Source organism: Nitrobacter sp. NHB1, assembly GCF_036964665.1.
GTDB lineage: Bacteria > Pseudomonadota > Alphaproteobacteria > Rhizobiales > Xanthobacteraceae > Nitrobacter.
The window spans coordinates 1,711,171-1,768,841 of sequence record NZ_JBAMDA010000001.1 but is presented as its reverse complement, the minus strand read 5'-3'; the positions used below and the strand labels follow the sequence as shown (position 1 = coordinate 1,768,841).

Sequence of the window (57,671 nt, the reverse complement as noted above, 5' to 3'; positions counted from 1 at the left end):
TCGCATTGGGCTGGCGCACCGGAATCGTGGTGGCGCTATCGGTGCCGCTGGTGCTCGGCATCGTCTTCATCGTCATGAATGCGATGTCGCTCGACCTCCATCGCATCACGCTCGGCGCGCTAATCATCGCGCTCGGCCTTCTGGTCGACGACGCCATCATCGCGGTCGAGATGATGGTGGTGAAGATGGAGCAGGGCTGGGACCGGTTTCGCGCCGCGTCCTTCGCCTGGGAGTCCACCGCATTTCCGATGCTGACCGGCACGCTGGTGACGGCGGCCGGCTTCCTGCCGATCGGCTTCGCCAATTCGGCCGTGGGCGAATATGCCGGCGGCATCTTCTGGGTCGTGGCGATCGCGCTGGTCGCGTCCTGGTTCGTCGCGGTGATCTTCACGCCCTACATCGGCGTCAAGCTGCTGCCTGACATCAAGGTCGGCCACAACCACGATCCGCACGCGATCTACGAGACGCGACCCTATCGAGCCTTGCGCGCTGTGATCCAATGGTGCGTCAACCACCGCATCAAGGTGGTGGCGGCAACCGCCGGCATCTTCGTTGCCGCCGTCGTCGGCTTCGGTCATGTGCAGCAGCAGTTCTTCCCGCTGTCGGAGCGGCCCGAACTGTTTCTGCAACTGCGGCTGCCGGAAGGTACGGCGTTCGGCGTCACCGAGAAGTCGGTGAAAGAGGCCGAAAAGCTCCTGAAGAACGATAACGACATCGCCACCTACACCGCCTATGTCGGCCAGGGCTCGCCGCGCTTCTGGCTCGGGCTCAACCCGCAACTGCCGAACGAGTCCTTCGCCGAGATCGTGATCGTGGCGAAGAACGTCGAGGCGCGCGAGCGCATCAAGGCTCGAATCGAGAAGGCGGTCGATGACGGCGCGCTAACCGAGGCGCGGGTCCGGGTCGACCGCTTCAACTTCGGTCCGCCGGTCGGCTTCCCCGTTCAATTCCGGGTGATCGGTCCCGATCCCAAGGTGGTGCGTGACATCGCCTACAAGGTGCGCGACGTGGTGCGCGCCAATCCCAACGTGAAGGATCCGAACCTCGACTGGAACGAACAGACGCCGTATCTCAAGCTCGTGGTCGATCAGGATCGCGCCCGTGCGCTGGGACTGACGCCGCAGGATGTCTCGCAGGCGCTCGCCATGCTGATTTCGGGCGTGCCGGTGACGACGGTCCGCGACGGCATCGAGAAGGTCGGTGTCGTCGCGCGTGCAATTCCGTCGGAACGTCTCGACCTCGCCGGTGTCGGCGATCTCACCGTGACGTCGCGCAACGGCGTCGCGGTGCCGCTGTCGCAGGTCGCGAAGATCGAATACGCCCACGAGGAGCCGATCCTGTGGCGACGCAACCGCGACATGGCGATCACGGTGCGCGGCGACGTGGTCGACGGCGTGCAGGCGCCCGACGTTACCAACCAGATCTGGCCGAAATTGCAGGAGATTCGCGACCACCTGCAGCCGGCCTACCGGATCGAGGCAGGCGGCGCGTTCGAGGAGTCCGCCAAGGGCAATGCGTCGATCTTCGTGCTGTTTCCGCTCATGGCCGTCGTGATGCTGACGCTGCTGATGATCCAGTTGCAGAGTTTTTCGCGGCTCGCGCTGGTGTTCCTGACGGCGCCGCTCGGCATCGTCGGCGCTTCGCTCGGCCTCAACGTCGCGAACCAGCCGTTCGGTTTCGTGGCGCTGCTCGGCCTGATCGCGCTGGCCGGCATGATCATGCGCAACGCGGTCATTCTGGTGGATCAGATCGAGGCCGACGTCGCGCACGGCCTGACCCGGGGCGAGGCGATCGTCGAAGCGACGGTGCGCCGCGCGCGGCCGGTGGTGCTGACGGCACTGGCCGCGATCCTTGCGATGATCCCGCTGTCGCGCTCGGCGTTCTGGGGACCGATGGCGATCACCATCATGGGCGGGTTGTTCGTTGCAACCTTCCTGACCCTATTGTATCTGCCGGGTCTCTACGCGCTGTGGTTCAGGAAAAGCCTCAATGAGCGCGGCGGCGAGTCAGAGCAGGCCGGGCCGGTGCCGCACGAAACGCAGCTCGCTTTTCCGCTTGCCCAGGCCGCGGAATAATTGAAGACTGGTTCTCTCATGGCGATGGTTACAGACAACACCGAGGCTGATACGCGCCACCGGATTCTGGTGGTGGCGGAGAAGCTGTTCCGCGAGATCGGCTATCAGAAGACCACCGTCGCCGATATCGCGAAAGTGCTGCGGATGTCGCCCGCCAACGTCTATCGCTTTTTCGATTCGAAGAAGGCGATCCACCATGGCGTGGCGCGGCGGCTGATGGGCGAGGTCGAGGACGCGGCGCAGGCGATCGGGGCCGCGCCCGGTCCGGCCGCGCAGCGGCTGCGAGAATTGCTGTCGACCATCCATCACATGAACAGCGAGCGCTATGTCGGCGATTCCAAGCTTCACGAGATGGTCGCCATCGCCATGGAAGAAAACTGGGATGTCTGCAAGGCGCACATGGAAGATATCGCCGCGACCATCGGCGAGGTGATTGCCCAGGGCGCGGCGGACGGCGAGTTCGAGGCGCCGGACGTGCTGCTGGCGTCGCTGTGTACGTGCACGGCGATGATGCGTTTTTTCCATCCGCAGATGATCGCGCAATGCGTCGACAAGCCGGGGCCGACGCTCGATCAGATGATCGATTTCGTGCTTGCCGGTCTTGCGCCGCGCGGCGGGGCGCGCAAATAGCAAGAACAAGGCGCGCAGAATATCAGGGATGGATGGCGAGACCGGCAGTCAAATTTTCACTCCACTAGCGCGATCCCTTTGGCAAAATCTCAACGACGCTATAGGGCTTCCTCACCAAATCGGCGCGGTCGATAAGCCGCATCACGCCGCCTGCAAGGGCTATCATTCGAAGGCAATTACGTTTTCGCAAATCGCATTTTTGGAACTCCTGCGCTATCCTGTCGTTGTAAGCGGGCTTCCAGCCGCGCATTTTCGCTTAATTTTCAATTATGAAACATGAAATGAAACTCGGTTTTCCCTTTAGTAAGAATATTTGCCTTTATAGGTGTAAAGTCATTGCCTGTAGCAATCCCAACCGATCGACCCGTGCGGACCCGAACAAGAGGACATTGCGATGAGTTTTCGCCGTGACGTGATCTCCAAGCTGATCTTCTCCTGGGCGCGCCGCGTGCTGCCGTCGATGTCGGATACCGAGCGCGAGGCGCTGGAGGCCGGCGACGTCTGGTGGGACGCCGACCTGTTCACCGGCAATCCGGACTGGACCAAGCTGTTGGCGACCTCGTCGGCGACTTTGACCGCGGAGGAAGAGGCGTTCCTCAACGGCCCGGTGGACGAACTCTGCGCCATGCTCGACGACTGGAAGATCAATTGGGAATGGCGCGACCTGCCGCCCGAGGTCTGGAGTTTCATCAAGCAGAAAAAAATCTTCGGCATGATCATTCCGACCGAGTACGGCGGACTCGGCTTCTCGCCCTATGCGCATTCGGAAGTGGTGCGCAAGATTTCGTCGCGCTCGCTGGCCGCCGCGGTCACGGTGATGGTGCCGAATTCGCTCGGCCCCGGCGAATTGCTGATGCGCTTCGGCACCAGGGACCAGCAGGGGAAATGGCTGCCGCGCCTCGCCGACGGCCGCGACGTTCCGTGCTTCGGCCTGACTAGTCCGGAAGCCGGCTCCGACGCCGCGGCGATGGTCGACAGCGGCATCATCTGCAAGGGCATGTTCGAGGGCCGCGAAGTGATCGGGCTCAGGCTCAACTGGCACAAGCGCTACATCACGCTTGGCCCGGTGGCGACGCTGCTCGGCCTCGCCTTCAAGGCCTACGACCCGGATCATCTGGTCGGCTCGCAGGAGGACCTCGGCATCACCGTGGCGCTGATCCCGACCGATCTGCCGGGGGTGTCGATCGGCCGTCGCCACCTGCCGGCGATGCAGGTGTTCCAGAACGGTCCGAACTGGGGCAAGGACGTCTTCATCCCGCTCGACTACGTCATCGGTGGACGGGAGCGTCTGGGTCAGGGCTGGAAGATGCTGATGACGGCGCTGGCCGCCGGGCGCGGCATCTCGCTGCCCTCGTTGTCGGCGGCGGGCGCGGCCTTCGCGGCACGCACCACAGGCGCCTATGCCCGCGTCCGCGAGCAGTTCGGCATTCCGATCGGCAAGTTCGAGGGCATCGAGGAGCCGCTGGCGCGGATCGCCGCCACCGCCTATCTGATCGACGCGGCGCGGCGGCTGACCTGCGCCGCGCTCAACGAGGGCCACCATCCCGCCGTCATTTCCGGCATCATGAAGCTGCACGCCACCGAGCGGCTGCGCGCCGTGATCGATGACGCCATGGACATCCATGGCGGCAAGGCCGTGATCGACGGACCGCAAAATTACCTCGGCAATCTCTATCGCGGGGTGCCGGTCTCGATCACGGTCGAAGGCGCCAACATTTTGACGCGCAACCTCATCATCTTCGGGCAGGGCGCGATCCGCGCGCATCCCTTTCTGCTGCAGGAGATGAATGCGCTCAACGACACCGACAAGGCGAGGGGCCTCGATACCTTCGACAAGGCGTTCTGGGTTCATATCGCCCACAGCTTCACCACGCTGTTCCGCGCCTGGGGCAGAAGCTGGAGCGGCGGGACGTTCGCGCCCGCGCCGGAGAATGCGGGCGCGGTGACCGGCTTCTACCGTCAGCTCTCGCGCTATTCGTCGGCCTTCGCATTGTGCGCCGACATGGCGCTCCTGACGCTCGGCGGCAAGCTGAAGCGCAAGGAGATGCTGTCGGCGCGGTTTGGCGACATTCTCTCCGAATTGTATCTGTTGTCGGCCGTCCTCAAGCGCTGGCACGACGAGGGCCGTCAGGAGGTCGATCTCCCGGCGGTCGAATGGTGCATGGCGACCGGTTTCCGCACCATCGAGCAGCGGTTTGCGGATATCCTGGCGAACCTGCCGAACCGCTCCGTCGCGTTCATGCTCAAATTCATGATCCAGCCGCTGGGCGCGCAGGCGCGCGGGCCGAGCGACGCGGTCGTCCATGCCTGCGCGCAGCTGGTGCTGGAGCCCTCTGTCGTGCGCGACCGGCTGACGTCGGGACTCTCGCAGGTCGATGATGACAGTAGCCCGGCGCTGCTGGAAAAGGCGTTTCTGCTGGTGACCGCCGCCGAGGACGTGTTCAGGCGGATGCGCGCGGCGCGTCTGCACGATGCGGATGAGGCGGTGAAGCAGGGCGTCATCACCCCGGTCGAAGCCGAGCAATACAAGGCGGCGCACGAGGCGGTGGTCCGCGTCGTCGAGGTCGACGACTTCGCGCCGGAGGCACTGTCCGCGATTTACAAGAAGCCCGCCGGTGTGCATCAGTTCGTGCCGGAGTTGAGTGAGACGAGGGCGGTGGGCTGATGGTGCGTCCGGTCTATATCATCGACGGCAGCCGAACCCCCTTCCTGAAAGCGCGCGGCGGTCCGGGGCCGTTCACGCCGGTCGATCTGGCGGTGCAATGCGGGCGGCCGTTGCTGGCGCGGCAGCCGTTCGCGCCCGACGCGTTCGATCAGGTCATCCTCGGCTGCGTCAACGTCATTGCCGACGAGATGAACCCGGCCCGCGTCGCCGCGCTGCGGCTCGGCATGGGCGAGGCAATGGTGGCGTTCACGGTGCAGATCAACTGCGGCTCCGGCATGCAGTCGATGGACACCGGCTACCGCTATATCCGAGACGGCAACGCCAACCTGATCCTGACGGGCGGCGCCGAGGCGCTGAGCCATGCGCCACTGGTGTGGCCGCAGCAGGGCGTGCGCTGGTTCGCAGGCGTCGCCGGCGCCAAGGACATTGTTGCGAAAATCAAGGCGATCGCGAAAGCGCGGCCATCCTATTTCAAGCCGATCATCGGGCTTGAGCGCGGGCTGACCGACCCGATCACCGAACTCAATATGGGCCAGACCGCCGAGGTGGTCGGCCATCTTTTCGGCATCACCCGCGAACAGTCAGACGCCTACGCGGTCGAAAGCCACAAGCGGCTTGCGAAGGCGCAGGCCGAAGGCTGGCTCAAAGGCGAACTGGAAACCGCGTTCGCGCGCGACGGAAAATTCTACGATCACGACGACGGTGTGCGCCCGGAGTCCTCGATGGAGACGCTGGCGAAGCTGAAGCCGGTGTTCGAGCGGCCGTGGGGCCAGGTCACCGCGGGGAATTCGTCGCAGATCACCGACGGCGCCTGCTGGACCATTCTCGCGTCGGAGGATGCCGTCATCAAACACGGCCTCAAGCCGAAGGCGATGATTATCGACAGCCAGTGGTCGGCGCTCGATCCCTCGATCATGGGGATCGGCCCGGTGCTCTCGTCGACCGAACTGTTGAAACGCAACAAGCTGTCGCTCCACGACATCGAAACCTGGGAGCTTAACGAAGCCTTCGCCACGCAGGTGCTCGGCTGCCTTGCCGCGTGGGAGGACGAGAAATTCTGCCGCGAAGTGCTCGACCTCGATGGTGCGGCCGGCATGGTCGACCGCGCCAGACTCAACGTCGATGGCGGCGCGGTGAGCCTCGGTCATCCCGTCGGCACTTCGGGCAACCGCATCGTGCTGCACCTCGTCAATGCCATGAAGCGGCTCGGCACCAGGCGCGGCATCGCCAGCGAATGCATCGGTGGCGGACAGGGCGGTGCCATGCTGATCGAGATGGTGTGAGGGCGTCATGGATTCGAAAGTATTGGACGTTCTCAAGGATCGTGTGCTTGAACTCGGGCCGAAACCCGATGCAAGCGGCCCTTATCGTAACTTCAAGCTGACGCGCGACGCCGACGGCGTGGCGTGGGTGCTGTTCGACCGCGCCGATTCCAGCGCCAACACGCTGTCGTCGGAGGTGATGGAGGAGTTCGGCGCGATCGTGAGCGTGCTGGAAAGCCAGCCGCCCGTCGGCGTCGTGATCCGCTCGGCGAAGACGTCCGGTTTCATCGCCGGCGCCGATGTCAACGAGTTCCGCGGCGCCGCCGATCCGGGCGAGGTCGAAACGACGATCGGCCGCGCGCACGGCATCATCGACCGGCTGGAAGCGCTGAAGATTCCGAGCGTCGCCGTGATCCACGGCTTCTGCCTCGGCGGCGGGCTCGAACTGGCGCTGGCGTGCCGGACGAGGATCGCCATCGACAATGCGCGGTTCGGTTTCCCGGAAGTGATGCTCGGGCTGCATCCCGGACTCGGCGGCACCGCACGGTTCACCAGACTGGTCAATCCGATGCAGGCGATGACGCTGATGCTGACCGGCAAGACCGTCGACGCGCGGAAAGCGCGTGCGCTCGGCCTTGTCGACGCCGTGACCCAGGAGCGCCACGTCCGCAACGCGGTGAAAGATGTGGTGGCCGGCCGGCTGAAGCGCGGCGGACCAAGTGCGCTCAATCGGCTGCTTAACGTCGGTCCCGTTCGCGGCTTTCTCAGCAAGCGGATGCGCCAGGAGGCGGAGAAGGCCGCACCGCAAGAGCATTATCCGGCCCCCTATGCGCTGATCGATCTCTGGGAGAAGCATGGCGGCAGCAAGGCCGCGATGCTTGCGGCCGAAAAGCGTTCCTTCGCCGGCCTGATGGTGACGTCGACGGCGCAGAACCTGATCCGGGTGTTCTTCCTGCGCGAGCAGATGAAGAAGCTCGCCGGCGGCGGCAATGTCGTGAAGCATCTGCACGTCATCGGCGCCGGCGCCATGGGCGGCGACATCGCCGCGTGGTGCGCGCATCAGGACATCCGGGTGACGCTCGCGGACATGAAGCCGGAGCCGATCGCCGGCGCGATGAAGCGCGCATCCGGCCTCTACGGCAAGATCGCCCGCAAGCGCACCGGGATCCGCGACGCGCTCGACCGCCTGATGCCCGATCTCAACGGCGAGGGCGTGCGCAATGCCGATCTCATCATCGAGGCGGTGCCCGAAAAGCTCGACCTGAAGCAGAAGGTCTATGCCGGTATCGAGCCGAGGATGAAGCCGGGCGCGATCCTCGCCACCAACACCTCGAGCATTCCGCTGCAGGAACTGCGCACCACGCTGCAGCATCCGGAGCGGCTGGTGGGTTTGCACTTCTTCAATCCGGTGTCGCGACTGCAACTGGTCGAGGTAGTCAGCCACGATGCCGCCGACCCGCAGGTGTTGAAAGAGGCAATGGCATTCGTCGGCGCCATCGACCGGCTGCCGCTGCCGGTGCAAAGCTCGTCGGGTTTCCTCGTCAACCGCGCGCTGACGCCGTACATGCTCGAAGCCATGGTCATGCTCGACGAGAAGATCGACAAGACCGTGATCGATGCCGCGGCGGAAAAATTCGGTATGCCGATGGGGCCGATCGAACTCGCCGACCAGGTCGGGCTGGACATCTGCCTCGCTGTCGGCGACGAACTGCGTTCGAAGTTCGGTGAAGCTCTTCCTCAGCCACCGGACTGGCTGCGCGAAAAGGTGACGAAGGGAGAACTCGGCCGCAAGACCGGCAAGGGTTTTTATACGTGGCGCGACGGCAAGGCCGACAAGGGCACCGCGAGCAGGTCGCAGGTCACGCCGGAAATGATCGACCGCCTGGTGCTGCCGATGTCGAACGTCTGCGTCGCGTGCCTGCGCGAAGGCATCGTCGACGATCCCGATCTGGTCGATGGTGCGATGATCTTCGGCACCGGCTACGCGCCGTTCCGCGGCGGCCCGCTGAACTATGCGCGCACCCGTGGCGCGGAGAATGTCGCCGCCAACTTGCGCGCGCTTGCGGAAAAATTCGGCGTCCGTTTTGCGCCGGACCCCGGCTGGGATACGTTCAAGTGAGGCAACGCGTGATATTGCCTTCGACAGACCGCTGACGGACGCCCCCATGACGGATGCCCCCATGACCGACGCAACGGCCGTTCACGCCCCGCCGAACACCGAGACCGTGCCGCTCGGCGAACTTTGCACGCGCACGCTGGCGATGCCCGCGGACACCAACCAGAACGGCGACATCTTCGGCGGTTGGCTGCTCAGCCAGATGGACATCGGCGGCGGCATCTTCGCATCCAAGCTTGCGAAGTCGCGCACCGTGACGGTTGCGATCGACGCCATGAATTTCCGCAAGCCGGTCTATGTCGGCGATCTCGTCTCCGTTCACGCCACGCTGGTCCGCATCGGCAGGACCTCGGTCACGGTGCATCTGGAAGCCTGGGTGATGCGCCGCAAGGAGATGCAGTTCATCCTCGTCACCGACGGCAAGTTCACCTACGTCGCGATCGACGATCAGGGCAACCCGCGGGAGGTCCCGCCGCGGCAAGTCCCGCAGGACGACCGGCCGGTTTCGGCGTAGTCGGCATCCACTTCTCTAACTCAAGTCATTCCGGACGGCTTGCACGGCAAGGCGATTCGGAATCCAGCAATCCGACGAGTCATCAAACCTCGACGGATTCTAGTTGCGTACGTGAGAACCATGTCCATATCCTGATGGAACGACAGGGAACGTTTTCTCCCGTTGCCCGTTATTTGCGCGGCCTCCCAGCCGGGAAAAATGCGAGTGGGACATGTCGAATACCTATATCATCGAAGTCGGTTCGGAATCCGCCGGCATTGTGGTGCGCGATCGCGCCGGGTTCCGGTTCTTTTCGGCCTCCCGGCGGTTCAGTTCCCTGGACGGCAAGCTGTTTCGCAGCGCCCGTGAAGCGGAGCGTGCCGCGAAGAAACGCGCGTTATCGCAGAAATCCGCGTGTCCCGATTTCGTGAAATCGCTCCGTCGGGCGCTACCAAAATTTCGATTTTGATGCCGACGTAGCCCGACGCTGAAAATACTGCGTTCACCGTTTCTGCCAACATCGCACGACAGGATGTCGGCAGGGACCAGTTTCAATGCAGAGCATTAGTGACGCAGCCTCCGCACACCGGCTTCCCTACCGCTAGACCCTTACCCAGGCGCCTGACTCGCGATTGCCCTAATTTAATATTAGGACTCTGGTGCCAACCTACCGTCATGAAGATAATTTTTGCCTTGGCGATTGTGCTGCTTGTGATCAACCAGTGGGACCAGAATTACAATAACGGAACATTGACCCGTGCCGGCTTTTCATTGGCACGGGCTCTTGGCCACTCATTCGGCCTATAAAGGCTGCCGCGCGCGGCCCGGTACGGAGGACTGCCTCGGTGGCCTCCAGCGGAGCGACCTATGCTTGTTTGGCCCGACCATTCCAGATCGTTTCCGCGACACGTTTCCTGGTGAATTCGAACGAATCTACACCCGGCGCGGCGATGCCTGTTCCAATCGCAATCCTGAACATATTTCTATACCAGTGATTTACGACAAAAATTGAGGGCGTGCGTCCGTGGGTCAGGTTTTCGACCTCGCTATCATTGGCGGCGGCATCAACGGGTGCGGGATTGCGCGCGACGCGGCCGGGCGCGGAAATTCGGTTTTTCTGTGCGAAATGAACGATCTGGCCAGCGGCACCTCGTCGCTGTCGACCAAGCTCGTGCATGGCGGGTTGCGCTATCTCGAATATTACGAGTTTCATCTGGTTCGCGAGGCGTTGATCGAGCGCGAAATCCTCTGGCGGATCGCGCCCCACATCATCCGCCCGCTGCGCTTCGTGTTGCCGCACCACGCGGGCTTGCGGCCGACATGGCTGCTGCGATTCGGCCTGTTCCTTTACGACCACATCGGCGGACGAAAGCTGCTGCCGCCGGCGCGCTCGGTCGATCTCGCCCGCGACGAGGTCGGCAAACCGCTGGCTCCCGGCCGCTACCGCAAGGGTTTCGAATATTCGGACTGTTTCGTCGACGATGCCCGCCTCGTCGTCCTCACCGCGCGCGATGCGGCCGATCGCGGCGCGGATATCCGGACCCGGACGCGCGCGGTCGAGACCCGTCAGACGGGCGGCCTCTGGCACGTCACGGTCGAGGACACGCTGAGCGGCGAACGCAGCACCATCGCGGCGCGGGTGCTGGTCAACGCGGGCGGCCCCTGGGTCGAACAGGTATTGCAGCTCGGCGCCGGCATCGACACCCGAGCAAGAGTGCGGCTGGTGCAAGGGTCGCACATCGTGGTCGGCAAGCTTTACGACCACGACCGCGCCTATATCTTCCAGAACAGCGACGGCCGGATCGTGTTCGCGATTCCCTATCAGGACGACTTCACCCTGATCGGCACCACCGATCGCGATTACGACGGCGATCCCGCCAGGGTGAAGGCCTCGGGTGAGGAGGTCGCCTATCTCTGCGCGTCCGTCAGCGAGTATCTGGCGAAGCCGGTGAAGCCGCAGGACGTGGTCTGGACCTATGCCGGCGTGCGGCCGCTCTACGACGACGGCGCCAGCGAGGCCAAGGCCGCCACCCGCGAATACGCATTTGAACTCGACACGCCCGGCGGCACGCCGCTGCTCTCGGTCTACGGCGGCAAGATCACGACCCATCGCCGACTCGCAGAAGAAGCGCTGGAAAAGCTGTCGTCCTATCTGAAGGGCACGAAAGCGCGCGAGGGCTGGACCGCGAAGGCGCCGCTGCCCGGAGGCGACATGGCCGTGTCGGCGGTCGCGACGCTGACGGCGGAGTTGATGCAAGACTATCCTTACCTCGCGCCGGCGCACGCCAACCGTCTCGCGCACGCCTATGGCACCCGCGCGGCAAAGGTGCTGGGCGTGGCGCAATCCATGGCCGATCTCGGTCGGGGATTCGGCGGTACGCTGACCGAGCGTGAGGTCCGCTATCTGATCTCCTACGAATGGGCCTGCACTGCAGACGACATCATCTGGCGGCGCTCCAAGCTGGGGTTGCGGATGTCGGCGGCCGAGATCGCAGCGCTCGAAGACTGGCTCGCCGCAAACCGTACGCAGACCGGGCGTCCCCCGAGGGAAGCGGGAGCGCGGTCATGACGGTCATGCTCGACCAGGTCACGCGCGTGGTCGAAGGTGTTGCGGCTGCTCCGCCGCCTGCGTTTTGCCGTTGAGTGCCGGATAGTCGGTATAGCCCCTTGCACCGCCGGGCGATCCTTATTTCACGCCCATGAAGTCTCGCTTGCCGATCTCGAGGCCGTTGTGGCGCAGGATGTCGTATGCGGTGGTTGCGTGGAAGTAAAAGTTCGGCAAAGCGAAGTGGCTGAGATATTGCTGGCCCTTCAGCGTCATCGTCTTGTCGGGGCCTGCGGGAAAGGTCACATCGCGATTTTCCGCGCCTTCGAATTTGGCCGGTGCTGTGTTCTTCACGTAATCCACCGCTTTGGAGAGGCGCTGCTGCAACTCGTCAAAGGTCTTTTCCGTATCCGGCGTGCTCGGCACCTCCGAACTGCTCAGCCGCGCGCAGGTCTTCACGGCGAAATCGCAGGCGATCTGGATCTGGCGTGTCAGCGGCAGCATGTCCGGATAGAGCCGCGCGGTCAGCAGCGTTTCAGGCGCGATTTTCCGCGCGGCGGCATGGGCTTCGGCTTTCCTGAGAATGTCGGAGAGGGCGCCAAGCGTTTGCAGGAAGGCCGGGACGGCGGAATCGTAAAATGACATGGGGTGCTCTCTGCGATGCGAGGTCGGGAATGGATCATCTGCAGCGGCGGGAGGGAAGAAAACACGCTGCCGCCTGCAAGTGGGGACACGGGCCGCGTAAGACAACCGCGTGCTGAAGAATTTTCGCTTTCCGTAATGCCGCTACGCTTAACGATGCGGCTGAACCGGACGCGGCACGGCCGTCGCCTCGGCCGCACCGGCCGTGGGCGCGGCGTGGCCGCGCATCCGCGCCAGCAGTTCGGCGGTCGGCCAGGAATCCGCAGGCTGGCCGTACCTGATCTGCATCGCCTTGACCGCGCTGCGGGTCTGCTGGCCGAGCACGCCGTCGATCTTGCCGACATCGTAGCCAGCCTTCACCAGCAACCGCTGCAATTGCTTGATCTGCTCGAAGGTGAGTTGCGCCACCCGTGCCGACGGCTTTCGCATCGGCGCGGCTCCTGCGATGCGCGTGGCGAGATAGGCGGCGGTGGTGGAATAGATCAGCGAGTTGTTCCACTCCGTGTACGCAGCGAAGTTGTCGTAAGCCAGAAACGCCGGGCCGTTGCGTCCCATCGGCAGCAGCAGCGAGGCCGGAAGCCGGTCGTTCGGCAGCGGCTTGCCGTCGGCGAAAGCGACGCCCCATGCCGCCCACTGGCTGCGCGGATGCTTGATGGCGAGATCGGCCTGGTCCCAGGGAAAATGTGAAGGCGCGTTCGGCGATACCCGCACCTCCTGCAGCCATGGTTCGCCGCGTTTCCATTTCAGTCCCGTCGCGATGTAGTTCGCGGTCGAGCCGATCACGTCGGCGGCGCTGTGGATCAGATCGCGGCGGCCGTCGCCGTCGTAGTCGACGGCGTAGTCGTAGTAATGTCGCGGCAGGAATTGCGTCTGGCCAAGTTCGCCGGCCCACGAGCCGATCATTTCAGACGGTGTGAGATCGCCGCGGTCGATGATCTTCAGCGCGGCGATGGTCTCGTCATGGAACATCTCGGCGCGGCGGCAGTCATAGGCCAGCGATACCAGCGAGCGCAGCGTCGACAGCTTGCCCTGCACTGCGCCGAAGTCGCTCTCCAGCGCCCAGAACGCGGTGATCACCGCCGCAGGCACGCCGTATTGCTTCTCGGCGCGCGCGAATGCCTGTGCGTGCTGCCTGATGAGCTTCTGCCCGCGCACCCGCCGCGCTTCCGAGGCCATGCGGCCGGCGAACTGCGTGAACAGTTGCCCGAACACGCGCTGACCGCGGTCGCGGTTCACGATGCCCTGATCGTAGACCATGTAAGGCGCGGCCGCGCTGATCGCGCGCTGCGACACGCCGGCCTTTTGCGCGTCTTGTTCGAGACTGCGCAGAAATTGCGGAAAGCTCATGCCGTTGTGGCACGACGCGCCGCGCTGGGCGAGCGCGGGGGAGGCGAAAGCGATGGTGGCGAGCAACGCAGGGACGACGGCGAACGGAGAAAAGCGAGAAAGCATTGTGAATCCCGGTGCGTCATGGCCGGACAAAAGCGCGAAGCGCGCTTCGCGAAGATGTTTCGGCTGGCTGAAAATCTGCTGTGCGACTTTTGTTTGGATGGATTGCTGGGTCAAGCCTGCCAACGACGGAAGCGAATTGATACACGCACTTTTTCGTCATTCCCAGCGCAAGCGCTCGGCATTTGTCGCTGTGGGTGCGAGTTCGTGCAAAACTGACACGGTCATTTTGCGCTGAACGAGCGAACTGCATGGCGACGTCGTACGAAAGTATGATCCATGCTTGAAAGGATTGCAGGGAACCAAGCGGGCGCACGCCAGTTTACGGACATATCGCGGAAGTTTGCGCTGCGATGAATTTCGAGTTGAACGTCAAATTGAGGCTTCACTAGGCGTAGTGGAGTTCCTCAATTGATTGTGGAATCTCTTAAGGAGAGAAACTTGAATAGCGATGAAAAGGTCGTCTATGACGACCAGGCTCGCCGGATGTTCGAGCAGATGGTTTTGGCCGAACAGCGCCATATCGTTCAGCGTCTGCAAGAAGATTGCGAATGCAAGGAAGGAATGTTTCCACGCCGCGCGATATCGAGCCGGCGCGGCTTTTTGTTTGCAGCGAGTTCAATAGTTGGAGTAGCGGGCGCATCCAGGATCGCTCGCGCTGAATCGCCGAAGGCTCCGCCCGGGGCAGTCCTGTACGATGTTCCTGCCGACCCGACCAAAGAACAGGGACGGCCTGTCGCCGATGAAAGCTATGGAACGAGGTCTCAATTCGAGACCGAAGTTCGCGTGCGTTACCCAACACCCAACGCGAACACCTCCTGGAGTCTGACTCCGCTCGGCACGGGACTCGGCAACATCACGCCATCAGGGCTTCACTTCGAACGTCATCACGGCGGAATCCCGACGATCGACCCGGCGAAGCATAACCTGTTGATCCACGGTATGGTGGATCGCCCGATGACGTTCTCAATGGCCGATATCAAGCGGCTGCCCTCCGTGACTCGCAAGCATTTCATCGAGTGTTCCGGCAACGGTCTGACGGAGTGGAACAAGCCGACCATGAAGACCGTGCAGGGAACGCACGGACTGCTCAGCACATCCGAATGGACCGGCGTTCAGTTCGCGACGTTCGCGCGCGAGACCGGATTTAAGGAGGGGGCGGCCTGGGTGCTGGCCGAAGGCGCCGATGCCGCCGTCATGACGCGCAGCATTCCCATGGAGAAAATGCTGAAGGATGCCCTTATCGTTTACGGACAAAACGGTGAAGCGATACGTCCCGAGCAAGGCTATCCCTTGCGGCTTCTTCTTCCCGGTTATGAAGGAAATACCCACATCAAATGGCTTCGAAGGCTGCAGGTCAGCGACAAGCCGTTCATGACGCGCGAGGAGACCTCGAAGTATACCGATCTTCTCGGAAACGGTAAGGCGCGCATATTCACGCTCGACATGGACGCCAAGTCGGTCATCACGTTTCCATCGGGAGACATGAAACTGCCGGGTCCGGGTTACTACGACATCACGGGCCTTGCATGGACAGGGCGCGGACGGATCCAGTCTGTCGATGTCTCGGTCGATTCAGGAAAGACCTGGTATCCGGCGCGACTGGAATCGGTCCCCGAGCCGATGTGCACGGTGCGCTTCAGTTTCCCGTGGATGTGGGAGGGAAAGTCTGCGGTCCTGCAAAGTCGCTGCACCGACGAGACCGGTTATGTCCAGCCCACCCTCAAGCAGCTCATCGCAATCCGCGGCGATAACGGACCGTTCGGTTCGATCTATCACCTCAATGCGATTCAGAGCTGGGCGGTCAGCGAGGCGGGAGATGTCACCAATGTCCATGCATAAAACATGCTTCGCCTTCGTGATCGGCATCTTCTTGTTCTCCGGCAGCGCAATCGCTCAAACGAGGATTGATCACTTCGGTGTCGGCCGGGTCGCGACGGCGGATGAGATGGCCAAATACTTCTCGATCCCGCCTTCGGGCGAAGGACTTCCGCCTGGGAGCGGTACGGCAAAAGCGGGTGCAGAGGTTTTTGCCAACAGTTGTGCAGCCTGCCATGGCGACAAAATGCAAGGCAATCCGGCTAAGGGCATAGGCGGCGATCGTCTGCTCGGCGGCCGGGGTTCGCTTGCCAGCAAGACTCCGGTCAAGACGGTGGAGAGTTACTGGCCATACGCAACAACCTTGTTCGATTACATCAAGCGGGCGATGCCCTTCGACTCGCCTGGTTCGCTCAAGGATGACGACGTGTATGCGCTGGTCGCCTATATCCTGTCGCAAGCCAAGATCATTAAACCGACTGAGGTCATGGATGCGAAGACCTTGCCAAAGGTGATGATGCCCAACAGGGACGGCTTTATTTCTGACCCCCGGCCTGAGCTTCAACTCTACAGATGAAATTCACGCATCGGTGGTCGATAGAAAGTTCATTCTACTTCAAGAACAAATGACCACCGTAACGGAGATGTTCGAGTGCTGAAGAGTCGCCGCTGCGTCATGCCCGGCCTTGTGCCGGGCATCCACGTCTTTTCTTGGTCGAAGAAAACAGGCGTGGATGGCCGGGAGGGCCATAACGCCGCGTGGCATCCGGAAGCTATCGCTCGAAACGCAGCTCAAGATTTCTGATTGCATGTTCGATGGGAGACGATTCTTGAACTGCGATTTGCTCACACCTCCCTTGCATTTGAAAACGCGAAGCTCGTCACCCGTCGGGTGTTCTCGTCCAGGATCAGCGTGCGCGTGATCGGCGGCTCGGCGCGCTGGGCGCAGTTCTCGCGCTCGCACAGCCGGCAGTTGACGCCGATCGGCGTGCCCTCCACAGTCGCAAGGTCCATGCCCGCCGCATAAACGAGTTTGGACGCGTGGCGGATTTCGCAACCCAACCCGATGGCGAAGCGCGGCTGCGCCTGCGGATGCGGCGCGACGGGGCGGCGCACCATCTGCGCAATCGAGAAGTAGCGGCTGCCGTCCGGCAGCTCGATCACCTGCTTCAACAGACGATCCGGCGTGTCGAACGTCGAGTGCACGTTCCACAGCGGGCAGGTGCCGCCGAACTTCGAGAACGGAAACGTGCCGGATGAAAACCGCTTGGAGACGTTGCCGGCGTTGTCGACGCGCAGCATGAAGAACGGCACGCCGCGCGCGTTCGGCCGTTGCAGCGTGGTCAGGCGGTGGCACACCTGCTCGAAGCCGGTGTTGAAGCGCTGCGCCAGCACGTGGATGTCGTAGCCGAGCGATTCCGCGGCGGCATGGAAGGTCTGGTAGGGCATCAGCACGCAGCCGGCGAAATAGTTGGCGAGCGTGATGCGGTAGAGCTGACGCGAGGTGTCGTCGAGCGCGCCGGCGCGTGCGATGATCGCCTCGAAGCCGGGCGTGCATTCGGCGAGCCCGATCTGGAACGCAAGCTGGAAGGCGCGGCCGGGGCCGTCCACTAGTTCGGAGATCAGAAGCTGGCGGCGGTGACGGTCGAAGCGCCGCAGCGTCTCGCGCATCACATCCACCGGCATGATGCGGGTCTGAATCGAATGCTTTTCCCGCAACCGCGCGCTCAACGCGGCGAACAGGTCCTGCGCGGGAGCGTTGATCTCGTCGCGCAGGGTTTCCGCCGCCTGCTCCAGTTCGGGAAAATAATTGCGGCTGGTATCGATCAGGTCGCGGACGCGTTCGATCGGATTGGCCTCGAAGCGCGCGCCGGTGCTCTCGTCGCGGTCGGCGAACTGCGCGGCCGCCAGCGTCTCGCCGCGCCGCGCCTCGGTGTAGGCGGCATAGAGGCGCTGCAGCGCATGAGTCACGGCTGGGCAGAGTTCGGCCAGATCGCGCAGCTCCTGCTTCGGCACGTCGATCTGGCGAAACAACGGATCGGAAAAGACCTCATTCAACTCGGCGAAAAAGCGGTCCTCGTCGGCGGTGGCGAGGTCGCGCAGATCGAGGTCGTAGGTCTCGGCGAGGCGGAGAAGGATCTGCGCGGTGACCGGCCGCTGGTTGCGCTCGATCAGGTTGACGTAGCTCGGCGAGATGCCGAGCCCCTCCGCGATCTGGGTCTGCGACAGCCCGAGCTGCTGGCGGATGCGACGGAAACGCGGCCCGACGAAGAGCTTTTTGCCTGAATTGGTGGCCATGTCCGCTCTCTTTTGTGACAAAAATTACAACATAACAACTATGACATGTATATATGTTACATGACATCATCATTTGAAAGCAAGACACCTATACGTATTGATCGGTTTGGCGTTATCTAAGGCAACATGTTGCAATGCAATGTCATAGATGTGGACTGGAGATAATGATGTCCAAGACCTTTGAGCAGCTCGTTCCCGCCCCGAAGGGCCGTTTTGAGGGGATCAGCCGTCCCTACAGCCCGGCGGACGTCGAACGGCTGCGCGGCTCGGTGGAGATCAAATACACGCTGGCCGAAAAGGGCGCGAACCGTCTCTGGGAATCGCTCAAGACGGAGCCATACGTGAATTCGCTCGGCGCCGTCACCGGCAACCAGGCGATGCAGCAGGCGCGCGCCGGTCTGCCCGCGATCTATCTCTCGGGCTGGCAGGTCGCCGCCGACGCCAACACCGCGGGCACGATGTATCCCGACCAGAGTCTCTATCCGGCCAACGCCGGTCCTGAACTGTGCCGCCGCATCAACCGCACCTTCCAGCGCGCCGACCAGATCGAGCATTCCGAAGGCGGCGCCAAGATCGACTGGTTCGTGCCGGTCGTGGCCGACGCCGAAGCGGGCTTCGGCGGTCCGCTCAACTCGTTCGAGATCATGAAGGCCTATATCGAGGCGGGCGCGGCCGGCGTCCACTTCGAGGACCAGCTCGCGTCGGAAAAGAAGTGCGGCCACATGGGCGGCAAGGTGCTGATCCCGACCGCGGCGCATGAGCGCAACCTGATCGCGGCGCGGCTCGCCGCCGACGTCTGCGGCACCCCAACATTTGTGCTGGCGCGCACCGATGCGGAGAGCGCAAAACTCATCACCTCGGACATCGACGAGCGCGATCACGAGTTCATCACCGGCGAACGCACGGCGGAAGGCTTCCATCGGCTCAAGCCCGGCACCGGCCTCGATCACTGCATCAAGCGCGGTTTGGCCTTCGCCAGGTATGCCGACCTGTTGTGGTGGGAGACCTCGAAGCCGGATCTCGACGGCGCCCGCAAGTTCGCGGAAGCGGTGAAGAAGGTCTACCCGAACAAGATGCTGGCCTACAACTGCTCGCCCTCGTTCAACTGGGAAGCCAACATCGACAAAGACACCATCGCCAAGTTCCAGCGCGAGATCGGTGCCATGGGCTACAAGTTCCAGTTCGTGACGCTGGCGGGCTTCCACTCGCTCAACCACGGCATGTTCGAGCTGGCGCGCGGCTACAAGGCCGAGGGCATGGCGGCGTATTCCCGCTTGCAGCAGGCCGAGTTCGCCTCGGAGAAGTTCGGCTACTCGGCGACGCGCCATCAGCGCGAGGTCGGCACCGGCTACTTCGATCTGGTCTCGACCACAATCACCGGCGGCCAGTCGTCGACCACCGCGCTTCACGACTCGACAGAGGCCGCGCAGTTCAAGTCGCAAGGGTCACAGATCAGGGTTCAGGCGGCTGAATAAAAGCGGCTGAATAAAAGGAGGCTCTCATGACCGGCAGCAATTTCTGGGTGATTGGCGGCGAATTCGGTTCGATGAATTTCCACAAGCTCGTGGAAGGATCGGCCCAGGTGCAGGGTCCGTTCAAGACGCGGAAGGAAGCCGAGGACGCCTGGAGGGTGGTGTCCGAGGAAAACCGCCACCGCGCCGGCGTGCGCTTCTCCATCGTGGAAGAGCCGAACCGCATGGCGAGCTGACCGATCGAAGAACTTCCCATGGGTGAAGGCTACCGTATCGTTTCGTCATTGCGAGGAGCGATAGCGACGAAGCAATCCGGTCTTTCAGAGTCTCCTGGATTACTTCGCTCCGCTCGCAATGACGGGGTGCCCTGACCTGAGTTGACCTAGAAGAAGCGTCCAAGGAAACGGACGGCCCTGCCCGGGAGATCGGGCGGGGCCGTTTGTTCGTTTGGAGGCAGTGATTTGCGGGCCGGGTCCGGAGTGGGCGGCGCATTATAAGCCTTTGGAACTAAACGGCCTTTGCGCGGAACAGTGTTGCTGCTAGGTTACATGGTTACCGCCAGGTTAACGGCGGCCGGATCTGCGGGGAAGGCGACCGATGTCGGACGCACCGAGAATGGGAACGGGCGTGGCGGAAACCGCGAAGCCGGTGCGGCTGCGCGATGCGCTGCGGCAGGCGCGGATCGAGGCCGCCGATCGCACCGGCGTCGTCGTCGATCTGCGCGATGCGGAGGTGGCGCGGCTAGAGATTTTGAACGAGGCGCTCGATCCGCTGTTCGCGCAGGTGCCCGATCAGGTCGACCTGTTCGATCGGGGTATCAGCCAAGGAGACACACCGCGGTTGTGGATCGACATAGTGGCGCACATCCTGATGGGCCGCGACAAGCGCATGTACCGTTTTGTGCAGGACACCCGCCATGGCCGGATCGTGCTCGCGGAATCCTATGACGCGGCCGCGATCGTCAATGCCGTCACGGATTATGTCGCCCGCCGCATGATCGAGCGCGAGCGGGCGCTGGCGGCGACGCCGCTGCTGCCGGAGCAAGCGGAGGCGAAGGAGAAGCCGCGCCGCCGCGGCCTCTGGACCTTCGCGTTCGGATTTGTCGCCGGCGTCGTCGTGCTGTTCGGCTTCGCGCTGTTCGCAGCGCTCAGGAATTAGAGCGTTTTCGAGCGAAGCATGTCCTCGGGCTTGACCCGAGGATGGGCACCGGTTCGCGTGAAGAAAACGCGTCAAATCAAAATCATAGAGCCTCGCTTCTGATTCCATCAGAAGCGAAAAGGCTCGAGTGACCCGCGGCACCGCGATCACAGCGCGACGAATCATTTCACGGCCGGCGATACCCGTAAGATCTGTCCGGCCGAGCTATCGGTCAAAAGCCACAGCGCGCCGTCCGGTCCTTGCCTGACGTCGCGGATGCGCTCGTTGAGATTTCGCAGCAGTCGCTCCTCGCCGGTCACGCTGTTGCCGTTAAGCGAAAGTCGCACCAGCATCTTGCCCGCCAGCGCGCCAGTGAACAGGCTGCCGTCCCACTTCGGAAACAGCTTGCCGGTATAGAACGCCATGCCGGACGGCGCGATCGACGGCACCCAGTACTTGATCGGCTGCTCCATGCCGGACTTCGACGTGCTGTCGTGAATCTTTGCGCCGTTGTAATCGATGCCATAGCCAATCACTGGCCAGCCGTAATTCTTGCCCTTGCTGATGATGTTGACCTCGTCGCCGCCGCGCGGGCCATGCTCGATTTCCCAGAGGTCCCCGGTCGCGGGATTGAATGCGAGGCCTTGTCCGTTGCGGTGGCCGTAGCTCCAGATTTCCGGACGCGCGCCGTCGCGGCCGACGAAGGGATTGTCGGGAGGCACCGATCCGTCGGGCGCGATCCGGGCGATCTTGCCGTTATCGACGCCAAGGTTCTGCGCCTGGTCGCGCGGCCCGAAATGATCGCCGAGCGTGATGTAAAGATCGCCGTCGCGCGCGCTTTGCGCAATGCGGCAACCATGATTGGCATGGCCGCCGGGACCGGCTTGCGTGAAGATCACCTTCACCCCATCAAGCGCGGTGGCATCCTCTTTCAGCCGTGCCCGCGCGATAGCGGCGTTGCCGCCGCTATCTGCGGAGTAACAGAGATAAAGCGTGCGATTGGCCGCAAAGTTGCGGTCGAGCGCCACGTCGAGCAGACCCGCCTGTCCCTCAACATAGGGCTTCGGCACGCCCTTCAAAGGTGGCGACAACGCCCCGTCCGGAGTGACGATGCGGATGCGCCCCGGACGTTCGGTCACCAGCATCCGCCCGTCCGGTAGGAAGGCGAGGCTCCACGGATGATTGAGGCCGCTGGCGACGGTTTTGACCTGGAGTTGCCCGGCCGACGATGTGAACGACGTGCCTGCGCCGCACGCGCCGGTCGCGATGACGGAGGAGGCCGTCAGCACTATGGCCGCGCTCAGGGTGGCCGTAGCCCACACCATCGGTGTTGTCATCAATCGCTCCTGTCGTCGAGCGGATGGTCACACAGGCAAACGCGGGCGCCCGTCACAAAATCGCGAGGCGGACCGGAGGCTGCGAGGACTTAAATAACCGGTTCAGGCGAGGATCGGCATAGCCATCGCGACCCTGATCGACATCACCGCGAACGCCAAAGAGAGGCAGATGGCGAAGGCGGCGATTGCCAGTGAGGCGGCAACCGCTTTGGTCAGGCGTGCGGAAGCGACGCGTGTGACGCGTCCTCCGAACCCTCCGCTCGTGCCTTGCGATCGCATCGCAAATCAATCCTTCAAAGACGGGCGAATCACCCGCACCGCCACAATCTTCCACCAAGCGCGGGCAGCATTGGGGCGGCAGCCCACTTGAAAGACGTCCAAAGCGAGGCGAAATAGCGTGTCCCCGCATTTCCCTTAATCCATGCTGAGCCCCTGCCGAAGGCCGCGGTCCTCACCCGCCGCCTGACACGCGCGGATCAGGTCCCGGCGGCGATGCTGGCCGCGGCATTGCCTGAGGGAGCCGCACGCCCGTCCATGCTCACGAAGCCGGTTTCCTGTTCGATCCGCCGCAGCCAGGCCCGGATCGAGGGGAACGCCGTGAGGTCGAAGTCGCACTGGTCGGCGACATGGGTGTAGGCATAAAGCGCGATGTCGGCGATGGTGAGCTGGCCGGCGGCGAAGAAATTGTGGGTCCTGAGATGATTCTCCATGACCTGAAGCGCCGCATAGCCGCGCTCCATCCAGTCTTCCAGCGCATGGGTCTGCAGATCGCGGCCGCCCTTGACCAGCGAGAGCCAGAAATAGGCCGCGCCGATGTTGGGTTCCAGCGCGTGCTGTTCGAAGAACATCCATTGCAGCGCCTCGGCGCGCTCGATCCGGGATTCCGGCGCCAGCGATGTTCCCATCGCGACATACCACAGGATCGCATTGGACTCCGCGAGGTAGCGGCCCTCCGCCACCTCGAGCAGCGGCACCTGGCCGCTCGGATTCTTCGCGAGAAAATCCGGCGTGCGACTTTCGCCGCGCAGGATATCGACCTCGACGGCATGATAAGGCGCGCCAAGGAAGGCCAGCGCAAGGCGAACCTTATAGCTGTTTCCCGAGCGCTGCATCGAATAGAGCTTGTACATTCGCGTCGTTGGATCCCGTTGCCGCGCGGTAAGGCTGCCGATTGCGCGATCTGACAATGAGGATGGCATCGAACTGCCGCAAGGCCTCAACTCTGGAACATATTGAGGTGGGGACACGTTGCGCCGCACGAATAGCCGGAAACTGCCGTTATCCGATGGTTTTTCGGAAAATCATCCCGTCTGCAAAGCGTCGTCGGATCACGTTGCGTTGAAGACTACCCCCAATTCGGGCTGTCTCCTTTGGCCGCGTGATATTGAATGACCCCGTAAAGCGCGATCATCGTCACCAGTGCGAGCGGAATGCCGGTCGCGCCGGTGATCCCGCGCGTTATCAGCGGCACCAGCCACGCTGCCGCCAGTACACTGATCTCGTAACTTTTCGCGCCGCGTCTGGCGATGGCGACTGTCATGAAGGCAATCGTCGGCCCCAGGATCATCAGGTCGTAATCAAGGATGTGCGGCGACGCCAACGCAGTGGCGGCGCTCAGTGTCGCAGCCTTGGCGCAATCGTCGCGCGACCTGCGCCAGACCCACGCCACACTACCGACGACAACAGCCGAGACCAAGCCTTGCATCGCATAGGCGAACGATACGCTGCCGCCCCACATTCGTACGGCGGCAAAGACGCTTTGCAGCTTTTCGAAACCCACGTCGCCATCCTGCAACAGCATCTTGCGCGACAGTTCGGTCGATGCCGCGAAAGCTGTCCAGATATCCAGCCCGAATAACGCCGCCGTTCCCAGCGCCAACGCTGCCACCGTCATCGCTGCCGCGCCGATGCTCCGCCACTGGCCGGCTGCGAGCAGGGCGACGGGGATCACCAGCCCGAATTGCGGTTTGTAGGCCAGCAGGCCGAACAATACGCCGGCCAGAATCGGACGGCGCGGCAGTGCGATCAACGCCCCGCCCAACAGCGCTGCCGTCAGGAAGCCATTCTGACCGTGGCCCAGGTTGATGAAGACCGCCGGAAACGCCGCCGTCGCCAGCAGGCCGAGAACGGTTTGGTTGCGCGTCAATGGAGCCGTCAGCAAGATGGCGCGCATTACGGCGAAATAGCCCGCAAACGTGACGAACTGCCAGATCGCCAGCGCCGGCAGATAGGGAAACGCCGCTAGCGGTGCTGCGATCAGCAGAAAGAAGGGCGGATAGAACCACGCATAATAGGGGGTGTGCGCCCCGAAGAACAGTTGTTCGCGGGCATAGTGGGCCGCCATGTCGTAGACGCTGGCTGCGCGACCATCGAGCACCAATGATCCCGCGGCATAGAAACTGGCGAAATCGGTGCCGAGCGGCTTGCTGTTGGCGTCCGACAGGCCATGGGACAGGGCAATCCAGGTGACTATGGCGAGCGCGTAAAGGGTCAGCAGAATCAGGCTATAGGCTCGCAGGCGCGCCACCGTCAGCCACTCGCCACTCTGAAATTGTCGCCAGGAAGATATCATCGGCCCGTGACTGCGGGAGTGAGTGCAAGGTTGCAGGTTAGGTGCCTCCGTTTAATTTTCCCTGAAACGGCACTGTCGCGGAACAGTTATCGCAAGCTTCTTGCGGTGCAGCGTAACGCACACTACTAATGTGCCGCGATCCCGTTCAATGAAACCGCGTGGACTTGGCGATCAACCACGCTTGCTAGGAGATGACGATGTCGTTCCTGTCCGCTGCGCTCGACCGTGTGAAGCCGTCCGCGACCATCGCGGTCACGGATAAAGCGCGTCGGCTCAAAGCGGAGGGGCGGAACGTCATCGGCCTCGGCGCGGGCGAACCGGATTTCGATACCCCGGCCAACATCAAGCTCGCCGCGGTCCATGCGATTGAGGCCGGCAAGACCAAGTATACGGCGGTCGACGGCATCCCCGAGCTGAAGGAAGCGATTGTCGCCAAATTCCAGCGCGAGAACGGCCTGACCTACAAGCCGAACCAGGTCATCGTCGGCACCGGCGGCAAGCAGGTGCTCTACAATGCGTTGATGGCGACGATTAATCCAGGCGACGAGGTGATCATTCCCGCGCCGTACTGGGTCAGCTATCCCGAGATGGTCGCGCTGGCGGGCGGCGAATCCGTTCCTGTCGTGTGCCCGGCGGAATCCGGCTTCAAGCTGCAGTCCGACGCGCTGGAGAAGGCGATCACGCCGAAGACGAAGTGGGTCATCCTCAACTCGCCGTCGAACCCGACCGGCGCGGCCTATACGCGCGCCGAACTGAAAGCGCTGACCGACGTGCTGGTGAAGCATCCGCACGTCTGGGTCATGACCGACGACATGTACGAGCATCTGATCTATGACGACTTCGAATTCACCACGCCGGCGCAGGTCGAGCCGCAACTGCTGAACCGCACCCTGACGGTGAACGGCGTGTCGAAGGCCTACTGCATGACCGGCTGGCGCATCGGCTATGCCGGTGGTCCCGCGCCACTCATCAAGGCGATGGCGACCATCCAGTCGCAATCGACCTCGAACCCCTCGTCGATCTCGCAATGGGCGGCGGTGGAGGCGTTGAACGGTCCGCAGGAGTTCATCGGCGCGAACAACAAGGTGTTCAAGGAGCGTCGCGACCTCGTGGTGGCGATGCTGAACCAGGCCAAGGGCATCGATTGCTCGCGACCGGAGGGCGCGTTCTACGTCTACCCGTCCTGCGCCGGGACCATCGGCAAGACCACGCCGTCGGGCAAGAAGCTCGAGACCGACGAGGATTTTGTCACCGAACTACTGGAGGCCGAAGGCGTCGCGGTGGTGCAGGGGTCGGCGTTCGGCCTCGGACCGGCGTTCCGCATCTCCTATGCCACGAAAACCTCGGACCTCGAGGAGGCCTGCAAGCGCATCCAGCGTTTCTGCGGCAACCTGCGCTGACGGAGCGGGCTGCGGCGTCGGGTCATTGACCGGATGTCGTCCCTGCGCAGGCGGGGACCCGTACGCCGTGTCCCCCGCCGTTGAGACGAAGACGTGACTTATCGCCGATGTCAGGGTTATGAGCCCCGTTTTCGCGCGGACGACAGCAATGGTTATTCGGCCCGGTTAGACCGAACAGTTTTGCTTCGGGTCGTTTCGTTGCGGATCGTTTCGTCCCTAGCCGTGCCGTAGTAGCGTTCATCATGTTTTAGCAACGTTCCCGGCATTTTGATGCCTTGATATGACGGCTGCCTTGTTTTGGACACGGCGGTTCCATCATGTCCAGCCGCCTTTCTTAATCCCCCCAAGCGGAGATCGACTCATGCACTTCCCAAGACTTCTCGCTGCGGCCGCAGCGACGCTGGTGGCGTCGTTTGCGGTTGCCCATGCCCAGCAGCATCAGGTTCAGGCCGGTATCCTCGAATGCGAGGGCGGCCAGAACGTGGGCTATGTGGTCGGCTCGACGACGGAACTACAGTGCGTCTTCCACAGCAACTCCGGAGCGCCGCCGCAGCCCTATATCGCGCGCGTCCAGCGCTTCGGCCTTGATCTCGGCGTGACGTCGCAGACCGGGTTCGCCTGGGCGGTCAATGCGCCGAGCTATCGGCTTGGCAGCGGCGCGCTGGCCGGTCACTACGGCGGGGTCGGCGCCAACGCCACGGTCGGTGTCGGCTTCGGCGCCAACCTGCTGGTCGGCGGGTCCGACAATTCGATTTCGCTACAGCCGCTGAGCCTGCAGGGCCAGACCGGCCTGAGCGCCGTGGCCGGCATCGTCGATGTCGATCTGCGCCCGGCAAATGTGCGTGCGGCGCCGCGCTACAAGCGGCATCGGCATCACCATCGCCGTCATCATCATCATCGGCATCATCATAAGCACTCACGCTGATCGGATCGGACGACCAACGAGGCCCGCGACAGCGGGCCTCTTTTTTGGTGTTTATGACCGCGGCGTCGCGTCTGGTGAGACCCGGTCCGGTGTGCCATAAAATGCGCAGCCATAATTGTGGCGGTCCGTTTCTGCATCGCAGTTTCGAATTCGGAGCTTTTCATGCGCGGTATTCCAGTTCTGGCGGGCGCCGCAGCGGTGCTGATCGTGTCGCTCGCTGGCGCCCTTGCGCAGCAGCCCGCGCAGCGCGCCAAGGTTGGCGTTCTCGAATGCCGCGGCGGAGCCAGTGTCGGGTTTATCGTCGGCTCGGTGACCAATCTCGGCTGCGTGTTTCACGCGGACGGCCTGCCGGAAGATCGCTATGTCGCCACGATCCGAAAGGTCGGCGTCGATCTCGGCATCACGCAGGAATCGGCGCTGGCCTGGGGCGTCTACGCGCCGGTGGCGCGCCTCGGACCTGGCGATCTCTCCGGCGACTACGCAGGCGCGCAAGGCAGCGCCTCGATCGGCATCGGCCTTGGCGGCAACGTTCTGATCGGCGGCTCCGCCAATTCGATCGCCCTGCAACCGCTCAGCGTGCAGGGCCAGGTCGGCCTCAGCGTTGCGGCCGGTCTCGCGGCGCTTGAACTGCGTCCGGGCCGCTGACCTGGGCCGGCGATGCGGTGTTCTGACCTGACACGCGGCGGCGGATCGCGGCGAGCGATAGCAAGGCGACGACCGTAAGCGCCGCTCCGGAAGCGAAGGTGGCGGGCGGGCCGTAGCGTTCCCACAACACGCCGGCAACGACGCTGGCAATCAGAAGCGCCACGCCGCTGACCAGGTTGAAGATGCCAAAAGCCGTGCCGCGCAGTTCAACCGGCGCGGCGTCCGCGAGCAGCGCGGACAAAAGCCCCTGTGTGAATCCCAGGTGGGCGCCCCATAGCGCGACGCCTGCGACGACGACGGTGAGTCCGCCGTCGATTGCCAGAAAAAGGTCGGCGAGGATCAGAAGCATCATCCCGGCCGCCAGCACATTGATTCTGTTAGTGCGGTCGGACAACAGCCCCGCGGGATAGGCGACGAGCATATAGACCAGGTTCATGACAACCAGCACGCCCGGCACCAGCGTCACGGACAGGCCGGCGCCTTGCGCTCGCAGCAACAGGAACGCCTCGCTGAAGCGCGCCAGCGTCAATAGCATAGCGACGCCAGTCACCAGCCAGAACGTGCCGCCGAGGCGCTTCAGTCCAACGAGGCGCAAAGGCCAGCGCGGCGCTTGCGCCGGCTCCGTGCGTTCCGGCTCTTGCACACCGAACTGCAGAAGCGCGACCGCGATGATGGCGGGAATGACGGCAATCCAGAATACCAACTGATAGTGATCGGATGTGATCCACATCAGTGCGATCGCGAGGCTAGGCCCGGCGAATGCGCCCACGGTGTCGAGCGATTGCCGTAGCCCGAAGCTCGCGCCGCGCAGGGAAATTGGCGCGAGATCAGCCACCAGCGCATCGCGGGGGGCGCCGCGAACGCCCTTGCCCACACGGTCCAGGAAACGCGCAGCCGCGATCCAGCCGATCGTCGATGCCAGCGGGAAGATCGGTTTGGTCAGGGCTGCGAGGCCATAGCCGGCAACGGCCAGCACCTTGCGCTTGCCGAGCCAATCCGAAAGGGCGCCTGAAAAGAGCTTGACGATCGAGGCCGTCGCCTCGGCGACGCCCTCAATGATCCCGACGGTAAGCGCCGACGCACCGACGACACCGACGAGATAGGCGGGCAACAGCGCGTGGATCATCTCCGAGGAGATGTCCATGAACATCGAAACGAAACCGAGCGTCCAGATCGGTACGGGAATGCCGCGCAACCAGGCAGCAGGTTTGCTTCCGTCTCGCATAGGCTTTCCGTTCCGCCCGATTTGTACAATTGTTACATAGCGAGACGACGGGCAAATCCGTCAAATGAGGCGCGGGGCTTGAAGGCTTTATTGCATGGCCATACGTTTCCCGCTTGCCAAATTCAGGCGGTGGGAGGAGCATCGTTACGCCGACCCAATCATGGGCCGACTTCCAGATCAGGAGGCGGCGGTGGGACAAGAGCTCAGAAGCCCCCAAGGCACACCTCAAGGCAGTCTAGCATCGGGTCCCCGGTGCATTGCGCTGGTGGGCCCGTTCCAGAGCGGTAAAACCACACTTCTCGAAGCCATTCTCGCGCGTACAGACGCAATTCCCAAAACAGGCAGCGTCGATCAAGGAACCAGCGTCGGTGACGCCAGTCCTGAAGCCCGCCAGCACAAAATGGGTGTCGGGCTGACCCCGGTCACCACCAGCTTCATGGGCGAAACCTATACCTTCATCGACTGTCCGGGTTCGATCGAATTCGCGCACGATATGCGCGCGGCGATTCCCGCGGTCGATGCCGCGGTGGTGGTGTGCGAAGCCGACGAGCGCAAGCTGCCGCAGTTGCAGATCATCCTGCGCGAGCTGGAAGATTTGAACATTCCGCGCTTTCTGTTTCTCAACAAGATCGACAAGGCGAACAACCGCGTCCGCGAAACGTTGGCGACGTTGCAGCCGGCCTCCCGGACCCCGCTGGTGCTGCGGCAGATTCCGCTCTGGAACGGCGATTTGATCGCTGGGTTCGTTGATCTCGCGCTGGAGCGTGCCTTTGTCTATCGCGAGCATCTGGCCTCCGAGGTCGTCCAACTGGACAGCGGCGATCTCGACCGCGAGAAGGAAGCGCGGTTCTCGATGCTGGAGAAACTTGCCGATCACGACGACGCGCTGATGGAGCAGTTGCTCGAGGATATTGCGCCGCCGCGCGATGCGGTGTTCGACGATCTCGCCCGCGAACTGCGCGAAGGCCGGATTTGTCCGGTGCTGCTCGGCTCGGCCGCGCGTGCGAACGGCGTGCTGCGGCTGATGAAGGCGCTGCGGCACGAAGCGCCCGGCATCGGCGAGACGGCGAAGCGCATAGGCGTGGCTGACAGCAAGGAGGCGCTGGCCTACGTATTCAAGACCCTGTACCTTCAGCATGGCGGCAAGCTGTCGCTGGCGCGGGTGCTGACGGGTCGTTTCGACGATGGCGCGGCGGTGCAGGCGTCGTCGGGCGAAGCCGGAAAAATTTCCGGCGTTCTCGCCGCCACCGGCGCGCAGGAGACCAAGCGGGCGTCTGCCGAAGCCGGTGACACGGTAGCGCTCGGCAAGCTCGACGCCGTGAACACCGGCGATACGCTGACGACCGCCAGGATGGCGCCGCCCTCGCTGGCCGGCATTGCGCCGGCTGCGCCGGTGCTGGCGATGGCGCTTGCGGCCGGAGACCGCAAGGACGATGTCAAGCTTGGACAGGCTCTGATCAAGCTCAACGAGGAAGACCCCTCGCTCGCTGTCGTTCACAATGCGCAGACCCACGATACCGTGCTGTGGGGACAGGGCGAGATGCATCTGCGCGTTGCGCTGGAGCGGCTGCACGATCGCTTCGGCGTCAACGTGAAATCACATGTGCCGGCGATCGGCTATCAGGAAACCATCCGCAAGCCCGTTACCCAGCGCGGGCGCCATAAGAAGCAGTCCGGCGGCCACGGCCAGTTCGGCGACGTGGTGCTGGAGATCCACCCGCTGCCGCGCGGCTCTGGCTTCGTCTTCGTTGACAAGATCGTCGGCGGCGCGGTGCCGCGCAACTATATCGGCGCGGTGGAGGAGGGCGTGGTGGACGGACTTGCGCGCGGCCCGCTTGGCTTTCCGGTAGTCGATGTGCAGGCGACGCTGACCGACGGCTCCTATCACAGCGTCGACTCCTCGGATCAGGCATTCCGCACGGCGGCGCGCATGGGGGTCGCCGAAGCCTTGCCGCAATGCCAACCGGTGCTGCTGGAGCCGATCCATGTGGTCGAGATTGTTTGCCCGAGCGATGCGACGGCGAAGGTCAATGCCATCCTGTCGGCACGGCGCGGCCAGATTCTCGGCTTCGACACCCGCGAGGGCTGGACCGGCTGGGATTGCGTGCGCGCCATGATGCCGGAAGCCGAGATCGGCGATCTCATCGTCGAACTCAGGTCGGCGACGGCGGGAGCGGGCAGTTTTACCCGGCAGTTCGATCGCATGGCAGAAGTCAACGGCCGGGCCGCCGACCAGATCATCGCCGCGCATCGGGCCGCGGCGTAGCGCGCATTTCGCAAAAGGGGATGCCGAGTTTTGATGACCGAGTTATGCATTATACATCATTATAATTGTTTTATACATCATTTTTAGTATCATAAATATGGAGATCGAGCGTTGATCACATCCTTTCAGATGCGGGCAGCGCGTGCGCTCTTGGGCATCGACCAGAAAACGCTCGCCGCACTGGCCGGGGTGTCCTTGCCGACCGTCCAGCGGATGGAGGCGAGCGAGGGGCGGGTGCGAGGCGTTATCGATACGCTGGTGAAGGTGGTCGACGCGTTCGAGCGTGCCGGCGTCGAATTGATCGGCGAACACGCCCGTAGCGACGGCGGCGGGCGCGGCGTTCGCCTGAAGCAACCCGGATCGCCGTCGCGCCGCCCGGCTGTTTGAGATCATCGCGGCTTCGCGTTGTCCCGTGATCGCGCGATGCGAGGGAAACTGCGAGATGAGCATCGGGAGGCTTGCGGTGCCGCGGCGCCGGCGATTGCGCCGGCGGCATTGACAGGGGCCGCGGCTTGCATGATCTCATCCGGCCGTGCCGCCTGATTGTCGGGCGCGTCATGCGACGGAACCCATGATGACAGCCGAGACCAAAGGTCGCGCCGCCTGCCTGATCGGATGGCCCGCGGCGCATTCGCGCTCGCCGCTGATCCATCACTACTGGCTGCGCGTGCACGGAATCGCGGGCGGCTACAACATCGAGGCGATTCCGCCCGAGGGCCTTGCCGAATTCATCATGCATCTGTCGACGCACGGCTTCGTCGGCGCCAACGTCACGATCCCGCACAAGGAGCGGGCGCTGCAACTGACCGCGCCCGACGAGCGCGCCACAGCGGTCGGCGCCGCCAACACGCTCTATTATGACGGCACCAACCTGCGGTCCACCAATACCGACGTCGAGGGATTCATCGGCAATCTGGATGCCGCTGCGCCGGGCTGGGATCGCACCGGGGATGCGCTGGTGCTTGGCGCCGGCGGATCGTCCCGGGCCGTGGTGTTCGGCCTGATCGAACGCGGCATCAAGCGCATCCATCTCGCCAACCGCACAATGGAGCGGGCGCGGGCGCTCGCGGATCAATTCGGCGCAACGGTTATGCCGTTGGCCTGGAGCGGGCTCGGCGACGTGCTGCCGCGCGCCGGTCTGCTCGTGAATACCACCTCGCTCGGCATGAAGGGGCAGCCGCCGCTGGATATCGAACTGCCGCTGCTGCCGCCGGATGCGGTGGTTGCTGATCTGGTCTATGTTCCGCTGGAAACGCCGCTGCTCGCGGCGGCGAGGGCGCGGGGCCTCAGAACCGCCGACGGCCTCGGGATGCTGCTGCATCAGGCCGTGCGCGGATTTGAGCTGTGGTTCGGGCAGCGTCCCGCAGTGTCGCCGGAATTGCGCGCGCTGGTCGAGGCCGATCTCCGGATGCCTCATCCCGCGACATGAGATTCGCGCCCAGTATTTTTAACCATTCTAATCTGGCGACCAATCAACCCTCTTTGTCTTGACCCCCAGGAAAGCATGATCCAGTTGGTAGACCGTCACCTTGAAGCGATCCTTATGTCCGATCTCGATACCAGTATCCCTGAAGCTACGCGGACCACGCCGCTCGGTCTCGCCCGGCGCGGCTTTCGCGGCCGGGTAAGCGCCATCATGGTCGACGGCGACCGCCTTGGCGTGTCGGCGATGGAGATCGAACGACGCCTTCTTGAATTTGGCATCGTCGAAGGCGTGTCGGTGCAGATCCTGCATGAAGGGCCGATCCGCCGGGATCCGATCGCGGTCCGGGTCAACGGCACGACAATCGCGCTGCGCCGGTGTGAAGCCATGGCGATTATCGTTGGCGATCATGGTCCGTCGGCGGATGCCGCTGAATGACTGCGATCGAGGTCAATGACTGGCGCATCGCCCTGGTTGGAACGCCGAACAGCGGCAAGACCGCCTTGTTCAATGCGCTTACGGGCAGCCGACAGAAGGTGGCCAACTACGCCGGCGTCACGGTGGAGCGAAAGTCGGGGGTTTTGCAAACCGCATCCGGCCACCGGGTCAACCTGATCGACCTGCCGGGGACCTATTCATTGCGGGGCCGCAGCCCCGACGAGGACATCACCCGCGACGTTATTCTCGGCAAGTTCGCGAGCGAAAGTCCACCGGACTTTTTGCTCTGCGTGGCCGACGCCACCAATCTTCGCGTGGCGATGCGCCTCGTCATCGAATTGAAGCGCGTTCACCGGCCGATGCTTTTGGTGCTGAACATGATCGACATCGCGCGGCGGCGCGGCGTCGACATTGATCTCGACAAGCTCTCCGCCGAACTTGGCGTGCCGGTTGTTACATCGACCGCCGTGCGGCGCGGCGGCATCGACGATCTGCTGCGGCGGATCGACGACGTCGCCGGCAAGCCGACCGAGGCCATTGTCGCGAGCGAGTGGACGACGCCGGCCGTGTCCGACCTGCGTACGGCGCAGCGCGAGGCCGATCGCGTGATCCGCGCTTCGGTCAGCGAGCCGGCCAAGCCCGATACGTGGACCACGCGCGTGGACGCCGTGCTGCTGCATCCGGTGTGGGGCATGATCGCGCTGCTCCTGCTGCTGTTCGTGATGTTCCAGGCCGTGTTCGCCTGGGCTGAACCGGCGATGGAACTCATCACCCGGGGTTTCGATGCGCTCGGCGCGTTATCGGCGATCGTGCTGCCGGAAGGGTTGCTGCAGAGCTTCGTCCAGAACGGCGTGCTCTCCGGCGTCGGCAGCGTCATCGTATTTCTCCCGCAGATCCTCGTCCTGTTTCTCTTCATTCTGCTGCTCGAAGATCTCGGCTATATGGCGCGCGCGGCCTTCCTGATGGATCGCATTATGGGCGGCGCCGGATTGCACGGCCGCGCCTTCATCCCGCTGCTGTCGAGCTTTGCCTGTGCGATTCCGGGGATCATGGCGACGCGAGTGATCGATAACAAGCGCGACCGGCTGACCACCATCATGGTCGCGCCGCTGATGACCTGCTCGGCGCGCATCCCGGTCTATACGCTGATTATCGCGGCCTTCGTGCCGAACCGGCCAGTGTTTGGCATTCTCGGATTGCAGGGGCTCGTGATGTTCGGGCTCTATGCGACAGGCATCTTCAGCGCGCTCGCGGTGTCGTTCGTGGCCAATCGTTTTTTCTGGCGTGACAGCGCGACGCCGCCCTTCATGCTGGAACTGCCGGATTACAAGCTGCCGCAATTGCGCAGCGTGCTGATGAATCTCTACCAGCGCGCGATGGCGTTTCTGAAGCGCGCCGGCACCACGATCTTTTCCATGATGGTTCTGATCTGGTTTCTGGCGTCATTCCCGCGTCCGCCGATGGGCGCTACCGAACCTGCGATCGATTTCAGTCTTGCAGCCATGATCGGCCGCTGGATCGAGCCGCTGCTCGCGCCGATCGGCTTCAACTGGCAGATCAGCGTCGCGCTGATTCCCGGCATGGCGGCGCGCGAGGTGGCGGTGGCTTCGCTCGGCACCGTCTATGCGATCGAGGGCGGCAAGGAGGCGACGGACCAGGTCGGTCACATGCTGGCCGGACAATGGAGTCTGGCGACCGCGCTGGCGTTTCTCGCCTGGTATGTCTTTGCGCCGCAATGTGCCTCGACGCTCGCTGTCATCAAGCGCGAGACCGGCGGGTGGCGCTGGGTGCTGATTACATTCTTCTACATGCTGGCGATGGCCTATCTGGCCGCGTTCGTGACCTACCGCATTGCGCTCGCGCTGGGTTGGGGCTGACCTCACACCGCGAGGATATGCTCGTCGATTTCGGCAATCGTGTTGACCCCGCACAGGCCCATGGTCACGCTCAGTTCCCTGGCGATGATCTCGAGTGCCTTGGTGACGCCTGGGCTGCCGAACGCGCCGAGGCCGTAGACATAGGCGCGGCCGATCATGCAGGATTTCGCGCCAAGCGCGAGCGCGCGCATCACGTCCTGGCCCGAGCGGATGCCGCTGTCGAACAGCACCTCGATCGTCGAGCCGACCGCATCGACGATCGCTGGCAGCACCTCGATCGAGGATTGCGCGCCGTCGAGCTGACGGCCGCCATGGTTGGACACCACCAGCGCTTGTGCGCCGATCTTCGCCGCTTCCCTGGCGTCGGCGACGTCGAGGATGCCCTTGATGACCAGCTTGCCGGGCCAGATGCTGCGGATCCAGTCGACGTCCCTCCAGTTCAGCGTGGTGTCGAACTGCTCGGCGACCCAGCCCGCCACCGATCCGAGATCGTCGACGCCTTTGAGGTGTCCCGCGATGTTGCCGAAATTCCGCCGCCTGGCGCGCAGCGTGCCGATTAGCCATGACGGCTTGCTCATGAAGTCGATCATGTTGGCGAGGCTGAACAGTTGCGGCGGCACCGACAGGCCGTTCTTGATGTCGGCATGGCGCTGGCCCAGCACCTGCAGATCCACCGTCAGCACCAGCGCGCTGCATTTCGCCGCCATGGCGCGCTGGATCAATTCCCTGACGAAGCCGCGATCCTTCATGACGTAGAGCTGAAACCAGAACGGCTTCTTGACACTCTCCGCCACGTCCTCGATCGAATTGATCGACATCGTGCTCAGCGTATAAGGGATGCCGGCGGCCTGCGCGGCGCGGCAGGCGTGGATCTCGCCGTCACTGTACTGCATTCCGGTCGAGCCCACCGGCGCCAGGATCAGCGGCAGGTTCGCCTTCTCGCCCAGGATGGTGGTCGCCAGATCGCGCTTCGAGATATCGACCAGAATCCGCTGGCGAAACCTGATCGCCTGCAGGTCTTCGTGGTTAGCGCGGTACGTCTGCTCGGAATAGGAGCCGCGATCGACGTAGTCGAAGAAAGCCTTCGGCACGCGGCGCTTGTGGACGTCGCGCAGATCCTCGATGCAGGTGATGCGATCCATCGACATGTCCGGACCTTGGTGTATTGGGCGGGTATCGCCCACCCTCGGGTTCACGCCGTCGGAATCCGAAAACTCACGTAGCATGGATGGGCCATCCGCAAAATCCGGCCTGATCTCACGTCTCGGGAGGAACGGAACGCGGCATGGGCGCGTTGCATTTGGTAGTGGGAGAATGCCATGCCGAGGATTCACGCTGCGCAGGATGACCGGACGCAAAAGACAAAAAGGGAACTGGATGAGGAACTCGATCGCGGCCTGCAGGGATCGTTTCCCGGCTCGGACCCGGTGAGCGTCACCCAGCCGGCGCCCGGAAAGCCGCCAAAGAATAAGGCGGCAAAAAACAAGGCGGACCGTCATTAGAGCCTTTATCATCCGGTTCGCGTGGATGCTCTCCATCAATAACTTGCGTATTCTGATCGCAAAACGGTATCCGCTTCTGCGGAATACGCGTTGGAATCGTTCGCATCGGGCAGCCGGGCGGGCCAAGGCCAGGGTCCCGAAACGGCCGGGTTCTCAAAACTCCAGGCTCTCGAAACTGGGGATTAATCCATCTTTTCAATGGAACGCGATCTTTTTTGCCGCCAGATGCCGGTAACGGTTCATTATATTTTTTGAAGTCGTCTCAGGTTCAGGGGCGTTATAAGCGGCTTCGCTCTACGCTTGACGGTTTCAAGCGCGGCGGCGAGCATTTTAAGGGCGCCGTGGGGGTTAGAATGAGCCGCAAGTATTTCGGAACCGACGGCATCCGTGGCCGCGCCAATGGCCTGATCACGTCGGAACTTGCGATGAAGGTGGGGCAGGCCGCCGGGCTGGTATTCCAGCGCGGCGAGTACCGTCATCGCGTCGTGATCGGAAAGGATACCCGACTCTCCGGCTATATGATCGAGTATGCGCTGGTCGCGGGCTTCACCTCGGTCGGCATGGATGTGCTGCTGCTCGGTCCGATACCGACGCCGGCGGTGGCGATGCTGACCAAGTCGATGCGCGCCGACCTCGGCGTCATGATCTCCGCTTCGCACAACCTGTTCGAGGACAACGGGATCAAAATGTTCGGCCCCCGGGGCTTCAAGCTGTCCGACGTCGTCGAAAAGCAGATTGAACAGTTGCTCGAGGAAAACCTCGACAGGAAACTGGCGCAGAGCGCGGGCCTCGGCCGCGCCCGCCGCATCGACGGCGTGCACGATCGCTATATCGAATTCGCCAAGCGCACGCTGCCCCGCGAACTCAGCCTCGACGGGTTGCGGGTGGTGGTCGATTGCGCCAACGGTGCCGCCTACAGGGTGGTGCCTGAGGCGCTGTGGGAACTGGGCGCGGACGTCGTTCCGATCGGCGTCGAGCCAGACGGCTTCAATATCAACAAGGAATGCGGCTCCACCGCGCCGGAGGCGCTGTGCCGCAAGGTCCGAGAAATGCGCGGCGATATCGGCATCGCGCTCGACGGCGACGCGGATCGCGTCATCATCGTCGATGAGCACGGCCATGTGGTCGACGGCGATCAGCTTCTCGCCGTGATCGCGGAAAGCTGGAAGGAAGACGGCCGGCTGACCAAGCCGGGAATCGTCGCCACCGTGATGTCGAATCTCGGTCTGGAGCGCTTCCTCGAAGGGCAAGAGTTGTCGCTGGTTCGGACTCCGGTCGGCGATCGCTACGTACTCGAGCAGATGCTGAAACATGGCTACAATCTCGGCGGCGAGCAATCGGGCCACATTATTCTGTCGGACTATGCGACCACCGGAGACGGCTTTGTGTCCGCGCTTCAGGTGCTCGCTGTGGTGCAGAAGCTGGGCCGCCCGGTTTCCGAGGTCTGCCACAAGTTCGAGCCGCTGCCGCAGATTCTGAAGAACTTCCGTTATCGCAGCGGCAAGCCGCTGGATCGTGCCGAGGTCAAGTCGGCGATCACCGCGGGCGAGAAGCGTCTCAACGGCCATGGCCGCCTGCTGGTCCGTTCCTCCGGAACCGAGCCGGTGATCCGCGTGATGGGCGAGGGCGACGACCGTATCCTGGTCGAGGAGGTCGTGGACACGATCGTTTCTGCGCTGGGCGGCCCGGCGGCGGCGTGAAACCGCCGATAGAGCCTTGAGATCGTGAGTCCTTCGCGAACAACTCCCGCTGCATCCCTGCTATAATCTATTGTTGCTGGTCGGCCGGGCGCTTGCATCGTAACAGGCGCCGGTCGAAACAACCTGGAATCCGTTCGTGGACAAGCCCGTCATCGCCTTCGAGGAAACGCAGGTCGCGCCGGTCGTGGTTCCAGGGGTCGCCGAAAAGGCGGCCCTCGGTCCCGTCTATCTCGTGCTCGGCGGCATCAGCTTCTCGCATTTTCTCAACGACACCATGCAGTCGCTGATTCCCTCGGTCTATCCGCTCCTGAAGGAGAACTACGCGCTCGACTTCGCCCAGATCGGAATGATCACGCTGGCATTTCAGGTGACGGCGTCGCTGCTGCAACCCGTGGTCGGCTATGTCACCGACAAGAAGGCTCAGCCGTTCTCGCTCGCCATCGGCATGGGTTCTACTTTCGTCGGGTTGCTGCTGCTGAGCGTGGCGCATGTCTACGGGATGATCCTTGTTTCCGCCGGACTCGTCGGTCTGGGCTCCGCGGTGTTCCATCCGGAGTCCTCGCGCATCGCGCGAATGGCGTCGGGCGGACGTTATGGATATGCCCAAGCGGTGTTCCAGGTCGGCGGAAATTTCGGCTCGGCGATGGGGCCGATGCTGGCGGCGCTGATCGTGGTGCCGTTCGGCCAGCCGAGCATCGCCTGGTTCTCGGTGATCGCGGCAACCGCGATCCTGATCCTTTGGCGAATCGGGCGCTGGTACAAGCCGCTGATCGCCTCACGCGTCAGCAAGGCGGTGGCGCGCCAGCCCAACGCGCCGTCACCGCGGCGCACAGCGCTGGCGATCACCATCCTGATCGTGCTGGTATTTTCCAAGTTCATCTACATGGCGAGCCTGACCAGCTACTACACGTTCTTCCTGATTCACAAGTTCGGCGTTTCGACCCAGACGTCGCAGATATTCCTGTTCATGTTCCTCGCCGCAACCGCGGTCGGCACCTATTTCGGCGGCCCGATCGGCGACCGGATCGGCCGTCGCTATGTGATCTGGTTCTCGATCCTTGGAGTGCTGCCGTTCACCCTGTTGCTGCCGTTCGCCAACCTGTTCTGGACCGCGATGCTGAGCATCGTCATCGGCTTTGTCATCTCCTCGGCGATGCCAGCGATCATTGTGTTCGCGCAGGAACTGATGCCGCATCGTTTCGGCATGATCTCGGGGATGTTCTTTGGCTTTGCGTTCGGCGCCGGAGGACTTGGAGCGGCGTTGCTTGGTGAGGTCGCGGACGCGAAGGGAATCGAGTTCGTCTATCACGCCTGCGCGTTCCTGCCGGCGATCGGCCTGCTTGCGATGTTCCTGCCGAAGATGCCGAAAATCCGGCACGGATAATCGCCGCGGTCACGGCCGCTTTGTCAACGAACTGTTAGCATGTGTGACGAGTTCGCGGCGGTTTGCATCGCCGCTCTCGCTGCTCGAAAAAAAGCTCACCGAATATCAACCTTAAAAATTAGGGTTAAGCGGCGCTTAAGTATTTGGTGTCATCGTGCTTCCGATTTCGGGAGTGGGGCCTCGTCTGCCTCACCGGACAAAAGGACGAAGCCGATGCGTAGCGTTAAATTTCTCGTCGCCGCCGGAGCGGCATCACTGTTGTCATCGGCCGCATTCGCCGCCGACATGCCCATCGCGCCACCGCCGCAGTATTATGCTCCGCCGCCGGCCGCGGATTTCGGCGGCTGGTATCTGCGGGGCGATATCGGCTTCAGCAATCAGCGCGTGAAGAACATTGCGATGGCGGATGGCCGTAACGCCCAACTGCTCTCGCTGAACGAGACGACCGCTTTCGATGCCGCAGGTATCTACGGCGTCGGCATCGGTTATCAGTTCAACAACTGGTTCCGTGGAGATATCACCGGTCAGTATCGCGGTAATTCGAATTTCAAGGGCACCGATTTGCTGACCTATCCGGCTGGCGGTGGTGTCGTCGGAAACGGAATCAATAACTACAACGCCACCAAGTCGGAATGGCTCGTGATGGCCAATGGCTATGTTGATCTCGGCACCTGGTGGTGCATCACGCCGTTCGTCGGCGCCGGCGTCGGCATGGCACGCGTGAGCATCGCGAATTACACCGACACCGGTTCGGTTAATAACGATGGCTTCGGCTTCGGCGCGTTCCCGAGCTATGCGAGCGCGCCGGCTGCGTCGAAATGGAATTTTGCCTGGGCGGCGCACGCCGGTTTGGCCTACCAGGTCAATCCTGGTCTCACGATTGAACTGGCCTATAGCTACGTTGACCTCGGTTCGGGAACGACGGGTGCGGTTTCCGATTACACGGGCTTCACACGCGGCGTTCCGATGCGGTTCCACGACATCACTTCGCATGACGTGAAACTCGGCGTGCGCTGGAATCTCAACAGCCCACCGGTCTATGCGCCGCCGCTGATCACCAAGGGCTGAGCCTGCCATCTCTTAACGGTTCTTAACGGCGCGGGAGTTTTCTCGCGCCGTTTGCTTTTTTGCGGTCGGTTTTCGACGGCTGCGACGCGTTGGAGCATGTCAGGATTTTGTCGAGAATGTGGATCAATCGTACCGCGCGACAACGGTTGGTTAAGGTTAACAGGCGATGATTGCTGCGTAATCAGGTTGTGTCGATGGAGCGGTTCCGATGCGTAGACTTATATTGGCGGCGATGATCTTCGGGACGGCGCAGGGCGCATACGCAGCCGACATGCCCGACCTTCCGGTTCTGCGCGGATCGCTGTCCGATGGCTTCAGCACGGTACGGACGGTGTGGGAGGGCTATTACATCGGCGGGCAGGCCGGTGTCGGTGAATCCGACATGAATTTCACCGGTGCGACCCGGAGTGTTGCAGCACGGCTGCTCAGCGGTACGGCCATAGAAAATTCAGGGCAGGTCTCGTCGTGGCCGCTGGGAGGCAAGTCCTCGATCCGGGGCGACGGCTGGGGAGGATTCGTCGGTTACAACAGCCAGTGGGATGATGTCGTCATCGGTGTTGAAGCCAATTACATGCACGGCAAGTTTGGCGGCAGCCGAACCGACTCGATGTCCCGCTTTTTTACCGATTCTCTTGGGTATACCGATGGCGTGACCTATGAAAGCAAAGCGGCCATGTCGATTTCGGACATGGGAACGCTGCGCGCCCGCGCTGGATATGTTGTTGGTGCTTTCCTTCCTTATATGTTCGGCGGCGTCGCGCTCGGCCAAGCCGATATCGTCCGCAGCGCACATATCTTCGGGACACAAGTCAATCCGGCGGCTGCGCCCGGTTTCACGAACGTGCCCTTTGATGTCAGTGCCACCGATGGCAAATACAGTCATCTGATCTACGGCTATTCGGCGGGTCTAGGCCTCGACGTCAATCTGATTGGCGGCCTGTTCGCGCGCGTCGAATGGGAGTACATCCGCTTTACCTCCTCGATCGACACAAATGTCAACACGGTTCGCGCCGGCGTCGGCTACAAATTCTGATCGTGAACACGCACGAGGACGTCGCTGCTCCCCGCGTTCGAGGCCGTCGCCTGCGCAGCTCGGATTCGTAGCGAGCCACGTCGGGATGACATTGCGGTGCCAAGCGTGTTCCCTGCGCTCCCGGATCGTGCGTCTGTTTTTGCGGTAAGGGAACCGGAACGGTGGTGACTGCCGCCCGTTGATTCCGTCAATAACGATGGAGCAACGCATGCATACCAGACCGACCTTTTTCGCACTTGTCGCAGCGACCGTCATTAGCTTGCTTGCACTGAGCGCCTATGCCGCAGGTGTAGGTGACGCTGGTACGACCGGAGACGGGTCCTCAATCACCGACACCCAGGCGCCGGTCTGAACGGGTCGTCAGACATTACGACGGGCACCGGTCTCAACTGGGGGACGCCTGTCAAACTCTTGATCTCATCTTCCGGTCGTGGACAGCGGCATCGGCGAGCGGACGCATCGTCAATCGCGCGTGATCGTCAGGAATATTCTTGACGAAATCGGGTGTTTCCCATATCTCCACTGGCGGGACACCTCCCCCCAACGGGAGGCTTGCTATCTGGAAGGATAGATCATGACCGTTGCGAAGCCCGCTTCGCGGCCGACCGTGCCGCATTTCTCATCCGGCCCCTGTGCCAAGCGCCCCGGCTGGACCCCGCAAAATCTCAAGGACGCAGCTCTTGGTCGTTCGCATCGCGCGAAGATCGGCAAGGCGCGCCTGAAACTCGCGATCGATCTGACGCGCGAGGTTCTGGAAATCCCGGCTGACTACAAGATCGGCATCGTGCCGGCGTCGGATACCGGCGCGGTCGAGATGGCGCTGTGGTCGTTGTTAGGTAGCCGCCCCGTCACCATGGTCGCCTGGGAATCCTTCGGTGAAGGCTGGGTCACCGATGTCGTCAAACAGTTGAAGCTCAAGGACGTCACCACGCTCACCGCGGGCTACGGCGAAATTCCCGATCTCGCCAGCGCCGACCCGAAGTCCGATATCGTCTTCACCTGGAACGGCACCACCTCCGGCGTGCGCGTGCCGAACGCCAACTGGATCAGTGCGAGCCGCGAAGGCCTCACTATCTGCGACGCGACCTCAGCCGCTTTCGCGCAGCCGCTCGACTGGGCCAAGCTCGATGTCGTCACCTTCTCCTGGCAGAAGGCGCTGGGCGGCGAGGGCGCGCACGGGATGCTGATCCTGTCGCCGCGCGCCGTGGCGCGGCTGGAAAGCTACACGCCGCCGTGGCCGATGCCGAAGATCTTCCGCATGACCAAGGGCGGCAAGCTGATCGACGGCATCTTCGTTGGCGAGACCATCAACACGCCATCGATGCTGTGCGTCGAGGACTATCTCGATGCGCTGAACTGGGCCAAGTCGGTCGGCGGCCTCAAGGGCATGATCGCGCGCGCCGACGCCAACGCCAGGGCGCTCAGCGACTGGGTGGCGAAAACGCCGTGGATCGATTTCCTCGCGGCCGATCCGGCGATCCGCTCCAATACCTCGGTGTGCCTGAAGGTCATCGACCCCGCGATCACGTCGTTGCCTGCGGAAGCGCAAGCCGATTTCGCCAAGAAACTCGTTGCCGCGGTTGAGAAGGAAGGCGCGGGCTACGATTTCGGGCACTACCGCGATGCGCCGCCGGGCCTGCGCATCTGGTGCGGCGCCACGGTGGAGGCGAGCGACGTCGCGCTGCTGCCGCAGTGGATCGACTGGGCCTTCGCCGAGGCCAAAGCCTCTCTCGCCAAGGCCGCGTAGTTTTTCTTTTTCCCTCTCCCCTTGCGGGAGAGGGTGCTGAGCGGCGGAGCCGCGAAGCGGGTGAGGGGTTCAATATCCCGCCGCTTCACCCCTCACCCGGCTCGATCTCGCTTCACTCGATCTCGCCACCCTCTTTCGCAAGGGGAGAGGGTTCGCAGCACATCCGTTCCTCACGTTGTTGCAGGAAACTCAAAATGACCAAACCCAAAGTTCTGATTTCCGATGCGCTCAGCCCGGCCGCCGTGCAGATCTTCAAGGATCGCGGCGTCGAGGTCGATTTCCAGCCAACACTCGGCAAGGACAAGGACAAGCTCGCCGAGATCATCGGCAACTACGACGGCCTTGCCATCCGTTCAGCCACCAAGGCCACCGCGAAGATTCTCGCCAATGCCAAGAAGCTGAAGGTGATCGGCCGCGCCGGCATCGGCGTCGACAACGTCGAGATTCCGGCCGCGACCGCCAAGGGCATCATCGTGATGAACACGCCGTTCGGCAATTCGATCACGACCGCCGAACATGCGATCACCTTGATGCTGGCGCTGGCGCGCGAAATTCCCGCCGCCGATGCCTCGACCCAGGCCGGCAAGTGGGAGAAGAACCGCTTCATGGGCGTCGAGATCACCAACAAGATTCTCGGCATCATCGGCTGCGGCAACATCGGCTCGATCGTCGCAGACCGTGCGCTCGGCCTGAAGATGAAGGTGATCGCATTTGATCCGTTCCTGTCGCCGGAGCGCGCCAAGGATCTTGGCGTTGACAAGGTCGAGCTTGAAGACCTGTTCAAGCGCGCCGATTTCATCACGCTGCATACGCCGCTGACCGACAAGACCCGCAATATCGTCGACGCTGCCGCCATCGCCAAAATGAAGAAGGGCGTGCGCATCATCAACTGCGCGCGCGGCGGCCTGGTTGACGAGCAGGCGCTGGCCGATGCGCTCAATGCCAAGCATGTCGCCGGCGCAGCCTTCGACGTGTTTGTCGAGGAGCCGGCGACCAAGAATGTGCTGTTCGGTCACCCCAACGTGATCTGCACGCCGCATCTTGGCGCTTCCACCTCGGAAGCACAGGAGAACGTCGCGCTGCAGGTCGCCGAGCAGATGTCGGACTATCTGCTCACCGGTGCGATCACCAACGCGCTCAACTTTCCCTCGATCACGGCGGAAGAAGCACCGAAGCTGAAGCCGTTCGTCGAGCTTGCGGAAAAGCTCGGCTCGTTCGCCGGTCAGCTTACGGAGACTGGCATCTCCAAGGTGACCATTACCTATGAGGGCCAGGTCGCCGAAATGAAGATCAAGGCGCTGACCTCGGCGGCGCTGTCGGGCCTGCTGCGGCCGATGCTGGGCGACGTCAACGTCGTGTCCGCGCCCGTCGTCGCCAAGGAGCGCGGCATGGTGGTGGATGAGGTCGTGCGCGCCGCGCAGAGCGACTACGAAAGCCTGATCACGGTCACCGTATTCACCGAGCGGCAGGAGCGTTCGGTGTCGGGAACGGTCTACGCCGACGGCAAGCCGCGCCTTGTCGACATCAAGGGCATCCGTGTCGATGCCGAGTTCGGCAAGTCGATGGTCTACATCACCAACGAGGATAAGCCCGGTTTTATCGGCAAGTTCGCGGGCCTGCTGGGCGACGCCAAGGTCAACATCGCGACCTTCAATCTCGGCCGCAACAAGCAAGGCGGCGACGCCATCGCGCTGGTCGAGGTCGATGGCGCGGTGCCCCCGGACGTACTCGCCAAGGTGCAGGCGTTGCCGCAGGTCAAGCAGGTGAAGGCGCTGACGTTCTGACAGCGTCAGGCCACAAGCGGTCCCGCGATGGCCTTCAGCGCCGCGCGGGCCTCAACGGGATCAAGCTGGATCTGCAAGCCGCGCTGCCCGCCGTTGATGAAGACCTTTGCCTCGCCGAGCGCCGCCGATTCGATCGCGGTCGGTACACGCTTCTTCTGCCCGAACGGACTGATGCCGCCGACATGGTAGCCGGTGAGCCGTTCGGCGTCGGCGGGGCGCATCATCCTTGCGGTCTTGCCTTCGAACGCAGCCGCCAGCTTCTTCATGCTGATTTCGCAATCGGACGGAGCGATGACGCAGACGGGCTTGCCGTCAACCTCGGCCATCAGCGTTTTCAGCACGCGGCGTGGTTCGGCGCCCAGGGCCTGCGCCGCCTGCAGGCCGATGCTGTCGGCGTCCGGATCGTAGTCGTAGCTGTGCAGCGTGAAGGCCACGCCGAGCTTCGTCAGCGCCTGGGTCGCGCGCGTGGTTTTTGACATCGTGGCCTGATCCTGATGTCATCGCCGCCGGATGGGGCGAGACATTTACGACGGTCGTTTTTGCCATGAAAAGGACATGCAACAAACCTTGCCTCAGGCGACGCTCGATCCGCGAACAGGTTGTCTGATGGACAAGTCCGCGCCGCAAAACGATCCCGAGCCGGGCGGAAGCCGCCGCGGCGCGCTGGCCGGGCTGGTCATTGTCGTCGTGCTGCTGGTGGTCGGCCTCTGGCTCGCGCACGAATTGAGGTCAGCGAGCAAAATCCAGGACTGCGTAATGTCGGGCCGATCCAATTGCGAACCGATCGACGTGCCCGCGCGATAAGGCGGCCGTCCTCGTGCCCGACGGGCATATCACTTCATCAGCGCGCGAACCTCGTCGCGCAGCGCCCGCCGCGAACCGTCGCGCGAATAGAACATATGGCCGCCGGGATAGACCACGAGCTTGACGCGGTCGCGCGAGCCGAAGGTCGGCAGTTGATCGAGGCGGATTTTGCTGGCGAAATAGGGCGTCGCCAGATCGAACAATCCGTGCGCGACCAGCAGTTTGAACTTGGGATCCCCAGCGAGCAGTTCGCGGATGTCGGATACTGACTCGACGGAATTGCGGTGCTTGCCGAAATCCCATGCCCGGTTGACGCTGCGGCTGAGCAGTTCATAGGAACCCTGCGGCCGCCAGTTCAGCTTGTGTGCATAAAGTTCGAACGCCGCCGATGTCAGTGCGGCCAGCAGCGGCTCCTCCGAGGGATCGTCGAAGTCGCTGGCACTTGAGTCCGGGTAGGGATCGAACCCGAGTACCGACGCGTCGTAGCGTCCGGTCACCTTGCCGTTGCGGCGGTCGAAGGCACGGCGGAATTCGCTGACATCGAATCGCCCGGCGAGGCGGCGGCTCTCCGCCTGGTCGATTCCTGTCAACGCCGCGAAGCGGTCGGCAAGCCGCTGCGTCGCCTCCGCATCGGCCTGCCCCTTGACGAGGTCGGTCAGGAATTCGCCCCGTGCGTAGGCTTCGACGTCGGCCATGTCTGCGCGGGTCAGCGTTCCGTTCTTCTTCTTCTCTTTTTCTTGCTCCCGTGCGACCGCCGCCATGCTCGGAAGGCTCGCCACGAACCGGGTCAGCCCGGTGCCCAGCACGTCGCCGAAGTCCAGCGCCGGCGAGATCAGAACCAGTCCGTTGACGGCGACGCCTTGTCGTGTCTGCAGGTTGCGGACGATCTTCGGTCCGCGAATGCCGCCATAGCTTTCGCCGGTGATGAATTTCGGCGACTGCATCCGATCGGCTTTCTCCAGCCAGCGCCGGATCACCAGCGCGATCGAAGCCACGTCGCCATCGACCGTGAAGAAGTGCTTTCGCGCCTCGTCGCCGCTCGCAACCATGCGGCTGTAGCCGGTGCCGAGCGGATCGATGAAAACAAGGTCGGTGAAGTCGAGCCAGGTTTCCGCGTTCGGTTCCAGCGCCGGCGGAACGGAGGAACCGGCGGTCGCGCGGTCCAATGCGATGCGCCATGGGCCGTTGCTGCCGAATTGCAGCCACGCCGACGACGCGCCGGGACCGCCGTTGAACACGAAGGTCACCGGGCGGCTGCGGGGATCGGCGCCGTCGAGCTGATAGGCCGTGGTGGCGATGTCCGCCTGCGGTTCGCCCTTGTCGTCGAAAATTCGAATCGCGCCCGCGGTTGCGGTGAAGGCCAGCGTGCGGCCAGGCAGCGCCAGCTTATGCCTGGTGGTGGAGTCCGGCGGCAGACGGCGATGGTCGGTCGCGGTTGCGACAGGACCGTCGTGCGCGCTGTCGCCGCTGCCCTTCGGACCGGACTGCTTCGCCTCTACCTGATGCGATGGCGCGCCGGGTGCGGCGTCGTCGGCGTGGGCGGCGGAGGCAAGCAGCATCGCCAGCAGCATCGCTCCGACGCTGGCGTGGCGGGACAGTGGGCCGAGCATCTGCTGCTACTCCTGTTGTCGTGTGGCCGTTTGAGCGGAGGCCCCAAGCCTTGACCGTCAAGCGTTGCCTGAAACTGTGGCGGGCACGGGACCCTGTGCAAGCGGCCTATAACGTCGGGTCCGTGCGCGGAGAACGTGCGACGGTGAGGATGCGCGGATTTTCAGGCCCGCGATATCTTCGTGCCGTCGCCGCCGGACCGGGCGGGAGTCGCAGGCTACGGCCCGAACAGAGGATGGATTTTCAGGGCGAATCAATGGTTTGGATGCGGTGTCGGGCCATTTGGCGACCGTTCCGGCTTGCGTCCACCGCACGCATCCTTTATCCGGTGGGACGCCTCGCATGCGAGCGGCAACGTCCGTTTTTAATCTGTCTTGTTTCGGTGCTTGGCGCACTTCAGATTTGCAAGGAATACCAGCGGAAATGACCAACGTTGTCGTCGTCGGCGCCCAATGGGGCGACGAGGGAAAGGGCAAGATCGTCGACTGGTTGTCGGAGCAGGCGGATATCGTCGTCCGCTTCCAGGGCGGCCACAATGCCGGTCATACGCTCGTCATCGACGGCAACACCTACAAGCTGGCGCTGCTGCCTTCGGGCGTCGTGCGCTCGTCGAAGCTGTCGATCATCGGCAACGGCGTGGTGTTTGATCCGCAGGCCTTCGTCGACGAGGTCGAGAAGCTCAAAGGGCAAGGTGTCAAAATCAGCCCCGACAACCTGCGCGTCGCCGAGAACGTCACGCTGATCCTGCCGCTGCATCGCGAGCTGGACTCACTGCGAGAGAACGCCAGCGCGGCGACGGCGATCGGCACCACCCAGCGCGGCATCGGTCCGGCCTATGAGGACAAGGTCGGCCGCCGCGCCATCCGCCTGATGGACCTCGCCGACCCGCAGACCCTGCCGCACAAGATCGAGCGGCTGCTTACACATCACAACGCGCTGCGCCGCGGCCACGGCATCGCGGAAGTGGATAGCGGCGCGTTGCTGAAGGATCTCGCCGCAATTGCGCCGCGGGTGCTGCCCTATGCTGACAGCGTGTGGAACCTGCTCGATCACAAGCGCCGCGAAGGCAAGCGTATCCTGTTCGAAGGCGCGCAAGGCGCGTTGCTGGATGTCGATCACGGCACCTACCCCTACGTCACCTCCTCCAACACGGTCGCCGCCCAGGCCGCCACCGGCACCGGCATGGGGCCGAGCGCGCTCGGCTACGTGCTCGGCATTTGCAAGTCCTACACCACGCGCGTCGGCCAGGGGCCGTTTCCGACCGAACTCAAGGACGAGATCGGCGAACTGATCGGTCAGCGCGGCAAGGAATTCGGCGTCAACACCGGGCGCAAGCGGCGCTGCGGCTGGTTCGACGCCATGCTGGTGCGGCAGACTGTCCGTACCAGCGGCATCCACGGCCTGGCACTGACAAAGCTCGATATCCTCGACGGCTTCGACACCATCGAGGTCTGCACCGGCTACAGGCTCGACGGCAAGGAGATCGACCATCTGCCGGCCGGAGAGGGGGCGCAGGCTCGCATCGAGCCGGTCTACGAGACTATCGAGGGCTGGAAGGAGCCGACCGCCAACGCTCGCTCATGGGCTGACCTGCCGGCCCAGGCCATCAAATATGTCCGCCGGATCGAGGAACTGGTTGGGTGTCCGGTGGCTCTGCTCTCCACCAGCCCCGAGCGCGAGGACACCATTCTGGTGCAGAACCCGTTCGAGGCTTAACGAGATGATGTTACGGGAATGCGTTCAAGGTTAATGTTTGCGGCATCGAGGAGATATGGCTGATTATTACCCGCTGATCGCGCGCGCCATCGCCGGACTGGACGTCAGTGCGCCCGGCGAGCAGCGGCGCGCGCTCTATGAGCGGGCACGGACCGCGCTGATCGCGCAGCTCCGCGGTGTCGAACCGCCTTTAAGCGAATCCGAGATCACCCGCGAACGGCTGTCGCTGGAAGAGGCTGTGCGCAAGGTCGAGTCCGAGGCCGCCCAGCGTGCCCGCGACGCCTCGCGTGGCAGCGGTTCGCGCTCCGGCGATGCCTTCCGCGCCTCGACTCGCGCGGCGATGAAGTCGCAGGACACGGCCGCGCCGCCGCCGCATCTCCGCCCGCGCGCCAATGTGACGCCTCAACCGCGCAACCTGCGCGCCGAACAGCCCCCCGCGCCGCCGCCATCGTGGCGGCCGCCCGCGCCGCCGATTCCTGTGCAGGATGCGCCGCCGCCCACCCGGGAGCGGCAGGGCCAGGGCCAGCCGCGCCGCAATCCCGAGTCCGATCGTCCGCCGCCGCTTCCGGTCCCGGGCTTCCGCGATGTCACCGCGGACGCCGACGATCTCGGTCGCGCCGCGGCGCAGGCCAACCGCTCGGCCCGCCGCACCTACGCCAACGTGCCCTCGCCGTCACCCCAATTCGACCGGCTGGAGCCGAGCCTTGAGGATCGCGGCGCGTTCGAGGGGTCGTATCGTTACGATGAATCATCCGGCGAGACCGCGGACGATCAGCCGCCGCCCCTGCCGCGGTCGTGGCCGCAACCTGGCCGCGACAAGCCGAAGCGCGTGTTCGGCGGCGGCTTTCCGTTCAAGAGCGCGATCGCCGTCGGCCTCGTGCTGATCCTTGCGGGGGCCGGGATCGTCTGGGGTCCGAAGGCGGTCTCGGCGGTGCGCGGGCTGTTCAGTTCGTCGCCGGACCAGACCACCGGGATACCGAAACCGGCGACACCGGGGCCGAAACCGAAGATTACCGATCGGGTCGGTCAGCCGCCGTCATCCGAAACGGTGGCGCCGGTGGCGCAGCGCGTCGTGCTGTATGACGAGGACCCGTCCGACCCCAAGGGCAAGCAGTATGTCGGATCGGTGGTGTGGCGCATTGAGGAGGTGAAGGGCGTAGCCGGTAAGACGCCGGAGATCGCCGTGCGCGCCGACATCGACATCCCCGAACGCAAGTTCAAGATGACGATGTCGTTCCGCCGCAACACCGACACCTCGCTGCCGGCGAGTCACACCGCGGAATTGACCTTCGTACTGCCGCAGGATTTTGAAGGCGGCGGCGTGTCCAACGTGCCGGGCATTCTGATGAAGTCCAGCGAACAGGCGCGCGGCACGCCGCTGGCTGGACTCGCCGTCAAGGTCACCGATGGCTTCTTCCTTGTCGGACTGTCCAATGTCGAGGCCGACCGCTCGCGCAATCTCCAGCTCCTGAAGGAGCGCTCGTGGTTCGACGTGCCTTTGGTCTATACCAACCAGCGCCGTGCCATCATCGCCATCGAGAAGGGGGCGCCCGGCGAGCGCGCCTTCAACGAGGCTTTCGCCGCCTGGGGCGAGTAGCCTTAAAAGCGTGACGCGGTCTCGTATCGGTGCAAAATGCGCGGCTCGTGGTAACCGGGGCGCTTATAGGGTCTGTCTAGACTAGAACAGGTTCCCCTGATCGGCGGGCTTGGATGCACGCTTGCCGGATGCCGGTTTGGGCTGGCCTCTCGGACTGGACCCTGTCGGACCGGACGATGTCGCTGCGGGTCGATCGTTGTCGGCGGTTGCGGCTACCCGTCCGTCGGCGAACTCCAGTGTGAGTCGTGCGCCGGGACCAATCGCCGATGCGTTTCGCAACGCCTGTCCGGCGTCGTCGCGGACCAGCGCAAAGCCGCGTGCCAGCACGCCGCGATAGGACAACGCCGCCAGCAACTGGCCGGAATGCACGATGCGCGCATCATGCCGCTGCAGCAAGGTGGTCAGCGCCCGCCGCGCCCGCTCGGCGAGCCTTTGGGTGCGCTCATTCGCGCGCGCGATCCGGTCGCGTTGTGCCTGTGCGTTGGCCAGTCGCGAGGCCTTGAGCCGGACCGCCAGCCCCGCGAAGCGATCGCGGCGGTGACGCAGCACGACCTGCGTGCCGTGCGCAAGCCGCGCGCCGGTCGCGGCGACGGACTGTTTTGCGTGCGCGACCTGTGCGCGCAACACGCGCAGCGTGAGTCCGCCGGCGATCCGCGTAAAGCGGCGATGATGCAGGTGCGTGCTTGCGCGCAAGGCGCGCGGCAACGCGGCGGCGGCGCCGTCGAGCTTCTGGCGGGGGATCGCGAGCAACTCACCGGCTTCCGGCAGCGCGCGGGCGGCGGAGCGCAATTCGGTGCGCCGGTCGTCGTGGCCGCGCCGCCATGCGACGATGGCGCGGGCCGCGAGGCCGGAGACTTCAACCAACAGCTCAGTGCGGACCGGCACCGCCATTTCAGCGGCGGCGGTCGGAGTAGGCGCGCGCTTGTCGGCGGCGAAATCGATCAGCGTCACGTCGGTCTCGTGACCGACCGCCGAGATCAGCGGGATCATGCTGCCAGCGGCTGCGCGGACCACGATCTCCTCGTTGAAGGACCACAGGTCTTCGAGCGAGCCGCCGCCGCGCGCGACGATCAGGAGGTCGGGGCGCGGAATGTGTCCGCCCTCCGGCAGCGTATTGAAGCCGTCGATGGCGGCGGCGATCTGTTCCGCCGAGCCTTCGCCCTGCACCCGCACCGGCCACACCAGCACACGGCGCGGGAAACGATCCTCCAGCCGATGCAGGATGTCGCGGATCACCGCGCCGGTCGGCGAGGTCACGACGCCGATCACCTCCGGCAGCCAGGGCAGCAGTTGCTTGCGCGCTTCGTCGAACAGGCCTTCCGCCGCGAGCTTCTTCTTGCGTTCCTCCATCAGCGCCATCAGCGCGCCGATGCCGGCGGGCTCCAGCGCCTCGATCACGATCTGGTATTTCGACGAGCCCGGATAGGTGGTCAGCTTGCCGGTGGCGATGACCTCGAGGCCCTCCTGTGGCTTGAACCGCATCCGGCCATGGACGCCTTTCCAGATCACCGCCTCGATCTTGGCGCTCTCGTCCTTCAGCGCGAAGTAGCAGTGACCGGAGGCGTGCGGGCCGCGAAAGCCGGATATCTCGCCGCGAACCCGCACATGGCCGTAGGCGTTCTCCACGGTGCGCTTCAGCGCCGAGGACAACTCGGAGACGGTATATTCCGACGCGTTCGCCAGGAGCTGTGCAGGATTTGCGGGCATCACGCTCACTTCTGTTGCGCCTCCGCCTTACCATGCTAAACCGCTCCGAAACCACCGGAAACCCTGGATCGGCAGTCATTCATGAACATTCTTCTGCTCGGTTCCGGCGGCCGCGAACATGCGCTGGCCTGGAAAATCGCCGGCTCTCCGCTGCTCACGAAACTGTGGTGCGCGCCGGGCAATGCCGGAATCGCGCGCGAGGCCGAATGTGTGACGCTCAATGTAGCCGATCATGCTGCGGTGGTCGCGTTCTGCAAAACCAACAAGGTCGATCTGGTCGTGGTCGGGCCGGAAGCGCCGCTCGCCGCCGGCATTGTCGACGACCTCGCGGCCGCGGGCCTCAAGGCGCTCGGGCCGAGTAAAGCCGCCGCGCAACTGGAGAGTTCAAAAGGCTTCACCAAGGAGTTGTGCCGCGACAACGCTATTCCCACCGCGGCCTACGAGCGCTTCAGCGATGCCACGGCGGCGAAGGCCTATATCTGCGCCCACGGCGCGCCGATCGTCATCAAGGCCGATGGGCTTGCTGCGGGGAAGGGCGTCGTCGTCGCGATGACGCTCGACGAAGCGCTGGCGGCGGTCGACATGATGTTCGACGGCGGGTTCGGCAGCGCTGGCGCGCAGGTCGTGGTCGAGGAGTTCATGCAGGGCGAGGAGGCCTCGTTCTTCGCGCTGTGCGACGGTAAGGACGCGCTGGCGCTGGCGACGGCGCAGGACCACAAGCGCGCGTTCGATGGCGACAAGGGGCCGAACACGGGCGGCATGGGCGCCTGTTCTCCGGCCCCCGTGATGACCGCCGGGATGTGTCGCCGCACCATGAATGAGATCATCGTTCCGACATTGCGGGCGATGCGCGCGCGGGGAACGCCGTTCAAGGGCGTGCTGTTCGCCGGCCTGATGGTCACGGAACAGGGACCGAAGCTGATCGAATACAACGTCCGCTTCGGCGATCCGGAATGCCAGGTGCTGATGCTGCGGATGATGTCGGACATCGTGCCGGCGCTGTTCGCGGCCTGCGACGAAGAGCTGAAGCATTTCGACCTGCGCTGGTTCCCCGATCCGGCGTTGACCGTGGTGATGGCGGCGAAGGGGTATCCCGGCGACTACGCCAGGGGGACGCGCATCGACGGGCTCGACAATGCCGCCAAGGTGGAGGGCGTGGAGATTTTCCATGCGGGCACCAGGGAGGAGGGCGGACAGATTCTCGCCAATGGCGGCCGCGTGCTGAACGTCTGCGCGTCCGGCAAGACCGTCGCCGAGGCGCAAGCCCGCGCCTACGAGGCCGTCGATCGCATCAACTGGCCTGAAGGCTTCTGCCGCCGCGACATCGGCTGGCAGGCGGTGGAGCGGGAGAAGGGCGGATAGAAGCGAATCTTCACCGCCGCGCCTTGAAGAATTCCCGCAGCAGCGTCGCCGCCTCGCTCTCCCCGACCGATGGATACACCTCCGGCCGGTGATGGCAGGTTGGTGCGGCAAAGAAACGGACGCCGGAATCCACCGCGCCGCCTTTGGGGTCGGGCGCTCCGTAGTAGAGCCGCCGGATCCGCGCGAACGAGATCGCGCCCGCGCACATGGTGCAGGGTTCCAGCGTCACATAGAGATCGCAGTCGGTCAGCCGTTCGCTGCCGATGGCGTGTGCGGCGGCCCGCAGCGCCAGAACCTCGGCATGGGCGGTGGGATCGCGGTCGGTCAGGGTGCGGTTTCCGGCGGCGGCGATGACCTCGCCGTCACGCACGATCACGCAGCCGATCGGTACCTCGCCCGATTTTCCGGCGTTTTTGGCGGCTTCAAGCGCCAAATCCATGAAAGATGGTGCGGTCATGCCTCGTTTCTCGGCGCATGATCCGCCAAAGCGTAAGCGGTTTGGCGATCAGATCATGCGCCATATCAATATCTTGGATAGCGTTCGGACCCAAAACCGGCATCCGCTTTTGCTGATCGCGCTCTGGTGAGAACTCTGTTAAGAGGGCGCCTTCAGCAAAAGTGGATGCCGGTTTTGCGTGAGAATGCGCTCTGAGTAAGAGGCGGGCGCGACCTCGTCATGCTACCCCTCCACGCCGGCGCGGCCGCCGTTTCCAATGCCTGTAGCGAGATCATTCATGCCCCGCGATAACGACAAAGACAATGCATCCTCGCGCGGCCGGCGTGATCGGCCCTCCGGCGGCAAGGGCCGTTCCGGCGCGGCGCGCGGGCCGGAAAAGAAGTTCGCCAAGCGCGGCTTTGCCGGCAAGACCGACAGAGGCGACGGCGACAAGCGGCCCTATGCCGGCAAGCCCGATGGCACGAAGCCCTATGCCAAGAAGTCTTACGCCAAGAAGCCGTATGCGGGTGCAGGCAAACCCTACGCGGGCAAGCGCGATAGCGATGCGGCGCGGCCCCGTTTCGATCGCGACGGCGGCGGCGAGAAGCGTGCGTACACGCCGCGCGGTGACCGTGGCGATACGCGTCCGACAGGGCGCTCTGCCGACAAGAAGTTCGGCGAGAAGCGCTCCTACACGCCGGGAGGCGAGGGTTTTCGGAAAGACGGCGACCGTCCGCAGCGTGCGCGGCCGCAAGGTGATCGGCCTTATAGCGCGCGTCCGCCGCGCGAGGGTGGTGGCGAGAAGCGTCCGTATGCGCCACGCGGAGATCGTCCCTTCGGTGACAAGAAGTTTTCACGCGGTGCGCCGGACCGTGGTTCGCGCGGTCCGCGCAAGGAGTTCGGCGATCGTGCGGATCGCGGCGAATCCAAGCCGTGGGAGAAGCGTGAGGCCGGCCCGCGTGATGATCGCGGCGGCGCCGGGCGTCCGCGATTCTCGAAACCACGTGAGGATCGTCCGGAGCGTGCTGCAGGCGCCGATCGTGGCCCGCGCAAGTTCGACCGTCCGCAAGGCGACCGTCCTCGCTTCGACCGCCCGCGGCAGGATCGCCCGCGCCATGAGGGAGGCGACGAGCGTCCGCGTCGCGACAATGAGGACGACAGCAGGGTTTTCGCCAAACGTCCGGCGTTCGGAGGACGCGGCGCTTATCGCGAACGCAAGCCTGTCGACGATCGGCGCAGCGCACGGCCCGAGCCGAAGCCGAAAAAGGCCGGCGAGCGCATCGCGAAGGTGATGGCGCGCGCCGGCGTCGCCTCGCGCCGTGACGCCGAGGAATGGGTCACGCAGGGCCGCGTCGCCGTCAACGGTCGCGTCATCAACTCGCCGGCGCTCGATGTCACCTCGCGCGATGTCATCACGATCGACGGCCAGCCGTTGCCGGAGCGCGAGCGCACGAGATTGTTCCTCTATCACAAGCCGCGCGGCCTGATGACGACCCACGCCGATCCCGAAGGGCGGCCGACCGTGTTCGACAATCTGCCCGAAGGCCTGCCGCGCCTGATCAGCATCGGTCGGCTCGATTTCAATACCGAAGGGTTGCTGCTGCTGACCAATGACGGCGGTCTGGCGCGCGCACTGGAACTGCCCGACACCGGTTGGCTGCGGCGCTATCGCGTCCGCGCCCACGGCGAGGTGACGCAGGCGCAACTCGATGCGCTGAAGAACGGCGTCGAGGTCGACGGCGTCAAGTATGGCTCGATCGACGCCACGCTGGAGCGCGACCAGGGCGCCAATGTCTGGCTGGTGTTCGCGATCCGTGAGGGCAAGAACCGCGAGGTGCGCAACGTGATGGCGCATCTCGGACTCGAGGTGAACCGGCTGATCCGCGTCTCCTATGGACCGTTCCAACTGGCCGAGATCGCGGAAGGACAGGTCGAGGAGGTCAAGACCCGCGTGCTGCGCGAGCAACTCGGCGATAAAATCGCCGCGCTCGCCAATGCGAATTTCGCTGGCACGGCTGCCGAAGCCGAGACCGAACCAAAGCTCGGCCGCGACGGCACGCCGTTACGCTCGAAGAAGGACAACAAGGCGAGAGCGAAGCGCTCGCTGATCGAGGATCGCAAGGGCCGCAACGTGGTGGTGCAGCGAACCGGCAGCGACGAGGCGCGGGCGCGCAACGAAGCCGAAGCCAATGGCTACGGTCCGCCGCGCCGGCCCAAGCGCGGCTATCACGGCAAGCGCGATCTGACGCCACGGGATTGATGATGCGCGTCGTCGGCGGGCGGCTGAAAGGCCGCAACCTCGCGTCGCCATCGACGCAGCAGATCCGCCCGACGGCCGATCGCCTGCGCGAGGCGCTGTTCAATATCCTCGCTCACGCCTATGACGATCCGATCGCGGATGCGCGCGTGCTCGATCTGTTTGCGGGCACCGGCGCGCTCGGCATCGAGGCGGTGTCGCGCGGGGCTAAATTCGCGCTATTTGTGGACAACGGCGCCGAGGCGCGCGCGCTGCTGCGCAACAATGTCGAGGCGCTCGGGCTCGGCGGCGTCACGAAAGTCTATCGTCGCGACGCGACCGATCTCGGGCCTGCGCATCCGATGGAGCCGTTCTCGCTGGTGTTCCTCGATCCGCCCTATGGCAAAGGTCTGGCGGACAAGGCGCTGGCCTCGCTGCGTGAGGGGCAATGGCTGACCGACAAGGCGCTCCTCGTCGTCGAGGAGGCGAAGGCCGCCGCCTTCGCTGCGCCGGAGGGCTTTGAGCAGCTCGAACGCCGCGCCTATGACGATACCGAGTTCGTATTTCTACGGAGCGCGTGAGCGCGACGCGAAATACAAGTGAAGGTCCGTCATTGCGAGCGGAGCGAAGCAATCCATAACCTGCACATCAAAGCTGGATTGCTTCGCTCCGCTCGCAATGACGTGGAATGGTCGAGCTTCTTCCCGCCTACCGCCGCCCGAACAGCTTCTCGATGTCGGCGAGCTTCAGCTCCACATAGGTCGGGCGGCCGTGGTTGCACTGGCCTGAATTGGGCGTGTCTTCCATCTCGCGCAGCAGCGCGTTCATTTCCTCCGGCTTGAGGATGCGCCCGGCGCGCACCGAGCCGTGACAGGCCATCGTGGCCGCGACATGCATCAGCCGACGTTCGAGCGGAAGCGCTTCGTCCCATTCCGCCATGTGCTCGGCGAGATCGCGCAACAGCGCCGCCGCGTTGGCCCTGCCGAGCAGCGACGGCGTCTCGCGCACCGCGACCGCGCCGGGTCCGAAGGACTCGATGGCGAGGCCGAATTTTTCCAGCTCAGACGCACGGTCGATTAGCTTTTCGACGGTGGCCTCGTCAAGTTCGACGATATCGGGAATCAGAAGAATCTGCCGCTGCACGCGGTCGCGCTCCAGCGCCGCCTTCAATTTCTCGTAGACGATGCGTTCGTGCGCGGCATGTTGATCCACCACGATCAAACCATCGCGGGTTTGTGTCACGATATAAGTCTCGTGAATCTGGGTGCGTGCCGCGC

At 63.7% G+C, this 57,671-nt stretch carries 49 protein-coding genes (2 of these 49 only partly in view); 35 read left to right on the top strand and 14 right to left on the bottom strand.

Going from position 1 to position 57,671, the window contains the following annotated elements:
* The 9 genes from V4R08_RS08325 to glpD all read left to right on the top strand — a co-directional run.
* Positions 1–2,075: the 3' portion of an efflux RND transporter permease subunit gene (locus V4R08_RS08325; protein ID WP_335578922.1), read on the top strand. The gene continues 1,060 nt to the left of window position 1, outside the view; 2,075 of the gene's 3,135 nt are visible here — the last part of the coding sequence; the start codon falls outside the window, past its left edge; the stop codon is at positions 2,073–2,075.
* Positions 2,076–2,093: 18 nt separating this feature from the next.
* Positions 2,094–2,705 (top strand): TetR/AcrR family transcriptional regulator, encoded by a 612-nt coding sequence (locus tag V4R08_RS08320; protein ID WP_335578921.1) that lies wholly within the window; start codon positions 2,094–2,096, stop codon positions 2,703–2,705.
* 28 nt (positions 2,706–2,733) lie between these two features.
* Entirely contained in the window at positions 2,734–2,985 is a 252-nt protein-coding gene (locus V4R08_RS08315) for a hypothetical protein (protein WP_335578920.1), read from the top strand.
* 114 nt (positions 2,986–3,099) lie between these two features.
* Complete coding sequence (locus tag V4R08_RS08310; protein ID WP_335578919.1) at positions 3,100–5,370, top strand: acyl-CoA dehydrogenase; 2,271 nt, start codon at positions 3,100–3,102, stop codon at positions 5,368–5,370.
* On the top strand, positions 5,370–6,653 hold the full coding sequence (locus V4R08_RS08305; RefSeq protein ID WP_335578918.1) for an acetyl-CoA C-acetyltransferase: 1,284 nt from the start codon (positions 5,370–5,372) through the stop codon (positions 6,651–6,653). The genes V4R08_RS08310 and V4R08_RS08305 overlap by 1 nt, the downstream gene beginning before the upstream one ends.
* 7 nt (positions 6,654–6,660) lie before the next feature.
* The gene (locus tag V4R08_RS08300) at positions 6,661–8,751 is read left to right on the top strand and encodes a 3-hydroxyacyl-CoA dehydrogenase NAD-binding domain-containing protein (protein WP_335578917.1); all 2,091 of its coding nucleotides are present in this window, start codon (positions 6,661–6,663) and stop codon (positions 8,749–8,751) included.
* Positions 8,752–8,812: 61 nt separating this feature from the next.
* A complete protein-coding gene (locus V4R08_RS08295; RefSeq protein ID WP_335578916.1) occupies positions 8,813–9,262 on the top strand; it encodes an acyl-CoA thioesterase in 450 nt (149 codons plus the stop codon).
* A 211-nt stretch (positions 9,263–9,473) separates the two neighbouring features.
* On the top strand, positions 9,474–9,710 hold the full coding sequence (locus tag V4R08_RS08290) for a hypothetical protein (protein WP_041357739.1): 237 nt from the start codon (positions 9,474–9,476) through the stop codon (positions 9,708–9,710).
* 555 nt (positions 9,711–10,265) lie between these two features.
* On the top strand, positions 10,266–11,810 hold the full coding sequence (gene glpD / locus V4R08_RS08285; RefSeq protein ID WP_335578915.1) for a glycerol-3-phosphate dehydrogenase: 1,545 nt from the start codon (positions 10,266–10,268) through the stop codon (positions 11,808–11,810).
* Positions 11,811–11,927: 117 nt separating this feature from the next.
* Here the strand turns inward: glpD and V4R08_RS08280 are convergent, their stop codons facing one another.
* Together V4R08_RS08280 and V4R08_RS08275 are read right to left on the bottom strand one after the other, a co-directional pair.
* Positions 11,928–12,431, bottom strand: coding sequence for a DUF1993 domain-containing protein (locus V4R08_RS08280; protein ID WP_335578914.1), 504 nt, complete (start codon positions 12,429–12,431; stop codon positions 11,928–11,930).
* Positions 12,432–12,578: 147 nt separating this feature from the next.
* Positions 12,579–13,880, bottom strand: coding sequence for a lytic murein transglycosylase (locus V4R08_RS08275; RefSeq protein WP_335578913.1), 1,302 nt, complete (start codon positions 13,878–13,880; stop codon positions 12,579–12,581).
* A gap of 561 nt (positions 13,881–14,441) precedes the next feature.
* On the opposite strand from V4R08_RS08275, the gene soxC reads away from it, so the two are divergent.
* Positions 14,442–15,719, top strand: coding sequence for a sulfite dehydrogenase (gene soxC / locus V4R08_RS08270; RefSeq protein ID WP_335580219.1), 1,278 nt, complete (start codon positions 14,442–14,444; stop codon positions 15,717–15,719).
* Positions 15,706–16,272, top strand: a complete 567-nt coding sequence (locus V4R08_RS08265) for a c-type cytochrome (RefSeq protein ID WP_335578912.1) — start codon at positions 15,706–15,708, stop codon at positions 16,270–16,272. Before soxC ends, V4R08_RS08265 begins: the two co-directional genes overlap by 14 nt.
* A gap of 269 nt (positions 16,273–16,541) precedes the next feature.
* Here the strand turns inward: V4R08_RS08265 and V4R08_RS08260 are convergent, their stop codons facing one another.
* Positions 16,542–17,993 carry a helix-turn-helix domain-containing protein gene (locus V4R08_RS08260; RefSeq protein WP_335578911.1) on the bottom strand — a complete coding sequence of 484 codons (1,452 nt, stop codon included), beginning with the start codon at positions 17,991–17,993 and terminating at the stop codon, positions 16,542–16,544.
* A gap of 167 nt (positions 17,994–18,160) precedes the next feature.
* On the opposite strand from V4R08_RS08260, the gene aceA reads away from it, so the two are divergent.
* The 3 genes from aceA to V4R08_RS08245 all read left to right on the top strand — a co-directional run bounded on the left by aceA (position 18,161) and on the right by V4R08_RS08245 (position 20,623).
* Positions 18,161–19,468: an isocitrate lyase gene (aceA, locus tag V4R08_RS08255; RefSeq protein WP_335578910.1), complete on the top strand. Its 1,308-nt coding sequence runs from the start codon at positions 18,161–18,163 to the stop codon at positions 19,466–19,468.
* A 26-nt stretch (positions 19,469–19,494) separates the two neighbouring features.
* Positions 19,495–19,701: a DUF4170 domain-containing protein gene (locus tag V4R08_RS08250; protein WP_011509641.1), complete on the top strand. Its 207-nt coding sequence runs from the start codon at positions 19,495–19,497 to the stop codon at positions 19,699–19,701.
* Positions 19,702–20,062: 361 nt separating this feature from the next.
* Complete coding sequence (locus tag V4R08_RS08245; protein WP_335578909.1) at positions 20,063–20,623, top strand: hypothetical protein; 561 nt, start codon at positions 20,063–20,065, stop codon at positions 20,621–20,623.
* 161 nt (positions 20,624–20,784) lie between these two features.
* Here V4R08_RS08245 and V4R08_RS08240 read toward each other — a convergent pair whose 3' ends face one another.
* From V4R08_RS08240 to V4R08_RS08225, 4 genes are all read right to left on the bottom strand, one after another.
* The gene (locus tag V4R08_RS08240; RefSeq protein WP_335578908.1) at positions 20,785–21,939 is read right to left on the bottom strand and encodes a PQQ-dependent sugar dehydrogenase; all 1,155 of its coding nucleotides are present in this window, start codon (positions 21,937–21,939) and stop codon (positions 20,785–20,787) included.
* A 102-nt stretch (positions 21,940–22,041) separates the two neighbouring features.
* Positions 22,042–22,218 carry a hypothetical protein gene (locus tag V4R08_RS08235; protein WP_335578907.1) on the bottom strand — a complete coding sequence of 59 codons (177 nt, stop codon included), beginning with the start codon at positions 22,216–22,218 and terminating at the stop codon, positions 22,042–22,044.
* 197 nt (positions 22,219–22,415) lie between these two features.
* Positions 22,416–23,069: a glutathione S-transferase family protein gene (locus V4R08_RS08230; RefSeq protein ID WP_335578906.1), complete on the bottom strand. Its 654-nt coding sequence runs from the start codon at positions 23,067–23,069 to the stop codon at positions 22,416–22,418.
* 215 nt (positions 23,070–23,284) lie between these two features.
* Positions 23,285–24,466, bottom strand: a complete 1,182-nt coding sequence (locus V4R08_RS08225; RefSeq protein ID WP_335578905.1) for a glycosyltransferase family 87 protein — start codon at positions 24,464–24,466, stop codon at positions 23,285–23,287.
* 242 nt (positions 24,467–24,708) lie between these two features.
* Here V4R08_RS08225 and V4R08_RS08220 point away from each other — a divergent pair, with 242 nt between their 5' ends.
* From V4R08_RS08220 to V4R08_RS08210, 3 genes are all read left to right on the top strand, one after another.
* Entirely contained in the window at positions 24,709–25,911 is a 1,203-nt protein-coding gene (locus V4R08_RS08220; RefSeq protein WP_335578904.1) for a pyridoxal phosphate-dependent aminotransferase, read from the top strand.
* 361 nt (positions 25,912–26,272) lie between these two features.
* Entirely contained in the window at positions 26,273–26,836 is a 564-nt protein-coding gene (locus V4R08_RS08215) for a DUF992 domain-containing protein (protein ID WP_335578903.1), read from the top strand.
* Between the two features lie 162 nt (positions 26,837–26,998).
* Complete coding sequence (locus V4R08_RS08210; RefSeq protein WP_335578902.1) at positions 26,999–27,481, top strand: DUF992 domain-containing protein; 483 nt, start codon at positions 26,999–27,001, stop codon at positions 27,479–27,481.
* Here the strand turns inward: V4R08_RS08210 and V4R08_RS08205 are convergent.
* Positions 27,432–28,706, bottom strand: coding sequence for an MFS transporter (locus V4R08_RS08205; RefSeq protein WP_335578901.1), 1,275 nt, complete (start codon positions 28,704–28,706; stop codon positions 27,432–27,434). The two genes, V4R08_RS08210 and V4R08_RS08205, sit on opposite strands and share 50 nt — an antisense overlap.
* Before the next feature lie 190 nt (positions 28,707–28,896).
* Between V4R08_RS08205 and V4R08_RS08200 the strand changes: the two genes are divergently transcribed.
* From V4R08_RS08200 to feoB, 5 genes are all read left to right on the top strand, one after another.
* Positions 28,897–30,972 (top strand): elongation factor G, encoded by a 2,076-nt coding sequence (locus tag V4R08_RS08200; RefSeq protein ID WP_335578900.1) that lies wholly within the window; start codon positions 28,897–28,899, stop codon positions 30,970–30,972.
* A 111-nt stretch (positions 30,973–31,083) separates the two neighbouring features.
* Entirely contained in the window at positions 31,084–31,359 is a 276-nt protein-coding gene (locus V4R08_RS08195) for a helix-turn-helix domain-containing protein (protein WP_335578899.1), read from the top strand.
* Positions 31,360–31,543: 184 nt separating this feature from the next.
* On the top strand, positions 31,544–32,401 hold the full coding sequence (locus V4R08_RS08190; RefSeq protein ID WP_335578898.1) for a shikimate dehydrogenase: 858 nt from the start codon (positions 31,544–31,546) through the stop codon (positions 32,399–32,401).
* Between the two features lie 114 nt (positions 32,402–32,515).
* On the top strand, positions 32,516–32,833 hold the full coding sequence (locus V4R08_RS08185; protein WP_335580218.1) for a FeoA family protein: 318 nt from the start codon (positions 32,516–32,518) through the stop codon (positions 32,831–32,833).
* Positions 32,830–34,710, top strand: coding sequence for a ferrous iron transporter B (gene feoB / locus V4R08_RS08180; RefSeq protein WP_335578897.1), 1,881 nt, complete (start codon positions 32,830–32,832; stop codon positions 34,708–34,710). Before V4R08_RS08185 ends, feoB begins: the two co-directional genes overlap by 4 nt.
* A 2-nt stretch (positions 34,711–34,712) precedes the next feature.
* Here feoB and V4R08_RS08175 read toward each other — a convergent pair whose 3' ends face one another.
* Positions 34,713–35,852 (bottom strand): alpha-hydroxy acid oxidase, encoded by a 1,140-nt coding sequence (locus tag V4R08_RS08175; RefSeq protein ID WP_335578896.1) that lies wholly within the window; start codon positions 35,850–35,852, stop codon positions 34,713–34,715.
* 177 nt (positions 35,853–36,029) lie between these two features.
* Here V4R08_RS08175 and V4R08_RS08170 point away from each other — a divergent pair, with 177 nt between their 5' ends.
* The 7 genes from V4R08_RS08170 to serA all read left to right on the top strand — a co-directional run bounded on the left by V4R08_RS08170 (position 36,030) and on the right by serA (position 44,928).
* Positions 36,030–36,212 (top strand): hypothetical protein, encoded by a 183-nt coding sequence (locus tag V4R08_RS08170; protein ID WP_335578895.1) that lies wholly within the window; start codon positions 36,030–36,032, stop codon positions 36,210–36,212.
* Between the two features lie 353 nt (positions 36,213–36,565).
* Positions 36,566–37,912 carry a phosphoglucosamine mutase gene (gene glmM, locus V4R08_RS08165; RefSeq protein ID WP_335578894.1) on the top strand — a complete coding sequence of 449 codons (1,347 nt, stop codon included), beginning with the start codon at positions 36,566–36,568 and terminating at the stop codon, positions 37,910–37,912.
* A gap of 136 nt (positions 37,913–38,048) precedes the next feature.
* Positions 38,049–39,296, top strand: coding sequence for an MFS transporter (locus V4R08_RS08160; protein ID WP_335578893.1), 1,248 nt, complete (start codon positions 38,049–38,051; stop codon positions 39,294–39,296).
* Between the two features lie 213 nt (positions 39,297–39,509).
* Positions 39,510–40,364, top strand: coding sequence for an outer membrane protein (locus V4R08_RS08155; RefSeq protein WP_335578892.1), 855 nt, complete (start codon positions 39,510–39,512; stop codon positions 40,362–40,364).
* A 208-nt stretch (positions 40,365–40,572) separates the two neighbouring features.
* Positions 40,573–41,397, top strand: a complete 825-nt coding sequence (locus V4R08_RS08150) for an outer membrane protein (protein WP_335578891.1) — start codon at positions 40,573–40,575, stop codon at positions 41,395–41,397.
* Between the two features lie 574 nt (positions 41,398–41,971).
* A complete protein-coding gene (locus tag V4R08_RS08145) occupies positions 41,972–43,144 on the top strand; it encodes a phosphoserine transaminase (RefSeq protein WP_335578890.1) in 1,173 nt (390 codons plus the stop codon).
* Positions 43,145–43,338: 194 nt separating this feature from the next.
* Positions 43,339–44,928: a phosphoglycerate dehydrogenase gene (gene serA, locus V4R08_RS08140; RefSeq protein ID WP_335578889.1), complete on the top strand. Its 1,590-nt coding sequence runs from the start codon at positions 43,339–43,341 to the stop codon at positions 44,926–44,928.
* Between the two features lie 5 nt (positions 44,929–44,933).
* On the opposite strand, the gene ybaK is transcribed toward serA, so the two are convergent.
* The gene (gene ybaK, locus V4R08_RS08135) at positions 44,934–45,407 is read right to left on the bottom strand and encodes a Cys-tRNA(Pro) deacylase (RefSeq protein ID WP_335578888.1); all 474 of its coding nucleotides are present in this window, start codon (positions 45,405–45,407) and stop codon (positions 44,934–44,936) included.
* A gap of 76 nt (positions 45,408–45,483) precedes the next feature.
* Here ybaK and V4R08_RS08130 point away from each other — a divergent pair, with 76 nt between their 5' ends.
* Complete coding sequence (locus V4R08_RS08130) at positions 45,484–45,732, top strand: hypothetical protein (protein WP_335578887.1); 249 nt, start codon at positions 45,484–45,486, stop codon at positions 45,730–45,732.
* Between the two features lie 29 nt (positions 45,733–45,761).
* Here the strand turns inward: V4R08_RS08130 and V4R08_RS08125 are convergent, their stop codons facing one another.
* Entirely contained in the window at positions 45,762–47,342 is a 1,581-nt protein-coding gene (locus V4R08_RS08125) for a S10 family peptidase (protein ID WP_335578886.1), read from the bottom strand.
* Between the two features lie 421 nt (positions 47,343–47,763).
* Here V4R08_RS08125 and V4R08_RS08120 point away from each other — a divergent pair, with 421 nt between their 5' ends.
* Both V4R08_RS08120 and V4R08_RS08115 read left to right on the top strand, forming a co-directional pair.
* A complete protein-coding gene (locus tag V4R08_RS08120) occupies positions 47,764–49,056 on the top strand; it encodes an adenylosuccinate synthase (RefSeq protein ID WP_335578885.1) in 1,293 nt (430 codons plus the stop codon).
* A 55-nt stretch (positions 49,057–49,111) separates the two neighbouring features.
* Positions 49,112–50,653, top strand: coding sequence for a hypothetical protein (locus V4R08_RS08115; protein WP_335578884.1), 1,542 nt, complete (start codon positions 49,112–49,114; stop codon positions 50,651–50,653).
* 81 nt (positions 50,654–50,734) lie between these two features.
* Here V4R08_RS08115 and xseA read toward each other — a convergent pair whose 3' ends face one another.
* A complete protein-coding gene (xseA, locus tag V4R08_RS08110) occupies positions 50,735–52,360 on the bottom strand; it encodes an exodeoxyribonuclease VII large subunit (protein ID WP_335578883.1) in 1,626 nt (541 codons plus the stop codon).
* A gap of 81 nt (positions 52,361–52,441) precedes the next feature.
* Between xseA and purD the strand changes: the two genes are divergently transcribed.
* A complete protein-coding gene (purD, locus tag V4R08_RS08105; protein WP_335578882.1) occupies positions 52,442–53,722 on the top strand; it encodes a phosphoribosylamine--glycine ligase in 1,281 nt (426 codons plus the stop codon).
* 10 nt (positions 53,723–53,732) lie between these two features.
* Here the strand turns inward: purD and V4R08_RS08100 are convergent, their stop codons facing one another.
* Positions 53,733–54,179: a nucleoside deaminase gene (locus V4R08_RS08100; RefSeq protein WP_335578881.1), complete on the bottom strand. Its 447-nt coding sequence runs from the start codon at positions 54,177–54,179 to the stop codon at positions 53,733–53,735.
* A 277-nt stretch (positions 54,180–54,456) separates the two neighbouring features.
* Between V4R08_RS08100 and V4R08_RS08095 the strand changes: the two genes are divergently transcribed.
* On the top strand, positions 54,457–56,418 hold the full coding sequence (locus V4R08_RS08095; protein ID WP_335578880.1) for a pseudouridine synthase: 1,962 nt from the start codon (positions 54,457–54,459) through the stop codon (positions 56,416–56,418).
* Between the two features lie 2 nt (positions 56,419–56,420).
* Positions 56,421–56,975, top strand: coding sequence for a 16S rRNA (guanine(966)-N(2))-methyltransferase RsmD (gene rsmD / locus V4R08_RS08090; protein WP_335580217.1), 555 nt, complete (start codon positions 56,421–56,423; stop codon positions 56,973–56,975).
* Positions 56,976–57,102: 127 nt separating this feature from the next.
* Here rsmD and mutL read toward each other — a convergent pair whose 3' ends face one another.
* Positions 57,103–57,671, bottom strand: the 3' portion of a protein-coding gene (gene mutL / locus V4R08_RS08085) for a DNA mismatch repair endonuclease MutL (protein WP_335578879.1). Its footprint extends 1,243 nt past the window's final position; the window shows 569 of its 1,812 coding nt (coding positions 1,244–1,812); its start codon lies off the right edge, out of view; the stop codon is at positions 57,103–57,105.

Excerpts from the sequence above, each read along its gene's own strand:
- V4R08_RS08205 (WP_335578901.1), bottom strand. The coding sequence starts at position 28,706 with ATGCGAGACGGAAGCAAACCTGCTGCCTGGTTGCGCGGCATTCCCGTA.
- rsmD (WP_335580217.1), top strand. The coding sequence starts at position 56,421 with ATGCGCGTCGTCGGCGGGCGGCTGAAAGGCCGCAACCTCGCGTCGCCA.
- V4R08_RS08150 (WP_335578891.1), top strand. The coding sequence starts at position 40,573 with ATGCGTAGACTTATATTGGCGGCGATGATCTTCGGGACGGCGCAGGGC.
- V4R08_RS08130 (WP_335578887.1), top strand. The coding sequence starts at position 45,484 with ATGCAACAAACCTTGCCTCAGGCGACGCTCGATCCGCGAACAGGTTGT.
- V4R08_RS08155 (WP_335578892.1), top strand. The coding sequence starts at position 39,510 with ATGCGTAGCGTTAAATTTCTCGTCGCCGCCGGAGCGGCATCACTGTTG.
- V4R08_RS08275 (WP_335578913.1), bottom strand. The coding sequence starts at position 13,880 with ATGCTTTCTCGCTTTTCTCCGTTCGCCGTCGTCCCTGCGTTGCTCGCC.
- V4R08_RS08240 (WP_335578908.1), bottom strand. The coding sequence starts at position 21,939 with ATGACAACACCGATGGTGTGGGCTACGGCCACCCTGAGCGCGGCCATA.
- V4R08_RS08145 (WP_335578890.1), top strand. The coding sequence starts at position 41,972 with ATGACCGTTGCGAAGCCCGCTTCGCGGCCGACCGTGCCGCATTTCTCA.
- V4R08_RS08315 (WP_335578920.1), top strand. The coding sequence starts at position 2,734 with ATGGATGGCGAGACCGGCAGTCAAATTTTCACTCCACTAGCGCGATCC.
- V4R08_RS08260 (WP_335578911.1), bottom strand. The coding sequence starts at position 17,993 with ATGGCCACCAATTCAGGCAAAAAGCTCTTCGTCGGGCCGCGTTTCCGT.
- V4R08_RS08265 (WP_335578912.1), top strand. The coding sequence starts at position 15,706 with ATGTCCATGCATAAAACATGCTTCGCCTTCGTGATCGGCATCTTCTTG.
- V4R08_RS08250 (WP_011509641.1), top strand. The coding sequence starts at position 19,495 with ATGACCGGCAGCAATTTCTGGGTGATTGGCGGCGAATTCGGTTCGATG.
- soxC (WP_335580219.1), top strand. The coding sequence starts at position 14,442 with ATGTTTCCACGCCGCGCGATATCGAGCCGGCGCGGCTTTTTGTTTGCA.
- V4R08_RS08280 (WP_335578914.1), bottom strand. The coding sequence starts at position 12,431 with ATGTCATTTTACGATTCCGCCGTCCCGGCCTTCCTGCAAACGCTTGGC.
- V4R08_RS08125 (WP_335578886.1), bottom strand. The coding sequence starts at position 47,342 with ATGCTCGGCCCACTGTCCCGCCACGCCAGCGTCGGAGCGATGCTGCTG.
- glmM (WP_335578894.1), top strand. The coding sequence starts at position 36,566 with ATGAGCCGCAAGTATTTCGGAACCGACGGCATCCGTGGCCGCGCCAAT.
- aceA (WP_335578910.1), top strand. The coding sequence starts at position 18,161 with ATGTCCAAGACCTTTGAGCAGCTCGTTCCCGCCCCGAAGGGCCGTTTT.
- V4R08_RS08115 (WP_335578884.1), top strand. The coding sequence starts at position 49,112 with ATGGCTGATTATTACCCGCTGATCGCGCGCGCCATCGCCGGACTGGAC.
- V4R08_RS08220 (WP_335578904.1), top strand. The coding sequence starts at position 24,709 with ATGTCGTTCCTGTCCGCTGCGCTCGACCGTGTGAAGCCGTCCGCGACC.
- serA (WP_335578889.1), top strand. The coding sequence starts at position 43,339 with ATGACCAAACCCAAAGTTCTGATTTCCGATGCGCTCAGCCCGGCCGCC.
- V4R08_RS08245 (WP_335578909.1), top strand. The coding sequence starts at position 20,063 with ATGTCGGACGCACCGAGAATGGGAACGGGCGTGGCGGAAACCGCGAAG.
- V4R08_RS08175 (WP_335578896.1), bottom strand. The coding sequence starts at position 35,852 with ATGGATCGCATCACCTGCATCGAGGATCTGCGCGACGTCCACAAGCGC.
- V4R08_RS08230 (WP_335578906.1), bottom strand. The coding sequence starts at position 23,069 with ATGTACAAGCTCTATTCGATGCAGCGCTCGGGAAACAGCTATAAGGTT.
- feoB (WP_335578897.1), top strand. The coding sequence starts at position 32,830 with ATGACTGCGATCGAGGTCAATGACTGGCGCATCGCCCTGGTTGGAACG.
- V4R08_RS08300 (WP_335578917.1), top strand. The coding sequence starts at position 6,661 with ATGGATTCGAAAGTATTGGACGTTCTCAAGGATCGTGTGCTTGAACTC.
- V4R08_RS08100 (WP_335578881.1), bottom strand. The coding sequence starts at position 54,179 with ATGACCGCACCATCTTTCATGGATTTGGCGCTTGAAGCCGCCAAAAAC.
- V4R08_RS08170 (WP_335578895.1), top strand. The coding sequence starts at position 36,030 with ATGCCGAGGATTCACGCTGCGCAGGATGACCGGACGCAAAAGACAAAA.
- ybaK (WP_335578888.1), bottom strand. The coding sequence starts at position 45,407 with ATGTCAAAAACCACGCGCGCGACCCAGGCGCTGACGAAGCTCGGCGTG.
- V4R08_RS08190 (WP_335578898.1), top strand. The coding sequence starts at position 31,544 with ATGATGACAGCCGAGACCAAAGGTCGCGCCGCCTGCCTGATCGGATGG.
- V4R08_RS08290 (WP_041357739.1), top strand. The coding sequence starts at position 9,474 with ATGTCGAATACCTATATCATCGAAGTCGGTTCGGAATCCGCCGGCATT.
- xseA (WP_335578883.1), bottom strand. The coding sequence starts at position 52,360 with ATGCCCGCAAATCCTGCACAGCTCCTGGCGAACGCGTCGGAATATACC.
- V4R08_RS08210 (WP_335578902.1), top strand. The coding sequence starts at position 26,999 with ATGCGCGGTATTCCAGTTCTGGCGGGCGCCGCAGCGGTGCTGATCGTG.
- V4R08_RS08095 (WP_335578880.1), top strand. The coding sequence starts at position 54,457 with ATGCCCCGCGATAACGACAAAGACAATGCATCCTCGCGCGGCCGGCGT.
- V4R08_RS08310 (WP_335578919.1), top strand. The coding sequence starts at position 3,100 with ATGAGTTTTCGCCGTGACGTGATCTCCAAGCTGATCTTCTCCTGGGCG.
- V4R08_RS08305 (WP_335578918.1), top strand. The coding sequence starts at position 5,370 with ATGGTGCGTCCGGTCTATATCATCGACGGCAGCCGAACCCCCTTCCTG.
- V4R08_RS08120 (WP_335578885.1), top strand. The coding sequence starts at position 47,764 with ATGACCAACGTTGTCGTCGTCGGCGCCCAATGGGGCGACGAGGGAAAG.
- V4R08_RS08295 (WP_335578916.1), top strand. The coding sequence starts at position 8,813 with ATGACCGACGCAACGGCCGTTCACGCCCCGCCGAACACCGAGACCGTG.
- purD (WP_335578882.1), top strand. The coding sequence starts at position 52,442 with ATGAACATTCTTCTGCTCGGTTCCGGCGGCCGCGAACATGCGCTGGCC.
- V4R08_RS08185 (WP_335580218.1), top strand. The coding sequence starts at position 32,516 with ATGTCCGATCTCGATACCAGTATCCCTGAAGCTACGCGGACCACGCCG.
- V4R08_RS08320 (WP_335578921.1), top strand. The coding sequence starts at position 2,094 with ATGGCGATGGTTACAGACAACACCGAGGCTGATACGCGCCACCGGATT.
- V4R08_RS08235 (WP_335578907.1), bottom strand. The coding sequence starts at position 22,218 with ATGCGATCGCAAGGCACGAGCGGAGGGTTCGGAGGACGCGTCACACGC.
- V4R08_RS08215 (WP_335578903.1), top strand. The coding sequence starts at position 26,273 with ATGCACTTCCCAAGACTTCTCGCTGCGGCCGCAGCGACGCTGGTGGCG.